The following is a 55963-nucleotide window of genomic DNA, read 5'->3' as shown; positions in this document are numbered from 1 at the left end:
ACCGTGGATGAAATCTTCGACTTCACTCGCAAGGAAGGCGACAAGTTCCTGAACTTCAAGGCGTCCGCCGGCTGGTCCGAGTCGACGCTTAACAAAGGCGTGCTCGCCACACGTGGTCACTCCCAGAGCCTGACCCTGGAAGCGACGACGCCGGGCAGCGACCTGTCGTTCTTCAAACTCGACTACCGTGGCCAGTTGTTCCAGCCGCTGAGCGATAACTACACCATGCGCCTGCACACTGAGTTGGGCTATGGTGACGGTTATGGTTCAACCAACGGGCTGCCGTTCTACGAGAACTACTATGCGGGTGGTTTCAACTCGGTTCGTGGCTTCAAGGACAGCACCCTGGGCCCTCGTGGTACGCCGAGCCGTGGTGTAGGCGTCACCGGTAACACCGGAACCGTGGCGGACTCGGATACGAGTGCGCTGCCATTCGGTGGTAACGTGTTGATCCAGGGCGGTGCGGAGATTCTGTTCCCGCTGCCGTTCGTTAAAGACCAGCGGTCCCTGCGTACTTCGGTTTTCTGGGACGTGGGTAACGTGTTCGACTCCAAGTGCGAGCAGGTCACCAACCCGAGCGGCGTGAAATCGAACACCCAGTGCAACGATGTGAGCCTCAGCAACATGGCGAGTTCCGTGGGTGTTGGTGTGACCTGGGTGACCGCGCTTGGCCCATTGAGCTTTGCTCTGGCCATGCCGATCAAGAAACCGGATAACGCTGAAACCCAGATTTTCCAATTCTCCCTCGGCCAGACGTTCTAAGCGCCTGACCTAAGATAACGACAACGGATTCTGTAGGAGTACATCGTGCGTAAGTTGACTCAATTGGTTCTGCTGGCAACCGTGCTGGTAGCGACCCCGGCCTTCGCCGAAATGAAAATTGCCGTCCTGAACTATCAGATGGCCCTGCTGGAATCCGATGCGGCCAAGAAGTACGCCGTGGACGCCGAGAAGAAGTTCGGTCCGCAACTGACCAAACTCAAGACCCTGGAAAGCAGTGCCAAGGGGATTCAGGACCGTCTGGTCGCTGGTGGCGACAAGATGCAGCAAGGCGAGCGCGAGCGTCTGGAGCTTGAATTCAAGCAAAAGGCCCGTGACTATCAGTTCCAGTCCAAAGAACTGAACGAAGCCAAGGCTGTTGCCGACCGTGAAATGCTGAAACAGTTGAAGCCGAAACTCGACAGCGCTGTGGAAGAAGTCATCAAGAAAGGTGCCTTTGACCTGGTTTTCGAGCGTGGCGCTGTGATCGACGTCAAGCCTCAATACGACATCACCCGTCAGGTGATCGAGCGCATGAACCAGCTGAAGTAAGCCATGACCGCGATTATCAAGCTCGGCGAGTTGGCCGAGTTCCTGGGCGCCACCTTGCGTGGTTCCCCGGAGAAGGAAATTACTGGGCTAGCCACCTTGCAGGAGGCTGGCCCAGCTCAGTTGAGCTTCCTCGCAAACCCCCAATACCGTAAATACCTGGTCGACAGCCAAGCCGCAGCCGTGTTGCTCAAAGCCGCTGACGCCGAAGGGTTTGCCGGGGATGCGCTGGTGGTGGCCGATCCGTACCTGGCGTATGCGCGGGTGTCACACCTGTTCGATCCTAAGCCCAAGGCGGCCGGCGGTATTCATCCGTCAGCGGTTATTGCCGATGATGCCCAGGTTCACCCTGCGGCCAGCATCGGTGCCTTTGCGGTGATCGAGAGCGGTGCACGCATTGCCGCCGGTGTAACGGTGGGTGCGCATTGCTTTATCGGCGCGCGCTGCGAAATCGGTGTTGACGGCTGGTTGGCTCCCCGCGTGACCCTGTACCACGATGTGCGTATCGGTGAGCGTGTGGTCATTCAATCCGGTGCGGTCATTGGTGGCGAAGGCTTCGGCTTTGCCAATGCCAAAGGTATCTGGAACAAGATTGCCCAGGTCGGCGGCGTATTGATCGGCGACGACGTTGAGATCGGCGTCAATACGGCTGTGGATCGCGGGGCTCTGGCCGATACCGTGATCGGTAATGGCGTAAAGCTCGACAACCAGATCCAGATCGCCCACAACGTGCAGATTGGCGATCACACCGCCATGGCCGCGTGCGTCGGGATTTCCGGCAGCACCAAAATCGGCAAGCATTGCATGCTCGCCGGTGGCGTAGGGCTGGTGGGGCATATCGAAATTTGCGACAACGTTTTCATCACGGGCATGACCATGGTGACCCACTCGATCACCGAGCCGGGTGCCTATTCTTCCGGTACCGCCATGCAGCCCGCAGCTGAATGGCGCAAGAGCGCAGCACGTTTGAGGCATCTCGACGACATGGCTCGACGCCTCAAGCAGCTGGAAAAGCGTGTTGGAGACGTGACCCCTGGCGGTAATGCTTCATCAGAAGGCTGATACCATTTCCATATCAAGTGTGCACAGCCGCTAGACTGCCTCCTTGATTTGCTAGCGGGGCGTACTTTTAGTCCGCCCCCAATCTTTATTACAGGCTTCCCTCCGAAATGATGGACATCAACGAGATTCGCGAATACCTGCCTCACCGTTACCCGTTCCTGCTGGTGGATCGCGTGGTGGACCTCAATGTTGAGGAAAAGCGCATTCGTGCCTACAAGAATGTCAGCATCAACGAACCGTTCTTCAACGGTCACTTTCCCGCGCATCCCATCATGCCGGGCGTGTTGATCATCGAAGCGATGGCCCAGGCTGCCGGTATCCTTGGTTTCAAAATGCTCGATCTCAAGCCTGCCGACGGCACGCTTTATTATTTTGTGGGCTCCGACAAGTTGCGTTTCCGCAACCCGGTCACCCCGGGTGACCAGTTGATCCTGGAAGCCAAGTTCATCAGCTGCAAGCGCCAGATCTGGAAGTTTGAATGCCAGGCTTCGGTGGATGGCAAGCCGGTGTGCTCCGCCGAAATCATCTGCGCGGAACGCAAACTATGAGTTTGATTGACCCTCGCGCAATCATCGATCCGTCGGCCGTACTGGCCGCCGACGTTGAGGTCGGCCCTTGGTCGATCGTCGGCGCAGGTGTGGAAATCGGCGAGGGGACTGTCATCGGGCCGCACGTGATCCTCAAAGGGCCGACCCGCATTGGCAGACACAATCGCATCTACCAGTTCTCTTCGGTAGGCGAAGACACACCGGACATGAAGTACAAAGGTGAAGAAACGCGCCTGGTAATCGGTGATCACAACATCATCCGTGAAGGTGTGACCATTCACCGTGGCACTGTGCAGGATCGTGCTGAAACCACGTTGGGTGACCATAACCTGGTCATGGCCTATGCCCACATCGGCCACGACAGCGTGATCGGCAACCACTGCATCCTGGTCAACAACACCGCACTGGCTGGCCATGTGCACGTTGATGACTGGGCCATCCTGTCTGGGTTCACGCTGGTGCATCAGTACTGCCATATCGGTGCCCACAGCTTTTCCGGCATGGGGACCGCCATCGGCAAGGATGTTCCGGCGTTCGTCACGGTGTTCGGCAACCCTGCCGAAGCCCGCAGCATGAACTTCGAAGGCATGCGTCGCCGTGGTTTCAGCGAAGACACCATCCATGCCCTGCGCCGCGCCTACAAGGTGGTCTATCGCCAGGGGCTGACGGTGGACCAGGCGCTGACCCAACTGGCCGAGTCCGCAGCGTTGTTCCCGGAAGTCGCGGTGTTCCGTGACTCGATCCAGGCGTCGACCCGCGGCATCACCCGCTGATCATGGCCAATCTGCGTATCGCGCTGGTCGCCGGAGAAGCTTCCGGCGACATTCTTGGCGCAGGTCTCATGCGGGCGCTCAAGGCCCAGCATCCGGCGGTCGAGTTTATCGGTGTCGGTGGCCCGCTGATGCAGGCCGAGGGCCTCACTTCTTACTTTCCCATGGAGCGCCTGTCGGTCATGGGGCTGGTCGAGGTGCTGGGTCGCCTGCGTGAGCTGCTGGCTCGCCGCAAGCTTCTGATTCAGACCCTGATCGAAGAAAAACCTGACGTGTTTGTCGGAATCGACGCGCCGGATTTCACGCTCAATATCGAACTCAAGTTGCGTCAGGCCGGAATCAAGACGGTGCACTACGTCAGCCCGTCCGTATGGGCGTGGCGGCAGAAGCGCGTACTGAAGATCCGCGAAGGCTGCGACCTGATGCTGACCTTGCTGCCGTTCGAGGCCAAGTTCTACGAAGAGCAGGGTGTGCCGGTGCGTTTTGTCGGGCACACCTTGGCCGACGCCATCCCTTTGCAGGCTGATCGCAGCGTAGCGCGGGCCGAACTGGGCTTGCCTGACGGTCCGCTCGTGGCGCTGATGCCGGGCAGTCGTGGTGGCGAAGTCGGCCGTTTGGCTAGCGTGTTTTTCGATGCCGCCGAACGCCTTCAGGCCCTGAAGCCCGGGGTTCGTTTCGTGTTGCCCTGTGCCAGCCCACAGCGTCGCGCGCAGATCGAAACCCTGCTGGAAGGCCGCAACCTGCCATTGACCCTGCTCGACGGCCAGTCGCATCTGGCTCTGGCGGCGTGTGATGCGGTGCTGATCGCGTCGGGTACTGCGACTCTGGAGGCGTTGCTGTACAAGCGTCCGATGGTCGTGGCTTACCGCCTGGCGCCGCTGACGTTCTGGATTCTCAAGCGCATGGTTAAAAGCCCCTACATCTCGTTGCCCAACTTGCTGGCCCAGCGTTTGTTGGTGCCGGAGTTGTTGCAGGACGATGCAACGCCCGAGGCCCTCGCACAAACGCTACTGCCCTTGATCGATGGCGGCGAAGAACAGACCCGTGGTTTCGACGATATCCACCGTACCTTGCGGCGTGATGCGTCAAACCAGGCGGCGGATGCTGTGCTGACCTTGATCGGCCACAAACAGGAAGCCCTATGACGACGCAAATGGGCCTGGATTTCAGTCTGGTCGCACAAGCCCACGAACTGGTGGCCGGCGTGGATGAGGTCGGGCGTGGCCCGCTCTGTGGCGCGGTGGTCACCGCGGCGGTGATTCTTGACCCGAACCGTCCGATCCTCGGCCTCAATGACTCGAAAAAACTCACCGAAGCGCGTCGCGAAAAACTCTTCGACGAGATCTGTGAAAAGGCCTTGAGCTGGCATATCGCCCGGGCCGAAGTCGAAGAGATCGACGAGTTGAACATCCTCCACGCCACCATGCTCGCCATGCAACGCGCGGTCGAAGGCCTGCACATCACGCCAAAACTGGCGATGATCGACGGCAACCGTTGCCCCAAACTGGCGATGCCGGCGGAAGCGGTGGTCAAGGGCGACAGCAAGGTGCCAGCCATTGCGGCGGCCTCGATCCTGGCCAAGGTCAGCCGCGATCGTGAAATGGCCGCGTTTGAACTGATCTACCCCGGCTACGGCATCGCGGGCCATAAAGGCTACCCCACGCCCGTTCATCTGGACGCCCTGGCCCGTCTCGGCCCAACGCCGATCCACCGACGCTCGTTCGCCCCGGTTCGCCTGGCTTACGAGATGCGCGGGAGCCTGAGCGAGGTTTAGTCGCGAGGCTGATGTTTTTGCCAAGGCCCGGTACAATCCGGGCCTTGTTGTCTCCACGTTTTTAGACAGGATCACTATGCCGGCTTCATTCGTTCATCTACGCCTGCACACTGAATACTCCCTGGTCGACGGCCTGGTACGGATCAAACCGCTGGTCAAAACCCTGGTGGGCATGAATATGCCTGCGGTTGCGGTCACCGATCAGAACAACATGTGTTCCCTGGTCAAGTTCTACAAGAACGCCATGGGCGCCGGTATCAAACCGATCTGCGGCGCCGACCTGTGGCTGTCCAACAAAGACCCGGATAACCCCTTGAGCCGCATCAGCCTGCTGGCGATGAACGGCGTCGGTTATCGCAACCTCACTGAGCTGATTTCCCGTGGTTTCATCGACGGCCAGCGCAACGGTTCGATCATCATCGAGCGCGAGTGGGTTGCGGAGGCCAGCGAAGGGCTGATCATGCTGTCGGCCGCCAAAGAGGGCGAGATCGGTATCGCGCTGCTGGGCGGTAATCCCCATGAGGCCGAAGTGCTGGCGCGTGAGTGGATGCAGGTCTTTCCTGATCGCTTTTACCTGGAAGTCCAGCGCACCAACCGTCCCAACGACGAAGAACATCTGCACGCGGCGGTAGCCCTGGCCGACAAGCTGGGCGCGCCGCTGGTGGCGACCAACGATGTGCGCTTTATCAAGAAGGAAGATTTCGAAGCCCACGAAACCCGTGTGTGCATCGGCGAAGGCCGGGCCCTGGATGACCCGCGACGTTCAAAGAACTACAGCGAGGAGCAGTACCTCAAAAGCGCCGAAGAAATGGCCGAGCTGTTCAGCGACCTGCCCGAGGCCCTGGAAAACTCCGTCGAGATCGCCAAGCGTTGCAATATCGAAGTGAAGCTGGGCAAGCACTTCCTGCCCAACTTCCCGATTCCCGATGGCATGACCATCGACGAGTATTTCCGCAAGGTCTCCTTCGATGGCCTGGAGGAGCGCCTCTCGGTCCTGTTGCCCAAGGACACCACCGAAGATTACGAAGCCAAGCGTCAGGTCTATATCGACCGGCTGAATTTCGAGCTGGATATCATCATCCAGATGGGATTCCCCGGTTACTTCCTGATCGTGATGGACTTTATCCAGTGGGCCAAGAACAACGGCGTGCCGGTAGGTCCGGGCCGGGGGTCAGGTGCCGGTTCGCTGGTGGCCTATGTGCAGAAGATCACCGACCTCGACCCGCTGGAATATGACCTGCTGTTCGAACGGTTCCTGAACCCCGAACGGGTTTCCATGCCCGACTTCGACGTCGACTTCTGCATGGACGGTCGCGACCGCGTGATCGAATACGTGGCCGAGAAGTATGGTCGCAACGCTGTGAGCCAGATCATCACGTTCGGTTCCATGGCGGCCAAAGCGGTTATCCGTGACGTGGCGCGGGTGCAGGGCAAGTCCTACGGCCTGGCGGATCGTCTGTCGAAGATGATTCCGTTCGAAGTCGGCATGACTCTGGAAAAAGCCTACGAGCAGGAAGAGATCCTGCGCGACTTCATCAAGGTCGATGAAGAAGCCGCCGAAATCTGGGACATGGCGCGCAAGCTCGAAGGTGTGGTGCGTAACGTCGGTAAACACGCCGGCGGTGTGGTGATCGCGCCGACCAAGCTGACTGACTTTTCGCCGATCTATTGCGATGAAGAAGGCGGTGGCCTGGTTACTCAGTTCGACAAGGACGACGTGGAGGCGGCCGGCCTGGTGAAGTTCGACTTCCTGGGCCTGCGAACCCTGACGATCATCGACTGGGCGCTCAAGACCATCAACCGCGACCGTGCCAAGGTCGGCGAGGAACCGCTGGATATCGCGTTTATCCCGCTGGACGACAAGCCGACCTACACGTTGCTGCAAAAAGCCGAAACCACGGCGGTGTTCCAGCTGGAATCCCGCGGCATGAAAGAGCTGATCAAAAAGCTCAAGCCCGACTGCCTGGAAGACTTGATCGCACTGGTGGCCCTGTTCCGTCCGGGGCCGCTGCAATCGGGCATGGTGGACGACTTTATCAACCGTAAGCACGGTCGCGCCGAGTTGGCGTACCCGCACTCCGACTATCAGTACGAAGGCCTCAAGCCCGTTCTGGCGCCGACCTACGGCATCATCCTGTATCAGGAACAGGTGATGCAGATCGCCCAGGTGATGGCCGGCTATACCCTCGGTGGCGCGGACATGCTGCGTCGCGCCATGGGTAAGAAAAAGCCCGAGGAAATGGCCAAGCAGCGTGGCGGTTTCATCGAAGGTTGCGCGACCAACAATATCGACGCAGACCTGGCCGGTAACATTTTCGACCTGGTGGAAAAATTCGCCGGTTACGGCTTCAACAAATCCCACTCCGCCGCCTACGGCCTGGTGTCGTACCAGACGGCTTGGCTGAAAGCCCATTACCCGGCGCCGTTCATGGCGGCGGTACTGTCGGCGGATATGCACAACACCGACAAGGTCGTGACCTTGATCGAGGAAGTGCGCACCATGAAACTGCGCCTCGACGCGCCGGACGTGAACGCCTCGGAGTTCAAGTTCACGGTAAACGACGAAGGCCGCATCATTTATGGCTTGGGCGCGATCAAGGGCGTCGGCGAAGGCCCGGTGGAGGCGATCACCGAAGCGCGCCAGGACGGGCCCTTCAAGGACCTGTTCGATTTCTGCGCGCGTGTTGACCTCAAGCGCATCAACAAACGTACCCTCGATGGCTTGATCCGTAGCGGCGCGCTCGACCGCCTCGGCCCTTACTTCCATGACGAGCCGAAGGCTTACCAGGCGAATATCGACCGCAACCGCGCCGTGCTGCTCACCGCCATGGAAGAAGCGATCAAGGCCGCCGAACAGACCGCTCGTACCCACGACAGCGGCCATGCCGACCTGTTTGGCGGGTTGTTCGTCGAAGAAGACGCCGATGTCTACGCCAACCATCGCAAGGCCAAGGAGCTGACCCTCAAGGAACGTCTCAAAGGTGAAAAAGACACTTTGGGCCTGTACCTCACCGGTCATCCGATTGACGAATACGAAGGCGAAATCCGCCGTTTTGCCCGCCAGCGCATCATCGACCTTAAACCGGCGCGCGACACCCAGACCGTCGCCGGCATGATCATCGCCCTGCGGGTGATGAAAAACAAAAAGGGCGACAAGATGGGGTTTATCACCCTCGACGACCGCTCCGGCCGGATCGAGGCGTCGCTGTTTGCCGATGCATTCCATTCGGCGCAGTCGTTGCTGCAGACCGATGCCATGGTGGTGGTGGAGGGCGAGGTCAGCAACGACGACTTCTCCGGCGGCCTGCGCCTGCGGATCAAGCGGGTGATGAGCATGGAAGATGCGCGCACCAACCTGGCCGAAAGCCTGCGCCTGAAGGTGAAAACCGAGGCACTCAAGGGGGATCAGCTACGCTGGTTGGGCGAGTTGCTCAAACGCCACCGTGGCGCATGCCCGGTGACCATGGAATACACCGGTAACGACGCCAAGGCCATGCTGCAGTTCGGCGAGACCTGGCGAATTGATCCCGCTGATGGCTTGATTCAAGCATTGCGTGACCAGTTCGGTCGTGACAACGTCTTCCTCCAATACCGTTGACGATCAGGTAATGGCAAATCGCCTGATCTCGACCAAACATTTAATCTCGACCTAGATGCGCCTCTCCCTTAAGGTAGGGCGCGAATAGACAACCGGCTGGCCAGGCACCCCTGGCCGTCGACCCAAGACGGACGCTTATGAACCCGAATTTTCTTGATTTCGAACAGCCGATCGCTGACCTGCAAGCCAAGATCGAAGAACTGCGCCTGGTCGGCAATGACAATTCGCTGAACATCGGCGATGAGATCGCTCGCCTGCAAGACAAGAGCAGTACGCTCACCGAAGACATCTTTGGCAAGCTGACCAGTTGGCAGATCGCCCGCCTGGCCCGCCACCCGCGCCGTCCGTACACCCTGGACTACATTCAGCACATCTTCACCGAATTCGACGAGTTGCATGGCGACCGCCATTTCTCCGACGACGCGGCCATCGTGGGCGGTATCGCTCGCCTGGACGACCAGCCAGTGATGGTCATCGGTCACCAGAAAGGCCGTGAAGTGCGCGAGAAAGTGCGTCGCAACTTCGGCATGCCGCGTCCGGAAGGCTATCGCAAGGCCTGCCGCCTGATGGAAATGGCCGAACGCTTCAAGATGCCGATCCTGACCTTCATCGACACCCCGGGCGCCTACCCTGGCATCGACGCCGAAGAGCGTAACCAGAGCGAAGCGATCGCCTGGAACCTGCGTGTCATGTCCCGCCTGAAAACCCCGATCATCGCAACTGTGATCGGTGAGGGCGGTTCCGGTGGTGCGCTGGCGATTGGTGTCTGCGATCAACTGAACATGCTGCAATATTCGACCTACGCGGTGATCTCGCCGGAAGGTTGCGCCTCGATCCTGTGGAAAACCGCCGAAAAGGCGCCGGATGCCGCTGAAGCCATGGGTATCACTGCCGACCGCCTCAAGGGCCTGGGTATCGTTGATAAAGTCATCGCCGAGCCACTGGGCGGCGCCCACCGCGACCCGGCCGCTGCCGCCGCGACCATCCGTGCGGAGCTGGGTTCGCAGTTGGCGATGCTCAAGAAGCTGGATAACGACGCGCTGCTGGCCCGTCGTTATGAGCGCCTGATGAGCTACGGTCTCTAAGCCGACGCCGCACTCAATGTGGGAGCGGGCTTGCTCGCGAAGGTGGTGCGTCAGTCAACAGATCCAGTGACTGACACCACGCCTTCGCGAGCAAGCCCGCTCCCGCATTTGCTTTGTGTATGCTGGTTTATCGCATTCCAGATTGATGGCGGTATTTTTCAATGACGCCCCTCTTGAGCGCCAAACTCCTGCACAGCCTGGCCCCCTGGCGCGATGCCCCGGCCTGGCACGTCGCATTTTCGGGTGGGCTTGATTCCACCGTCTTGCTGCACCGTCTGGCCTCCCTGGCAAAAACCGACGCCTTGCCGCCCCTCAGCGCCGTCCATGTCCATCATGGGCTGCAAGTGGTCGCTGATGCCTGGCCCCGTCATTGCCAGGAGGTATGCGACAGCCTGGGCGTGCCCTTGCGGATCATGCGTGTGCAGGTGCAACCGGGTGCCAGCCTCGAGCGCGTTGCCCGTGACGCGCGTTATCAGGCGTTCAGCGAGGTGACTGGGATAGGAGAGGTGCTGCTCACCGCTCAGCATCGTGACGATCAGGCCGAAACCCTGTTGTTTCGCCTGCTGCGAGGGGCTGGCGTTCGAGGGTTGGCGGCGATGCCGGTCCATCGGCCGCTGGCGGGCGGTCACTTGGTGCGGCCGTTGCTGGATGTCTCACGTGCTGAACTGGAGGCTTACGCCCACCAACACGCGTTGACATGGATTGAAGACCCTTCCAACGCCGATCCGCGGTTCTCTCGAAATTATCTGCGCCACCGCGTGTTCCCCACGCTGACGGAGCGCTGGCCACAAGCCGTCACCACCCTGGCCCGTACTGCCCGGCATCTGAGTGAGGCGCAAGGTCTGCTGGATGAATTGGCCAGTATCGACCTGCGAGCGGCTGATCAGACGTCAGCGTTTCCCTGGCTACCCTTGCCGTCCCTGGCGCTGGCTCCGTTGCGCGAACTTTCCGACGCTCGCCAGCGCAATGCATTGCGTCACTGGCTGAGCCCGCTGACCCGGTTACCCGACAGTGACCACTGGACCGGTTGGCATTCCCTGCGCGATGCCAAGGGCGACGCACAACCCTTATGGCGCCTGGCTGATGGCGAGCTGTACCGTTGCGATGAGCGCATCTGGTGGTTGCCCGCTACTTGGTCTGATTTTTCCGACGCGTCGGTGAACTGGCCTGACCCGCAAAACCCTATAGAGTTACCCGGTAATGGTTGGTTGAGATTGACCGGCAGAGCCCCTGAAGGCCCGCTGGTGATCCGTTATCGACAGGGCGGTGAAGTCATCGACGTGCCAGGTCGAGGCCGGCGTGACTTGAAGCGTTTGCTCAATGAAAGTGGGCTGCCCGGCTTCGTCCGTGGCAGATTGCCGCTGCTCTACCAGGGTGAGCAATTGCTGGGGGTGCCCTGCCTGGCGGGGTTATGGAACACGGCATTGAACGCGGCGCCGGGCGACTGGCATGTGCATTGGATGCCACAGACTTGCGATCAAGGTTTGAGCTGATAGCGCCTTTCCGGTAGACTACGCTCCCTTCTTGATACAACTTCTGTGGATTCGCCTGAATCGCAGCAGTTGCCGATTACCAAGCAGTCTTTGCTGGGCGATTCCAAAAAATGTGTAGCGATCAACGTACCGGTGTTTCATTGCTGGTCTGTCACAACGCGGCGGTTTTTTTGAAAGGTGCACTGTGATTAATGCAGGTGATCGGGGGCTTCGGCCTCTCTTCGCTTTCCCCGGCGGCTCGGACCGCTTTAACGCAGACTTCTAGGGTTTTTCATGACGCGCTACATATTCGTCACGGGCGGTGTTGTTTCTTCATTGGGGAAAGGCATTGCCTCCGCTTCATTGGCGGCCATCCTGGAGGCGCGGGGACTTAAGGTCACCATGCTCAAGCTGGACCCGTACATCAACGTTGACCCGGGCACCATGAGCCCGTTCCAGCACGGTGAAGTGTTCGTCACCCACGACGGCGCCGAGACCGACCTGGACCTGGGCCACTACGAGCGGTTCATCCGCACGACCATGACCCAGAACAACAACTTCACCACCGGCCGTGTCTACGAACACGTGCTGCGCAAGGAGCGTCGTGGTGACTACCTGGGTGCGACCATCCAGGTAATCCCGCACATCACCGACGAAATCAAGCGCCGCATCATCAAGGGTGCAGGCGACGCCGACGTGGCGATGGTCGAGATCGGTGGCACCGTGGGTGACATCGAATCCCAACCGTTCCTCGAAGCCATTCGCCAGTTGCGTTTCGAAGTCGGCGCCAAGCGCGCGATGCTGATGCACCTGACGCTGGTGCCTTACATCGCCACCGCCGGCGAAACCAAAACCAAGCCAACCCAGCACTCGGTCAAGGAACTGCGTTCCATCGGCCTGCAGCCTGACGTGCTGGTGTGCCGTTCGGATCACCCGATCGACATCTCTTCGCGTCGCAAGATCGCGCAATTCACCAACGTTGAAGAACGTGCGGTGATTGCCCTGGAAGACGCCGACACCATCTACAAGATCCCGGGCATCCTGCATTCCCAGGGCCTGGATGATTTTGTGGTCGAGCGTTTCGGCCTGCAGTGCGGCGGCGCGGATCTGTCCGAGTGGGAAGCCGTGGTCGACGCCAAGCTCAACCCCGAGCACGAAGTCACCATCGCCATGGTCGGCAAGTACATGGAACTGTTGGACGCGTACAAGTCGCTGATCGAAGCGATGAGCCACGCTGGCATCAGCAACCGTACCAAGGTGAACCTGCGCTATATCGATTCCGAAGACATCGAGAACCAGGGCACCGCGCTGCTCGAAGGCGTTGACGCGATCCTCGTTCCCGGCGGTTTCGGCCTGCGCGGCGTGGAAGGCAAGATCACCGCCGTGCAGTACGCCCGTGAGAACAAGGTGCCATATCTGGGGATCTGCCTGGGCATGCAAGTGGCCGTTATCGAGTTCGCCCGTAACGTGCTGGGCTGGAAAGACGCCAACTCCACCGAGTTCGACAGCAAGAGCGGCCATCCGGTCGTGGGCCTGATCACCGAGTGGGAAGATGCCACCGGCGCCGTTGAAACCCGTTCCGAAACGTCCGACCTGGGCGGCACCATGCGCCTTGGCGCACAGGACTGCCTGCTGGAGTCGGGTTCGCTGGTGCACGACTGCTACGGCAAGGATGTGATCGTCGAGCGTCACCGTCACCGCTATGAAGTGAATAACAACCTGCTGCCGCAGATCAAAGCAGCCGGCCTGAAAGTCTCTGGTCGCTCCGGTGACGGCAAGTTGGTCGAAGTGGTTGAGGCGCCGGATCATCCATGGTTCGTCGCTTGCCAGTTCCACCCCGAGTTCACCTCGACGCCGCGCGACGGTCACCCGTTGTTCAGCGGTTTCGTCAAAGCAGCACTGACGCAACATCAGAAGAAGGCGTGAACCTGATGGCCCAGAAGATCATTCGCGTAGGCGACATCGAGATTGCCAACGACAAACCCATGGTGCTGTTCGGCGGCATGAACGTACTGGAAAGCCGCGACATGGCGATGCAGGTCTGTGAAGAGTACGTCAAGGTTACCCAGAAACTGGGTATCCCTTACGTGTTCAAGGCCAGCTTCGACAAGGCTAACCGTTCGTCCGTGACCTCCTATCGTGGCCCGGGCCTTGAAGAAGGCATGCGGATCTTCCAGGACATCAAGCAAGCCTTCGGCGTGCCGATCATCACCGACGTCCACGAGCCTGAACAGGCTGCCGTGGTCGCCGAGGTGTGCGACATCATCCAGTTGCCGGCCTTCCTGTCGCGCCAGACCGACCTCGTGGTCGCCATGGCCAAGACCGGCGCGGTGATCAATATCAAGAAAGCCCAGTTCCTTGCGCCCCAGGAAATGAAGCACATCCTGAACAAGTGCGTGGAAGCGGGTAACGACCAGTTGATCCTCTGCGAGCGCGGTTCGAGCTTCGGCTACAACAACCTCGTGGTGGACATGCTCGGTTTCGGCATCATGAAACAGTTCGAATACCCGGTGTTCTTCGACGTGACCCACGCGCTGCAAATGCCGGGTGGTCGTGCCGATTCCGCTGGTGGGCGTCGTGCCCAGGTATTGGATTTGGCCAAGGCGGGCATCAGCCAGTCACTGGCTGGGCTGTTCCTGGAAGCCCACCCGGACCCGGACAACGCCAAATGCGACGGTCCTTGCGCCTTGCGCCTGGACAAACTGGAGCCTTTCCTGGCCCAGCTCAAGCAGTTGGACGAACTGGTCAAGAGTTTTCCGACTGTAGAGACCGCGTAAGCGTCGTTTCTCCGGTAGAATTTCCCACGTTTTATGCTCAGGCCCTCGGGTCTGAGCCTTGTCGTCTGCAAGCCTGCCCCGTTGTTCCCTCCTTGCGGACGGTCAAAAGATTTCCTTCAGCTGCGTCGTTTTCGTCAACTTTGGAGTGTTTACAACAATGGCAAAAATCGTCGACATCAAAGGTCGTGAAGTTCTCGACTCCCGTGGCAACCCAACCGTCGAAGCCGACGTGCTTCTCGATAACGGCATCATCGGCAGCGCCTGCGCGCCGTCCGGTGCTTCCACGGGTTCGCGCGAAGCGCTGGAACTGCGTGATGGCGACAAGAGCCGTTATCTGGGCAAGGGTGTCCTCAAGGCAGTAGCCAACATCAACGGTCCGATTCGTGACCTGTTGCTGGGCAAAGACCCCGTGGACCAGAAAGCCCTGGACCACGCGATGATCAAGCTCGACGGCACCGAAAACAAAGGCAGCCTGGGCGCCAACGCCATCCTTGCCGTGTCCCTGGCCGCCGCCAAGGCTGCCGCGCAGGATCAGGACCTGCCGCTGTACGCCCACATCGCCAACCTGAACGGTACTCCGGGTGTCTACTCGATGCCGGTACCGATGATGAACATCATCAACGGTGGCGAGCACGCCGATAACAACGTCGACATCCAGGAATTCATGGTGCAGCCAGTTGGCGCCAAGACCTTCTCCGAAGGCCTGCGCATGGGTACCGAGATTTTCCATCACCTCAAGGCTGTTCTGAAGGCCCGTGGCCTGAGCACTGCCGTAGGTGACGAAGGTGGTTTCGCGCCGAACCTGGCGTCCAACGAAGATGCACTGAAAGTGATCTCCGAAGCGGTGGCCAACGCCGGCTACACCCTGGGCACCGACGTGACCCTGGCCCTGGACTGCGCGGCCAGCGAGTTTTATGAAGATGGCAAATACAACCTGTCCGGCGAAGGCCAGGTGTTCAACTCTGAAGGTTTTGCCGAATACCTGAAGGGCCTGACCCAGCGCTACCCGATCATCTCGATCGAAGACGGCCTGGACGAGTCCGACTGGGCTGGCTGGAAAATCCTCACCGACAAGATCGGCGAGAAAATCCAATTGGTGGGCGACGACCTGTTCGTGACCAACACCAAGATCCTGAAAGAAGGCATCGACAAGAAGATCGCCAACTCGATCCTGATCAAGTTCAACCAGATCGGCACGCTGACCGAAACCCTGGAAGCCATCCAGATGGCCAAGGCTGCGGGCTACACCGCCGTGATCTCCCACCGTTCCGGCGAAACCGAAGATTCGACCATCGCCGACCTGGCGGTGGGCACTTCGGCGGGTCAGATCAAGACCGGCTCCCTCTGCCGTTCCGACCGCGTATCCAAGTACAACCAATTGCTGCGTATCGAAGAGCAACTGGGCGGCAAAGCCAAGTACAACGGTCGCGGTGAGTTTCGCGGTTGATCAGTAAGTGGTAAAAAGTCGGCGGATTGCGTCGGAAAAATCACGAGAGTGTGAAATTCGACGCTAATCTGATGACGATCAAGTACAAGCCTGGGTTTTCCAGGCTTCGTGCTATCAGTTGCTCCAAAAGTTCTGCATGGCTGTCTTTTTTCACTGGATACCCGATATTCGATGCGCAGTCCCAATTGGTTGTTCCTCGTCTTGCTCTTGTTGCTGGCTGGCCTGCAGTACCGCCTATGGGTGGGTAACGGCAGCTTTGCGCAGGTAGAAGACCTGACTCAGCAAATTGCCGACCAGCACGCCGAAAACGAACGCCTGCTGGAGCGCAACCGCGTCCTCGATGCCGAAGTGCTTGAGTTGAAAAAAGGTACCGAGACCGTTGAAGAGCGGGCTCGTCATGAGTTGGGCATGGTCAAGGAGGGTGAAACCCTCTACCAGTTGGCCCAATGAACAACCGTTTGCCGGCCTTCTGGGCCGTGATTCCTGCCGCGGGCGTCGGTGCCCGTATGGCTGCGGACCGTCCCAAGCAATACTTGCAACTGGGCGGGCGCACTATTCTCGAACACAGCCTTGGCTGTTTTCTCGACCACCCCTCGCTCAAGGGGCTGGTGGTGAGTCTTGCTGTTGATGACCCTTATTGGCCCAACCTGGCGTGTGCTGCTGACCCGCGTATCCAGCGTGCGGACGGCGGCTCGGAGCGCTCGGGGTCGGTGCTCAATGCCTTGCTGCACCTCAATGCCTTGGGCGCTAGCGATGATGATTGGGTCTTGGTGCACGATGCGGCGCGGCCCAACCTGAGTCGTGACGATCTCGACAAACTGCTGGCCGAACTCGCGGACGATCCGGTGGGTGGCCTGCTGGCTGTGCCGGCCCGCGACACCCTCAAGCGTGTGGACAAGCATGGTCGCGTCATCGAGACCGTCGACCGCAGCCTGATCTGGCAGGCCTACACGCCGCAGATGTTTCGCCTGGGTGCGCTGCACCGTGCACTGGCTGACAGCCTGGTGGCCGATGCGGTTGTTACCGACGAAGCGTCGGCCATGGAATGGTCTGGCCAGGCGCCGCGCCTGATCGAGGGGCGCTCGGACAATATCAAGGTGACCCGGCCCGAGGACCTGGAGTGGCTGCGGTTGCGGTGGGCTAACCGGCTGTAGGAACGAGCAAGCTCGCGCCTACACAAAAGCCATCAATGCTCGGCACCGTACTCGGGCCGTTCGGCCAAGCCTGTCTTTAAGTAATCCACCAGCTTCCTGACCTTCGGCGACAAATGTCGCTGCTGCGGATACAACGCCCACACTGCCGTGTTGGGCGGCTGATGCGCCTCCAGCAACGAGACCAGTGCGCCGCTGTGCAAGTGTTCGAGCACGTAATAGTCCGGCAACTGGCACAACCCCACCCCTTGTAGCGCCGCGTCCAATACCGCCTGCCCACTGTTGCAGCGCCAGTTGCCCTGTACGCGTTGGGAAAATTCTCGCCCATCCTGGGCCAATTGCCAGATGTCCGAGCCACCAATCAGACAGTTATGCCGGCTCAATTCCGACAAGCTATGGGGGCGACCATACCGCGCCAGGTAGGAGGGCGAGGCGCACAGGTACATGCGCCTCGGCGCCAGGCGGCTGGCGACCATGCGAGAGTCTTGCAGGCGCCCCAGGCGAATCGCCAGGTCGAGGCCTTCATGCACCAGGTCCAGTTGACGATTGCTCAGCTCGATATCCACCCGCAGTTGCGGGTAAAGCCCCATGAACCGCGTCACCAGCGGCACGATAAAGCGTTCGCCATACGCCACGGCGCAGGTCATGCGCAACATGCCTTTGGGTTCACTGGCCAGGTCACCCACCGCGCGCAGGGCTTCTTCACGACCGTCCTGTAAACGTTGGCAATGTTGCAGAAAGGTCTGACCCGCTTCGGTGAGGGTCACTTTGCGCGTACTGCGATACAGCAAGCGCGTTTGCAAGCGTTCTTCCAAGCGTGCCACCTGCCGGCTGATATGGGACGAAGACACCCCAAGGCGTTCCGCCGCTGCCGTGAATTGGCTGCATTCAGCGACGGCCACAAACTCATCGATGCCTTCCCAGCGGTTTTCCAGCATGACGATTATCCCTGTACAGCAATAAAGTTTTGCTTTCGCCCGGATTATTAATCAGTCAGCCATGTTTTACACTCGTTGTCTCAGTATTCAACTCCCTGGAGAATCCCGGATGATCAAGTCCCGCGCCGCCGTAGCCTTCGAAGCCAAGAAGCCCCTTGAGATCGTTGAAGTGGATGTGGCCATGCCCAAGGCCGGTGAAGTGCTGTTGCGGGTGGTCGCGTCCGGCGTGTGCCACACCGACGCCTACACCTTGTCCGGCGCCGATCCGGAAGGCATCTTCCCGTCGATCCTCGGCCATGAAGGCGGAGCGGTGGTTGAAGCGATTGGCGAGGGCGTGACCTCGGTCGCAGTGGGCGACCACGTGATCCCGCTGTACACCCCGGAATGCGGCAAGTGCAAATTCTGCCTGTCGGGCAAGACCAACCTGTGCCAGGCCATCCGCGCCACCCAGGGCAAAGGCCTGATGCCCGATGGCACCACGCGCTTTTCCTACAAGGGTCAGCCGATTTTCCACTACATGGGTACCTCGACCTTTTCCGAGTACACCGTGCTCCCGGAAATTTCCGTCGCAAAGATTCCTAAAGACGCCCCCCTGGAAAAAGTCTGCCTGCTCGGTTGCGGCGTCACCACCGGCATCGGTGCGGTGATCAATACCGCCAAGGTCAAGCCCGGTGACACCGTGGCCATCTTCGGTCTTGGCGGTATCGGCTTGTCGGCTGTGATCGGTGCGGTCAAGGCCAAGGCCGGTCGCATCATCGCCATCGACATCAACCCGGCCAAGTTTGAAATCGCCAAGCAACTGGGCGCCACCGACTGCATCAACCCAAAAGACTACGATCGCCCGATCCAGGACGTGATTGTCGATTTGACTGACGGCGGCGTGGACTTTTCCTTCGAGTGCATCGGCAATGTGCAATTGATGCGTGCTGCACTCGAGTGCTGCCACAAAGGTTGGGGCGAGTCGGTCATCATCGGCGTTGCCGGTGCCGGCCAGGAGATTTCCACGCGTCCGTTCCAGTTGGTGACCGGTCGCGTCTGGCGCGGATCGGCCTTCGGCGGCGTGCGCGGTCGCAGCGAACTGCCAAGCTACGTGGAAATGGCCCAGACCGGCGAAATCCCGCTGGATACGTTCATCACCCACACCATGGGCCTGGAAGACATCAATAAAGCGTTTGACCTGATGCATGAAGGCAAGAGCATTCGTACCGTCATCCACTTCTGAGGTCGGCCATGAGTCTGGAAAACTTGTCGTGCCAGAAAAGCTTCGGTGGCTGGCATAAACGCTACAAGCACCACTCTGATGTGCTGGATTGCGACATGACCTTCGCCGTCTACCTACCGCCGCAAGCGGAGCAGGGCGGCAAGTTGCCGGTGGTGTATTGGTTGTCCGGGTTGACCTGCACCGATGAGAACTTCATGCAGAAAGCCGGCGCCCAGCGCATGGCCGCCGAGCTGGGGCTGATCATCGTCGCGCCGGACACCAGCCCACGTGGCCCCGGTGTGCCCGGTGACCCCGACAACGCCTGGGATTTCGGCCTGGGTGCTGGTTTCTATCTGAATGCCACCCAGGAACCCTGGGCCAAGCACTATCGGATGCATGACTATGTGGTGCAGGAATTGCCGGCACTGGTCGAGGCGCATTTCCCGGCTTCAGATAAACGCGGGATCAGTGGCCACTCCATGGGCGGCCATGGTGCGCTGGTGTGTGCGTTGCGCAATCCGGGGCGTTACCGGTCGGTGTCGGCGTTTTCGCCGATCAACAACCCGATGGATTGCCCATGGGGCCAGAAAGCCTTTTCCCGCTACCTGGGCGAAGAGCGCTCGAAGTGGCGCGAATGGGATGCCTGCGTGCTCATCAGCGAAGCCTCGCAAAAGCTGCCTTTGCTGGTGGACCAGGGCGACCGCGACGACTTCCTCGCGGTGCAGCTCAAGCCAGAAGCCTTGCAGCAAGCGGCCAAGGCGGCGAACCATCCGCTGGAACTGCGCCTGCAGCCCGGCTACGACCACAGCTACTTCTTTATCGCCAGCTTCATCGAAGACCATTTGCGACACCATGGCCGTGCTTTGCTCGGTTAATGTGAGGCAAAAGTAGGTAGAATCACGCCCTGAATTAAATCGGGGCGTTTTTTTATGCGTATTGGTCACGGCTACGATGTGCACCGTTTTGCCGAAGGCGATTTCATCACCCTGGGCGGCGTGCGGATTGCGCACCACCATGGGCTGCTGGCTCATTCCGATGGCGACGTGCTCTTGCACGCCTTGAGCGATGCCTTGCTCGGCGCGGCCGCGCTGGGCGATATCGGCAAGCATTTTCCGGACACCGACCCCACTTTCAAGGGCGCGGACAGCCGGGTCCTGCTGCGCCATGTGGTCGGCCTGATCCATGCCAAGGGCTGGAAGGTCGGCAATGTCGACAACACGATCGTGGCCCAGGCGCCGAAAATGGCCCCCCATATCGAATCGATGCGTGCGCTGATTGCCGCAGACCTGCAAATTGAACTGGATCAAGTCAACGTGAAAGCCACCACCACCGAAAAGCTCGGGTTTACCGGTCGGGAAGAGGGCATCGCGGTGCACTCCGTCGCCTTGTTGCTGCGCGCATGAATGACCTGCAACTGCTGGGCCCACGGGCCTACGGCGAGGCCCTGGGCAGCGCGGTACTGAAGGCCACGGCCGAAGACTTCCAGGTTGATGAAGTGCTGGATATCCCGCTGACCGGCGAGGGTGAACACCTGTGGTTGTGGGTGGAGAAGCGCGGTCTCAATACAGAAGAAGCGGCGCGCCGGATCGCCAAGGCCGCTGGCGTGCCGTTGCGTACTGTCAGCTATGCCGGGCTCAAGGATCGCCAGGCGTTGACCCGCCAGTGGTTCAGCGTGCAACTGCCGGGCAAGGCCGATCCGGACATGAGCGCCGCAGAAAACGACGCGCTCAAGATCCTCAAGACCGCCCGCCATAAGCGCAAGCTGCAGCGGGGCGCGCATTCGGCCAATGGCTTTACCTTGCGCCTGACTCAATTGGCCGGTGACACCGCCGCCATCGACGCGCGCTTGCAATTGATCGCACAACACGGCATTCCGAACTACTTCGGCGCCCAGCGCTTCGGCCACAACGGCGGCAACGTCACCGACGCCCGCGAATGGGCCGCCCGCAAGGCTTTGCCGGAACAGCGCAATGTGCGTTCGCGCCTGCTCTCCACCGCCCGCAGCTACCTGTTCAACAAAGTGCTGGCGGCACGCGTCGCCGATGGTTCCTGGCAGCGTGCACAGGTCGGCGACCTGCTGGCGTTTACCGACAGTCGCAGTTTTTTCCCGGCCGGGGAGGCCGAGTGCAGCGACCCGCGCCTGGCGATTCTGGACCTGCACCCGACCGGGCCGCAGTGGGGTGAGGGCGATTCGCCAGCTTCAGGCGCGACCTTCGCCTTGGAACAGGCGGTTGCCGCCGGTGAAGCCGACCTGCGTGATTGGCTGGTGAATGCTGGCATGAGCCAGGAGCGTCGTATTCTGCGACTGCCCATTGGCGGTTTGACGTGGCATTATCCCTCGCTGGACATTCTGCAATTGGAATTCGTCCTGCCGGCCGGATGCTTCGCCACTGTCTTGGTGCGCGAGCTTGTCGATCTGGTGCCGGTGGGGCAGACGGACAACCCATGCGTATTCTGATATCAAACGATGACGGTGCCACCGCACCCGGCCTGGCTGCGCTCTATGCTGCGCTGGCAGATTATGCCGAGTGCGTGGTGGTTGCCCCCGACCAGGACAAGAGCGGCGCCAGCAGTTCGCTGACGCTTGATCGTCCGCTGCACGTGCAGGTATTGCCCAATGGCTTTATCAGCGTGAACGGTACCCCTACCGACTGCGTGCACCTGGCAATCAACAGTTTGTTGGATCACGCGCCGGACCTGGTGGTGTCGGGTATCAATCTGGGTGCGAACCTGGGGGATGATGTCCTGTATTCCGGTACCGTGGCGGCGGCCCTCGAAGGGCGCTTCCTGGGAGGGACGTCGCTGGCGTTTTCCTTTGCCTCGCGCCAACTCGAAAACCTGCCCACCGCGGCGTATTTCGCGCGCAAGTTGGTGGAGGCCCATGGCGCCCTGGACCTGCCACCGCGTACGGTGCTCAACGTCAATATTCCCAACCTGCCCATCGACCATGTCCGCGGCATTCGGCTCACCCGTCTGGGGCATCGCGCCCGTGCAGCAGCGCCATTGAAAGTGGTCGATCCGCGTGGCAAGGAAGGCTATTGGATCGCAGCGGCGGGCGACGCCGAAGATGGTGGCCCGGGCACGGACTTTCACGCGGTGATGCAAGGTTATGTTTCGATTACCCCGTTGCAACTCGATCGCACCTTCAGTGATGCCTTCAGTAGTCTCGATGGATGGTTGGAGGGGCTGCGCTGATGGCTCGTGAACAGGACGACCTGCTGCGCCGGGGTATCGGGATGACCTCCCAACGTACCCGCGAGCGTTTGATCCAGCGTTTGTACGAAGAGGGCTTGTCCAACGCCCAGGTGCTGGAAGTCATCCGGCGCACGCCTCGGCATCTGTTTGTCGATGAAGCATTGGCCCACCGTGCCTATGAAGACACGGCGCTGCCGATCGGGCATAACCAGACCATCTCACAGCCCTATATGGTTGCGCGCATGAGCGAGCTGCTGCTGGCGGCGGGGCCGTTGGACAAGGTGCTGGAGATTGGTACCGGCTCCGGCTACCAGACGGCTGTGCTGGCGCAACTGGTGGAGCGGGTGTTCTCCGTGGAGCGTATCAAGGTGCTGCAAGACCGCGCCAAGGAACGCCTGTTGGAGTTGAACCTGCGCAATGTGGTCTTCCGCTGGGGGGACGGCTGGGAAGGCTGGCCGGCTCTGGCGCCGTACAATGGCATCATCGTCACCGCCGTGGCCACCGATGTTCCGCAGGCGTTGCTCGATCAACTGGCCCCAGGCGGGCGGTTGGTTATCCCGGTGGGCTCCGGCGAAGTGCAACAATTGATGCTCATTATTCGTGAGGACGAAGGCTTTTCCCGGCACGTGCTGGGTGCCGTGCGTTTTGTGCCTCTGCTCAATGGTCCGCTGGCCTGAGCATTTCTTCACCGGCAGTGAATTCTGTTGATGAGGATATGTCTTACGGCGGGGTCTATCGATTCAACATGCTTGGCGATGGTATTCAACACGATGAATGTTTCGTTTCGGTCGTGTGCCGGTAAAAAGCCAATGCCCAGTTATACTTGCGACATATTTCAAGCCTGGTACAGGCGTTCATGTTCAGCCACCACAAAGGGAGCGGCGGGTGAGTCTCACAGGTCTTGCGCAGCGTATGAGTAAAACAAGTTTTCAGCGACTGGTGCTTGGCCTTGTCTTGAGTTCCTTATTGGCAGCCTGTTCGAGTACGCCATCCGGCGGCGCGCGGGTCGTTGACCGTAACAATGCCGCGCCGCAAAAGCCGACGGTGACCACGGGGCAATATGTAGTGCGCAAGGGCGATACGCTGTTTTCGATCGCCTTCCGTTACGGTTGGGACTACAAGGCACTTGCAGCTCGAAACAATATTCCCGTGCCGTACACCATACATCCGGGTCAGACGATTCGCTTCGATGGGCGCACCGGTTCAACGTCTACGACAGTTGTGACAAACAGCGGTTCTTCCCCGTCGTCTTCGAGCAAAACCACCATCATTACGCGGCCTGCGGGCACCGCCGCGCCAACCACTGCGAGCAAGCCTGCACCCGCGCCGTTGCCACCCGCAGGGCCTGCACCGACCGGTTGGGGATGGCCTTCAAATGGAGTGTTAATTGGGAAATTCTCTTCAAACGGTAGTTTGAATAAAGGCATTGATATCGCCGGGGATTTGGGACAGCCTGTTTTAGCTGCGTCTGATGGGACAGTGGTGTACGCCGGGAGTGGATTACGGGGCTACGGCGAGCTGGTCATCATCAAACACAGCGATACCTACGTCAGTGCTTACGGCCACAACCGTAGGCTGTTGGTTCGGGAGGGGCAGCAGGTCAAGGTCGGACAGACAATTGCCGAAATGGGGTCAACTGGTACAGACCGGGTGAAACTGCACTTTGAGATTCGCCGCCAAGGGAAGCCTGTAGATCCGCTGCAATTCCTACCCCGTCGTTGATGTGTTGCCAGCCTGTTCCCTCACGTAGAAGGAACAGGCTCCAGCGTTGCCAAGGATAAAGGCGCCGCTTGAGCTTGAGGTCGAACTCACCAAAGGACTATAACAATGGCTCTCAGTAAAGAAGCGCCGGAGTTTGACATCGACGATGAGGTTCTCCTGATGGAGACCGGCATCGCTACGGACTCGATGTCGAATGAGGGACCTGCTGTACCTTCAGTTCGCACCAAATCCAAGAACTCCACTGCGTTAAAGCAACACAAATACATTGATTACACGCGGGCGCTCGATGCGACCCAGTTGTATCTCAATGAAATCGGTTTTTCTCCTCTGCTGACGCCTGAAGAAGAAGTCCATTTTGCGCGCTTGTCGCAAAAGGGCGATCCGGCTGGACGCAAGCGCATGATTGAAAGCAACCTGCGACTGGTGGTGAAAATCGCCCGACGCTACGTCAATCGTGGGTTATCGCTGCTGGACCTGATCGAGGAGGGCAACCTGGGCTTGATCCGGGCGGTGGAGAAGTTCGACCCGGAGCGGGGCTTCCGCTTTTCAACCTATGCTACCTGGTGGATTCGCCAGACCATCGAACGGGCGATCATGAATCAGACCCGCACGATCCGGTTGCCGATCCATGTGGTGAAGGAGCTCAACGTCTACCTGCGGGCAGCGCGTGAGCTCACGCAAAAACTCGATCATGAACCTTCGCCTGAAGAAATCGCCAACCTGCTGGAAAAACCGGTAGGTGAGGTCAAGCGCATGCTGGGTCTCAACGAGCGGGTGTCTTCGGTCGATGTCTCGCTGGGGCCGGATTCGGACAAGACCCTGCTGGACACCCTGACGGATGATCGTCCCACCGATCCCTGCGAGCTGTTGCAGGACGATGACCTTTCCCAAAGCATTGACCAGTGGCTGTCAGAGCTCACGGACAAGCAGCGTGAGGTGGTTATTCGCCGCTTCGGTCTGCGCGGCCATGAGAGCAGTACCCTGGAGGACGTAGGCCTGGAGATCGGCCTGACCCGTGAGCGGGTGCGGCAGATCCAGGTTGAAGGGCTCAAGCGCTTGCGTGAGATCCTGGAGAAGAATGGCTTGTCGAGTGAGTCGTTGTTTCAGTAACGATTGATAAGATCGCCACGACAGACGCCCGGTGCATGGGAATGCATCGGGCGTTTTGCTGTGCGCCCATATATCCGCAGCAGGAGCCCGGCTTGCCGGCGATGGCGATCGTAAGGGCGCCATCACCGGCAAACCGTGCCCGCGTGACTACGAGGCGGGGCGTCGAAAGGAATGGATAAATCCCAGGCATAAAAAAACCCCGCTTTTAAGGGCGGGGTTTTTTCGACTGGGTCAGTACAAGTTAGATAACTTGAACTTCTTCAGCTTGCATGCCTTTCTGACCGCGGGTAGCGATGAAAGAAACCTGTTGGCCTTCTTTCAGGCTTTTGAAGCCGTCGGATTGGATAGCTTTGAAGTGAACGAACAGGTCGTCACCGGATTGTGGAGTGATGAAGCCGAAGCCTTTTTCATCGTTGAACCACTTAACGGTACCAGTTTGGCGATTAGACATGGTGTATCTCCTTGGACAAAGTTAACTGCGACTCAGGAAAAGCCCTGGCCGAGACTGAGTGCAAAGAGCAGGAAAAATTCTTGGAGATGGTTGGATCGAAATTCAACATATCGTGTAGAGATTCTCAGTGACACAAGCAGCACAGTGGCGCCACCTTAACCCTTTTTCCGAGACGTGCCAATGGTATTTCCGAAGGTTTCTCTATTTTCGTGACTGGCGGTGGTATTTACAGTCATCGCGCACCGGGACAAGGGCCCCGGCCCCGCTGGCTGCGGCTTATAGTGGCCGGCGCATTCGTCAAGAAAACCCCCACGCCCTTTGAACCCCAACGCCTGCCCCGGTAAGATGCCCCACAGAATTTTTCCACCTCGCTATTCAGGACACCCGCCATGAGCATCAAATCGGACAAGTGGATTCGCCGCATGGCGCTAGAGCACGGCATGATCGAACCGTTCGTAGAGCGCCAGATCCGCGGTGAAGGCGACGACCGCGTGATTTCGTACGGTGTTTCCAGCTACGGCTATGACGTGCGTTGTGCCGATGAATTCAAGGTGTTCACCAACATCAATTCGGCGACCGTCGATCCGAAAAACTTCGACGAAAAGAGCTTCGTCGACGTCAAGAGCGATGTGTGCATCATCCCGCCCAACTCCTTCGCCCTGGCGCGCACCGTGGAATTTTTCCGTATTCCTCGCGATGTGCTGACCATCTGCCTGGGTAAAAGCACTTACGCGCGTTGCGGCATTATCGTCAACGTGACGCCGCTGGAGCCTGAGTGGGAAGGCCACGTGACCCTGGAGTTCTCCAACACCACCACTCTGCCGGCGAAGATCTACGCCAATGAAGGCGTGGCGCAGATGCTGTTCCTGCAGTCCGATGAAGCCTGCGAAGTGTCCTACAAAGACCGTGGTGGCAAGTATCAGGGGCAGCGCGGCGTCACCTTGCCACGCGCTTGATCGAAACGTCCTACACGTAAAGTGAATTAGTCTGCGGAAAGTGACTCTATTGGGTGTACTGCCTCGGTGCGTGCAAAGCGCGCCGAGCCACGCTTGAGGAGTACCTTATGAAGATCGACCCGCGAATCAGCGCCGAACTCGCCCGGCTTGAACCCAACCAGATTGGTGTTCTGGCCTGGTCCCTGATGGCTGACCCTGCCTATGCGGGCGGTATCCCCGGTCAACCTGATCCCGATTTCCCGGAACCGACCGAACCTTCCGAACCTGGCGAGCCGACCCTTCCGGACGAGCCACCACCCGTACCGATGGCCTGATACCGCAGCAGAGGTCAGTTCTTCAGCGAAGTGGCCGTGCGGCGGCTGACATTCCCGTAGGGCTATTCCACAGACCCACCTGAGGCGGCAAAGGTTTACTTCAGATTGCCGCTCAGGAACTGCTGCAAGCGCTCGCTCTTCGGATTGCCCAGCACATCCTCCGGCGTGCCTTGCTCTTCCACCAGGCCCTTGTGCAGGAACAGCACCTGGCTCGACACCTTGCGTGCAAAGCTCATCTCGTGGGTGACCATGATCATGGTGCGACCTTCTTCGGCCAGGCCCTGGATCACCTTCAACACTTCCCCCACCAGCTCCGGATCGAGGGCCGAGGTCGGCTCGTCAAACAGCATCACCTCCGGCTCCATGGCCAGGGCGCGAGCGATGGCGACCCGCTGCTGCTGGCCGCCGGACAGGAACGCCGGGTATTGATCGGCCACGCGCGCCGGTAGGCCGACTTTGTCCAGGTAGCGCCGGGCGCGATCCTCGGCGTCCTTCTTGCTGCAACCCAGCACCCGGCGCGGAGCCATGGTGATGTTCTCCAGCACGCTCATGTGGCTCCACAGGTTGAAATGCTGGAACACCATCGCCAGCCGCGTGCGCAGGCGCTGCAGCTCGGCATCGTCGGCCACGCGCATGCCGTGGCGGTCGGTGACCATGCGGATCGGCTTGCCGTCGAGGGTCATGGCGCCGTCGTTGGGGGTTTCCAGGAAATTGATGCAACGCAAGAACGTGCTTTTGCCCGAGCCGCTGGCACCGATCAGGCTGATCACGTCACCGGTCTTGGCCTTGAGCGAGACACCTTTGAGCACCTCATTGTCGCCATAGCTTTTATGCAGGCCTTCAACGGTCAATTTGTACATGGGGCATGCATCCTCAAGGCGAAAGTAGATAACCGCTGCGGTAGGCCTCTGAGCCTGCCACATGGCCGATGACCATCCCGGCCGTGGCCATGCGGCGTAGCGAGCGGGCGTAAAGCAGGCCGGCCTTGCGGCAGTGCACAGGCGTTACGCAGTCAGTAATGGGGTCGATGATTTCGGCGATCAGTTGCCCGGCCTTCAGGTATTCGCCGGGTAGGGCGCTGAACACCAGCAGGCCGCCCACCGGCGTGGCCACGGGTTCGACGCCCGCCAGCGGCGTCGCCGGGTAGGGCAGGTCCGGCAGTGGGGCCACGTCGCCGGTAATCGCGCCGAAGTGGGTCAGATAGTCGATGATCGCCTGGCAGTCGAGTGCCGCCAGGCCATGGTTGACGTCGCCCTGGCCGCGCAGCTCGACGGTCACCGAAAAGCTGCCCATGGGGATCGGGAAGCGCGCGCCGAAACGTTGCTGCAACTGCCACCACACCAGGGTGAAGCACTCATCGAAGGATTGCCCGCCGGAGTCGGTGGCCAGCAAGTTGGCCTCCGAGCCGATGTAGCGCGCCAGCGGTTCCACCTGCGGCCAGGCGGCGGGCGTGGTGTACAGGTGCGCCACCGCTTCGAAGTCGCAATGCAGGTCTAGCACCATGTCGGCATCGCAGGCCAGTCGTTGCAGCACCAGGCGCTGGGATTGCAGCTGGGTCTCGGCGGTGTGTGCGGCCAGGGCACGGGACAGCGCGTTACGGATCAGTTGGACGTTGTGCTGCGGGTCATCGCCGAGCAAATCCTCGACCTGATTGCCGACCTCGTCGCTGAGGTCGACAAACCGGCGATTGAAATTCTGCCCGCTTTCCAGCTCGTACCGGCCCAGCGGGGTATCCATCAACACCTGTTCCAGGCCCGCCGGGTTCGCGATGGGCACCAGCACGATCTCGCTGCGCAGGCACCCGGCCGCGGCCAATTGCGCCAGACGCACCTTGAGGTGCCAGGCCACCAGCATGCCCGGCAGTTCATCGGCATGCAGCGACGACTGGATGTAGATCTTGCCTTCGGCCTGTTCCGGGCCGAAGTGAAAGCTGTGAATCTGCCGCGCCGTGCCGGGCACTGGCGCGATCAGTTCATGAACCTGATGACGCATGAAGGCTCCTTAATGGCTAGGCCCGAGAAACGCCAGCCAGCGGCGCTCGGCCAGGCGAAACAGACCGACCAGGGCAAACGTCACAGTCAGGTAGATCAGCGCCGCGATGCCGAATGATTGAAAGGTCATGAAGGTGGCCGAGTTGGCGTCCCGGGCCACTTTGAGGATGTCTGGAATCGTCGCGGTAAACGCCACCGTGGTCGAGTGCAGCATCAGGATCACTTCGTTGCTGTAGTAGGGCAACGAGCGGCGCAGCGCCGACGGCATGATCACATAGGCATACAGCTTCCAGCCGCTTAAGCCATAGGCCTTGGCGGCTTCGACTTCGCCGTGGGCCATGCTGCGGATGGAACCGGCGAAAATCTCCGTGGTGTAGGCGCAAGTGTTGAGGGCGAAGGCCAGGATCGTGCAGTTCATCGCGTCGCGAAAGAACGCATCGAGCACCGGTTGCGCGCGTACGGCGGCGATGCTGTAGATGCCGGTGTAGCAGATCAGCAGTTGGATATAGAGCGGCGTGCCACGGAACAGGTAGGTGTAGAACTGCACCGGCCAGCGTACCAGGGGATTGCGCGATACCCGGGCGATGGACAGCGGGATCGACACCAGAAAGCCGATGACCAGGGATGCGCTGAGCAGCCACAGGGTCATGGCCAGGCCGGTGATGTGCTGGCCGTCGCTATAAAGAAAGGGGCGCCAGTATTCCTGCAAGAGTTCGATCATCGCACTGCCTCCCGGGAGCCTGCGGAGTAGCGACGTTCCAGACGGCGCAGGACGAAGTTGGACGCGCTGGTGATCAACAGGTAGATCAGCGCGGCGAGTACCAGGAAATAAAACAGCTGATAGGTGCTCTTGCCGGCATCCTGGGCGGCCTTGACCAGGTCCGCCAGGCCGATGATCGACACCAGTGCGGTGGCCTTGAGCATCACCATCCAGTTATTGCCAATGCCCGGCAGCGCAAAGCGCATCATCTGCGGGAAGGTCACATAGCGAAACCGTTGGCCGCGCTTGAGGCCATAGGCTGTGGCGGCTTCCAGTTGGCCACGGGGTACGGCGAGGATCGCGCCGCGAAAGGTCTCGGTGAAGTAGGCACCGTAGATAAAGCCCAGGGTGATCACCCCGGCGCTGAATGGGTCGATTTCGATGTATTCCCATTCCATGAAGTCGGTAAGACCGGTCAGCCAGGTTTGCAGGCTGTAGAAAATCAGCAGCATCAGCACGAGGTCAGGTACACCGCGAATCAGTGTGGTGTAGAGCTGGGCGGGGATGCGCAGGACGGGCAGGCTGGAGAGTTTGGCGCTGGCGCCGAGCAGGCCCAGCAATACGCTGACGGCCAGGGACAGCACCGACAACTTGAGGGTCATCCAGGTGCCTTGCAGCAACAACGGGCCGAAACCCTTCAAGCTGAGTGCGCTCAGCCCGAGGGTTTGCAACAGTTCTTCGAACATAAATCAGGACCTATGGCGAAAAAAAAGCGCCCCTTCAGGAAAGGGGCGCCCCAGGCATTATTTGCCGCTGTACAGGTTCAGATCGCCAAAGTGTTTCTTCTGGATGGTGGCGTAGGTGCCATCATCGTGTAACGCTTTGATACCTTTATCCAAAAGAGCCTTCAGCTCAGTGTTACCTTTTTTGATACCGATGGCGGTTTTCGACGGCAGCAAGGGGTCGTCGATGGCTGCGCTGACTTCATAGTCGGCACCGGCTGGCGACTTCAGGAAGCCCAGTTCGGCTTGCAGCATGTCCTGCACGGACGCGTCGAGACGGCCGGAGGTCAGGTCGGCGTAAACCTGGTCCTGGTTGGCGTAGGCCTTGGTGGTCACACCGGCTTTATCCAGTACGGCCTTGGCGTAGGCTTCCTGGATGGTGCCTTGCTCGTAGCCCACGGATTTGCCCTTGAGGGATTCAGGGGTGGAGTAACCGGCGCCTTTCTTGAACACCAGCGACGTCGGGCCGGAGAACAGCTCGCTCGAGAAGTCGATGGCCTTTTCACGCACCGGGGTGACGGTCATGGACGAAATCACGCCGTCGAACTTGTTGGCCTTCAGGCCTGGAATCATGCCGTCGAAGTCGCTTTCGACCCACTTGCACTTCACTTTCAGTTCGGCGCAGATTGCATTGCCCAGGTCGATATCGAAGCCGATCAGGCTGCCGTCAGCCGCTTTGGATTCGAAGGGGGCGTAGGACGGATCGACACCAAAACGCAATTCCTTGTATTCCTTGGCCAAGGCGGAACCTGCGGCCATGCACAGAGCCAGTGCAGAAAGGGTCAGCAATGCTTTTTTCATTATGTAATCCCTGGAAACCAAGATAGGCGCTTGTGGCGCGTTTAGGACTGTTACTGAACGGTGTCAGACGGATCACAAGTAGCAATTTCTGCACCATAGTTCCGAATGAGCGTTTTAAAAGGTAGGACAAGGGCGTTCTAAGTGTAGGAGATGCCCGAAAGTGGGCATGAAAAAAACAGCGCACCATTTCAGAACATTTGGGGGGCGAAAATGTGGGAGGGGGCTTGCTCCCACATGTTGGTCCGGTGTCTTCAGGGGAACCGGTTATTTGCCTGGCGTCAGGGTCAGCCTGGCTTTTCCATACACCTTGTCGAAGTTCTGCGCTTGCATCGGGAAGCTCAGGTATTGCGCCTTGAGCGACGGATCAATGCCGTTGGCATAGTTCGGGCTGGCCGGGTTGCCGGATTGGCCGATGCCGCCCTGGCCCATCATGGGTTCCAGTTGGCCGAAGTCGATGATCATGCGCAGCGCCGGCACCTGGGTGGTGTTGAAATCCCGACCCCAGCTGTACGGCGCCGGGTTCAAGGTGTTGTGGTCGCCGCCGGATGCCAGTGGGCCTCGAATCACCTGGCCCTGGGTGTTTTTCCAGGTGGTGCTGTGCAATTTGCCCCACTGCCAGGCCTTGTGGTCGGCGCCCAGTTGGCTGTCGCCGGCGCTGATTGCGGCGGCCAGGCTGCGGGCGAGGATGGTTGGTTTGTCTTCTTTCAGCGGGGTGCGCACATCGTCCCAGAACGGGCTGTCTTCACGGCCCAGCAGGTGGTCGGCCTGGGCCGCGTAGGACAAGCCGGCATTGCTGACAAAGGCTTTCCAGCTAGCGCTGTTTTCCGGGCCGAGTTCGTCGAGGAACGTCTGCTTGGTGCTCTCCTGCAGGAACAGCTCGTAGAGCGCGGCGTCGGCGGAGGTGGCCACGAGGCGACCGTCGAAGGCCATCAGGCGCTTGAGGGCTTCCCGTGCCTTGGCCTGTTCCGCCACCGGCAAGGCGTCGATCGCCTGTTTCAGTGGCTGGGCCATGCCCGGCGCCTGGAACATGGTCTTGAGTTTGGCGGCGAAGGTGGTGGTCTGGTCGTACTGCATGGCAATCACACTGCGGCTGTCATGCTTGCCGGCATTGGCCAGTTGCGCCAGGCGTTCGCTGCGCTCCGGCGCATCCCAGGAGTTGGACAGTTGCATGCCATAGCCACGCGGCGCGGTGCGCTGGTTGGCGGTGCCGATCCAGCCTTGGGCCGGGTCCTGATCGTACGGGTGCAGCATCGCGTCGGCGTAACCGTCCCAGTCAAAGCGCGTGTCCCAGCCCGGCGAGGGCAGCAGGCCTTCGCCTTCGCGGCGGTTGGGGAAGCGACCGGTGACTTGCCAGCCGATATTGGTCGCGTCGGCGAAGACCATGTTCAAGGCAATGGCGCGGATTTCACGGGTTGCGTCCGAAGCCTTGGCGACGCTTTGCGCGCGTGACAGGTCGAAGAACGCATCGAGGCTCTTGTCGTCTTTGAAATCGGCGGTTTGCAGGGCCAGACCCAGGCCTGTGGTCAGCGCCTGGCTGCTGTTGAGCAGGGCGCCGTGACGGGTTTCGTACACCACTTCACGAATCGAGCGTTGGCCTTTGACGAAGAAGGTTTCGTTACGCACCCCGGCCGGTAGCCATTTTCCGTTGTTCTCGTAGTACAGCGCGTTGCCCTGGCGTTTGATCTTCTCCAGGAACAGGTCCTGGGTATCGCCCTTGACCGCGCTCATGCTCCACGCCACTTTGCCGTTGAAACCGGACAACAGGGTGGGCAGGCCGGCAATCGAGGCGCCAGCCGCCTGGTACTTCGGCGCGCGAATCTGCACGTAGCTCCACGGCGACGGCGCTTGCGGCTGGGCCGCCAGGTCGTTGGCCAGCAGGCTTTTGCCGCTGCGGCTGCGTTGCGGGCCGATGGCCCAGTTGTTCGACGTGCTCACCGCCAGGGAATTGAGGCTGCTCAGTTGCTGGCTGACTGTGTCCAGCCCGGCAAGGCCGCTGATCTGGCCCAGGTTCACGCCCTTGAGCTTGTCGGCTTCGGCCAGTGGGATCGGTTCGTCCGGCGCGCTCGGTGTGAGCCAGGCGAGTTTGTCGACGCCGACTTTTTGCGCGAGTACCAGCGACGCCAGCTCTTCCTGCAGGTTGGCCGATTCGCTGAAATTCAGCAGGCAGAACAACAGTGCCGAATCTTCCGGCTTCCAGTATTCGGGCTTGTAGCCGGTCTGGGCCAGGTCCGGCGGCAGCTTGTCGCGGTAGCGGAACAGGTAGGCGTTGACGCCCCGGGCGTACACCTCAAAGAAGCGCTTGAGGCGCGGCGTTGACGCGTTATAGAGCTCGCCGGCGCTTTTTTTCAGGTTGACGGCGCGCATGAAGCGGTCGACATCCAGCACGTCGGGGCCGGACATTTCCGCCAGGCGGCCCTGGGCCAGCAGGCGCAACGTGACCATCTGCGTGATGCGGTCGCTGGCATGCACATAGCCGAGGCTGAACAGCGCGTCGTGGAAGGTATTGCTTTCGATCAGCGGCATGCCTTGGGCATTGCGGCGCACCGACACGTTCTGTGCCAGGCCTTTGATCGGCTGCACGCCGGCCAGTGGCGGCAGGGTGTCCTGGGTGCTCTGGAGCTGGCAACCGGCCAGGCTTAATGCACTGGCCACTGCCGCGGCAACGCCGAACCGGGGAAGAAAATGTGAGAGGGCTGGCGAGGCCATGGCAAAGCTCCTGCGGGGGGTAGCGTCAGTAAAGGCGCTACGTTAGTGAGCGCGGCGAAACGACGCAAGCAGGAGCTAAGGCTTATTTTCAGGAGCCCGGTATCAGGCGCCGTGGCACTTCTTGAATTTTTTCTCGCTGCCGCAGGGGCACGGATCGTTGCGGCCAACGTCCTTCAAGGCGTTGCGCACCGGTTCCTGATGCGCGTGGCCGCAGTTCGGGCCGTGGACATGGCCGTGGTCGTGATCATGGTGATCGTGATCGTGGTTGCAGTCAGGACCATGGACATGGGGTTGCTGAGTCATTGATGTCGCTCCGGAATAAAATCGCCGGGGATTATCTCGCCATTGTGGTTCACCTGCACGTCATAACCGATGAATAATCCGGTTTTCAGCTCACCTTCCAGGCGATAGGGCACGGGTTTGTCGGGTTTTTTCAGCATCTGCACCACATCGCGGATTTGCGGCCAGAGGTTGGTGCGCACCGAGACCTTGAAGAAGGCGTGGCCGTGTGGCGGTACGGTAAGCCATTCGTTGGACTCGCCCTCGGTCAGGACAAAGTTACCTAGGGTGACCTTGTAGATCAGACCGCGCACGGTCAGGTCCGAGTCATCGCGGTTGTCCACGCGAAAGTACAGTTTGAATTTCTGCTCCAGCAGCTTGGCGCGCACCACTTCGACCTTGACCAGCGAGACGTGGGGCGGCGGCGAGTCGTCTTCGAACCATGAAGCGCAGCCCGTCAACGAGAGGGTCAACGCCAGCATCAAGCTGTACATCCGAAGCATGGCGTTGTCCTTTGAATGAATTAGAGGTAGCTGGAACAACACTTCTTGAATTTCTGCCCACTGCCGCACAGGCACGCATCGTTGCGCCCGGCCTTGACCTCCACTGTGGGGTCGATGAAGTACCAGCGCCCGTCATTCTGTACGAAGGAGGACTGTTCGCGGTGGCTATGTTCGCCCGTGCTGTCATGCCAACGTGCGGTAAAGGTCACGAAGGCATGTTCCGGTTGGCCGCCGAACACCTCCGAGCTTTCCACTTCCAGGCCGAGCCAGGTGCTCTGGGCGCTCCAGGCGCTGATCGCGTCCCGGTCCAGGCCGGCCTGTTGCGCGGGTAAAGTGGTGGCGACCAGGTAGTCCACCAAGCCCAGTACATACGCGCTGTAGCGTGAGCGCATGAGTGCGCTGGCGCAAGGCGCCGGGTGCCCGGCGTGATAATGGCCGCAGCAGGCATCCAGCAGGTTGCCACTGCCGCAGGGACAAATGGATGTACTCATCGGCTTACCACCAATACTTTCCAAAGTTTTCCGGATTGGCCCAGAACCGGGCGTTGAGCCAGTCCGGCACCTGTTTATAGTCAAGCAGATCGTAGGTGAACAGGGTCAGAACCTGCTCATCACGCTGGAAGCGCTCACCGGCCTGCAGGGCCAGGGAGAAAAAGTCGGTGTCTTTCCAGTCGCAGGCGCCCAGGTCCACCAGCACCGCAATACGGCTGGCATTGAGGTTGCGAATGCCGCCGAGCAGGGTCAGGCCTTGCGGTTTTGACAGGTGTTCCAGGCAGTCCACCACCAGCGCCAGGTCAAAACGCTGCGCTGCAAGTTCCGCCGGCAATGCCCCCGGCACCGCCACGGAAACTTGTGTGTCCGGGTGGGCCGCCTGGAAGGCATCCAGCGCCGGAAACTGGCTGGCGCCCAACAGCAACAGGCGTTTGGGCTGGTGCAGATCCAGCAAGGCGGCCAAGGCTTGCTGAGGTGTACGGGAAGAAATACCAGCGGTCATCAGAGATCCTCACATCAGGACCCTAGAGACTAGCGCGGCTGAGCGTGCGGGCCTAGAGCGTGCGGCTGCGAAAAATCCGATGGGGACGGCCAACCTCAATGAATACGGGGTGTGGCGTAGTGGCGCAGTTGAAAAGAGCGGTCTTTACTCCAACCATCGGCCCCCGCCGATCCCCTCAGGAGAAAGTCAGATGAGCATCATGCGGACAGCTCTACCCTTGGTTCTGCTAACCGGAGTATTGACAGGTTGCGCAGGCTTGCAAAAAACCGATTGGCCGACCTGCGCCGCTGTTGGCGGTGTGACCGGTGCGGCGATTGGCGCGACTGAAAGCTCGGCCTACGCAGGCTATGGCGCATTGCTGATCGGCGGCATGGCCGGCGCCTATTGCTGGGTGCACGGCGATGGCGACGAAGATGGCGATGGTGTGCCGGACAGCCGCGACAAGTGCCCGGGCACCCCGAAAGGCGTACAGGTCGATGCCGATGGCTGCCCACCTGCGCCGCCCGTAGCGGCCGTTGAAGAGGTGGTCGTGGTCAAGGAAGAAACCATCGTGATTCGCGATGTGCACTTCGAGTTCGACTCGGCCAAGCTGACGGCGTCGGATAAAACCACGCTCGACACCATTGCCACGCGCCTGAAAAAAGAAGCCCCGAGCGCCCAACTGCGGGTCAGCGGCCACACCGACAGCGTCGGCAAAGACGCCTACAACCAGAAACTTTCGGAAAAACGCGCCCACTCGGTCACCGATTACCTGATCGGCGCCGGTGTACCGCGCAGTAACTTCGTGTCTGTGACCGGTGCGGGCGAAAGCCATCCGGTGGCTGACAACAAAACCGCTGAAGGCCGCGCGCTCAACCGCCGGACCGAAATCCAGATCAATCGCTGACAGCCCTTGCCCCTGTGGGATCCACAGGGGCATTGCCGGCGATCTTCACCGAAACCTCCCCTTTATTAACTTTTTTGAACCTTCACTGGCAAATCGCCTGTAGAAGTCGTTACTGTGCGTTCAAAGAAAAATTTGAAAACACTCAGGAGCCCCATGATGCGTAAGGTTTTTCTGTTGGCCCTGTTGGTCAGCCCCATCGCCCTGGCCCAGAGCGTCAGTGTCGAAACCAACTCATTGATGCGCCTGCCCAGCAGCACAAGCGTATTGCAGCTAGAGCGCCTGGATGTGGCGGACTACGGCACCTTGCTGATCCCGGCCACTATCAGCCAGGTCACGGTGGATCAATTGCACTTGGGTCGCGACGCCCGCATTGCGATTGCCCCCGGTAATAGCGCATTACAACTGCAGGTGCGGCATGCCCAGTTGGACCACGGCAGCCAGTTCACCTCCCGTGGGGCACCGGGTACCCATGAAAAACCAGCCAAGGCCGGGCGTGACCTGACCTTGCGCGTCAATGCCCTGATGGCTGAAGAACTGTCGGTGGATGCCCGTGGCGGCGCCGGTGCCCAGGGTTATGCCGGGCTGGATGGCGCCAACGGTGAGGACCCCGGTTGCACATGGGGCTCGGCCGGGCACGGGGCCAACGGTGACAATGGTGGCGATGGCCTGCCCGGCGCAGCGGGTGCGCACGTACGGATCGAGCTGCCGCAGGACTTCCCGGCCGAAAAGATCAAGGTCTGGGTAGATGGCGGTGCCGGTGGATTGGCTGGCACAGCAGGTAAACCTGGCAACGGTGGCCAATCCAAAGGCTGCCTGGTGTACCGCGCCGATGGCGGCGAGAAGGGTCGCCCAGGACTCGAAGGACAGCCGGGGCCAGCTGGGCCTGCTGGCGCCGTAACGATCCAGCGCCTCTAACACACCCACTTGTAGGAGCGAGCTCGCTCGCGAAAAACGCATCGGCGACATGGGCTTCCAGAAGCGCTGCGTTATCGTTGACGACCTTCGCGGGCAAGCTCGCTTCTACAGTGTCTGGTCAGAACATCGGCCGAGCCGAAGCAATCGCCACCACCACCAGGCCCACGATCAGATTGATCCCCACCAGTTTGCGAATCTGCCCCAGCGCCGCCGCGCCGGCCGGCCAATCCTCGGCCGCTACCGCCGTGCGCAGTTCCGGGAACTTCAGCGCCTGGATACGGATAAACAGCGCCGTCATCACCAGATACAAACCCATCATCACCTGAACATAACGCGGCGCGGTTTCAAAGCCGTTGAAGCGCAGTTGCAACAGGCCGACACCGCTGATCGGCAAAACCAGCACGGCCACCCAAACCCATACGAAAAAACGTTGAAACACATTTGCCCACAGCTTGAGCCGGGCAGGGCCCTCAAGTGCCGCCACAGCGGCGGGGCGCAGGATCATCCAGGCGAAAAACATGCCGCCGACCCATATCAGGGCGGCCAATACATGCAGGGTGTAAGCGAGGCTAAACGCGGTCATGGTGGTACTCCGTTCTGCGCGGGATTAATTAGCGGGGTATGATAGCGGCCGATCCGAACCACTGAAAATTTATCCAGCGTTTTTGCGCCCGACTATCCATGATCAGCACTGAACTCAAAACCACGATCCAGGGTGCCTATTCGCGTTTTCTCGAAGCCAAGAGCTTGAAACCGCGCTACGGCCAACGCCTGATGATCGCCGAAGTGGCCAAGGTCCTCGGGGATATCGACACCGACGACGAAGGTCGCCGCGAAGGTGAGCCTGCGGTCGTGGCCGTCGAGGCCGGCACCGGTACCGGCAAGACGGTGGCCTACAGCCTGGCCGCGATCCCCACCGCCAAGGCTGCCGGCAAGCGCCTGGTGATTGCCACCGCCACCGTCGCCCTGCAAGAGCAGATCGTCTACAAAGACTTGCCCGACCTGATGCGTAACAGCGGCCTGAACTTCACCTTCGCCCTGGCCAAGGGCCGTGGCCGCTATATGTGCCTGTCCAAGCTGGACGTGCTGTTGCAGGAAGGCCATGCGCAAACCGCGACCGCCTCCTTGTTCGAAGAAGAAGGCTTCAAGATCGAAGTCGATGAAGTCAGCCAGAAGCTGTTCACCAGCATGATCGAGAAACTGGCCGGCAATAAATGGGACGGCGACCGCGACAGCTGGCCCACCGCCCTGGAAGACGCCGACTGGGCACGCCTGACCACCGATCATAGCCAGTGCACCAACCGTCATTGCCCCAACTTCGGCCAGTGCGCCTTCTACAAGGCTCGTGAAGGCATGGGCAAGGTCGACGTGATTGTCACCAACCACGACATGGTGCTGGCCGATCTGGCCCTGGGCGGCGGTGCCGTGCTGCCGGATCCGCGCGACACCCTCTACGTTTTCGACGAAGGCCACCACCTGCCCGACAAAGCCATCGGCCACTTCGCCCACTACACGCGCCTGCGCTCCACCGCCGACTGGCTGGAGACCACCGCCAAGAACCTCACCAAGCTGCTGGCCCAGCACCCGCTGCCCGGCGACCTGGGTAAGCTGATCGAGCAGGTGCCGGAGCTGGCGCGGGAGATCAAGACCCAGCAGCAGTTCATGTTCAGTGCCTGCGAGCAGGTCGCCGACTTCAAGCCCGGCGAAGACGTCGAGGGCCGTGAACGCCCGCGCCATCGTTTTGTCGGCGGGCTGATCCCCGAGCACATGCGCGAAATGGGCATCGAGCTGAAAAAAGGCTTTTCGCGCCTGACCGACCTGTTCACCCGCCTGACCGACCTGCTCAAGGAAGGCATGGATGGCGAGGTCAACATCGGCATCGCCAGCAACCAGGCCGAGGAGTGGTACCCGTTGTTCGGCAGCCTGTTGTCCCGGTCCCAGGGCAACTGGGAGTTGTGGACTGCCTTTACCGTCGAAGACCCGGAAGACAACCCGCCCATGGCCCGTTGGCTGACCCTGTCCGAAAGCGGTGCGCTTTTCGATATCGAGGTCAACGCCAGCCCGATCCTCGCCGCCGAAATGCTGCGGCGCAACCTGTGGAACGTGGCCTACGGCTGCCTGGTGACCTCGGCCACGCTGACCGCCCTGGGCACCTTCGACCGCTTCCGCATGCGCGCCGGCCTGCCGAAAAAAGCCGTCACCGCCGTGGTGCCGAGTCCGTTCCATCACGCCGACGCCGGTGTGCTGCGCGTGCCCGACCTCAAGGCCGACCCTCGGGATGCGCCGGCCCACACGGCTGCAATCATCCGTGACCTGCCGGGACTGGTGGAAGGTTCGCGCGGCACCCTGGTGCTGTTCTCGTCACGCAAGCAGATGCAGGACGTGTTCGACGGCCTCGACCGCGACTGGCGCAAGCAGGTGTTTATCCAGGGCAACCTGTCCAAGCAGGAAACCCTGAACAAGCACAAGGCGCGGGTCGATGGCGGGGATTCCAGCGTGCTGTTCGGCCTGGCGAGCTTCGCCGAAGGCGTGGACTTGCCCGGTGCCTACTGCGAACACGTGGTGATCGCCAAGATCCCGTTCTCGGTGCCGGATGATCCGGTCGAGGCCGCACTGGCCGAGTGGATCGAAGCGCGGGGCGGCAATCCGTTCATGGAAATCTCGGTGCCGGACGCTTCCCTGAAGCTGGTCCAGGCCTGCGGTCGCTTGCTGCGCACCGAGGAAGACCGCGGCACCATCACCTTGCTCGATCGCCGCCTGGTCACCCAGCGCTATGGCAAGGCGATCCTGAATGCCTTGCCGCCATTTCGGCGCGAAATTTCTTAAGCCCCCGTGGGCGAATTCGCCCACTTCGTGGTCTATCTCAATTATGTCATCAGGCCATTCACCGGCCGTTTGGGAGAACCTTGTTCGTATGATTCGCACGCTGCCCGCTCTTTTTGCCCTGCTGTTCGTCGCGCCACTGATGGCCGCGCCCGCCGGGCAACAGACATTGTTCAACTTCGTCCGGCCCGCCGATGTGGTCAAGGTGGCGACCCAGGACGCCAGCCTGCCGCAATACAACGCCGAACAGACCCCCGAAGGCGAAGTGCTGCGCCGCATCACCTTCAACCCGGCCGCCGAACCGAGCCTGGTGCTCAGCCCACAGACCGGCGCCTGGGACTGGTCGCAATCCAGCGCCATGAGCCTGCGTATCCAGAGCGCCATGGACTGGGCGCTGACCCTCTACGTCAAGGTGCAGAGCAACGATGGCAAGACCCTGGTCAGCCGCATCGACCTGCCGGCTGGCCCGGCCCAGACCTTGCTGGTGCCGCTGCAGGCCAACTCGCCATTGAGCCAAGGCATGAAGGCCGGCCCACCGATGCCGATCACCGTGGACGGCCAGCGTGTGTTGCTGGCCAGCAGCGCGGGGGAGATCGACCGCAGTCAGGTGGTCTCGGTGACCCTGTCGATGATCAAGCCTGTCGCCGCCCAAAGCATCCTGTTGGAGCGTTTCGGCGTGCAGGACAGCGAGCCGGTGCTGAAGGCCGCCTATAGCGAACTGGTGGATGCCTATGGGCAGTCGACTCGCGCGCGCTGGCCGGAAAAAGTCAGCAGCGACGAGCAACTCAAGGCCGCCGCCGCCAAGGAGCAGCAACAGCTCAAGGCTTGGCTGACCGAGCGGGACAACTCTTCCCTGGATCAATACGGGGGGTGGAACAAAGGCCCGGCGTTCGACGCCAGCGGCTTTTTCCGTACCGAGAAGCGCGACGGCCGCTGGTACCTGGTGACGCCGGAAGGCCATCCGTTTTACTCCCTGGGCGTCAACACCGTGACGCCGACCAATAACCAGACCTACGTGGCCGGTCGTGAGTGGATGTTCGCGGCGTTGCCCAAGGCGGGAGAACCCTTCGACAAGTACTACGGCAGCGGCGACAACCGCGGTGGCAACGGTGCCGATCTGGGCCGTGGCTTCAATGTCGGGCGCTGGTACGACTTCTATGGCGCCAACCTGCAGCGCACCTACGACACCGAAGGCTTCGACCAGAAGCGCTGGGTCAGCCACACCCTCGACCGCTTGCAGGCCTGGGGCTTCAACACCGTAGGCAACTGGAGCGACTCGGGCCTGGCCGCCGCCGACCGGGTGCCGTACACCTTGCCGCTGTCGATCGTCGGCGATTACGCCAGCATCAGCACCGGCACCGACTGGTGGGGCGGCATGCCCGATCCGTTCGACCCGCGTTTCGCCATGGCCACCGAGCGCGCCGTGGCGATTGCCGCCCGCGATCACCGCGATGACCCGTGGCTGATCGGCTTCTTCGCCGATAACGAGCTGGCCTGGGCAGGCCCCGGCGATGATGCGAAATCCCGTTATGCCCTGGCCTACGGCACCTTGCGCATGACCACCGACGTACCGGCCAAGCGCGCGTTTCTCAAGCAACTGCGCGACAAGTATCGCAACGAAGAAGGCCTGTCGCGGGCCTGGGGTATCCACTTGGCCGGCTGGGAGCTGATGGAAGACCCGGGTTTCGAGCCGCCGATGCCGAGTCCTGAACACCCGGAAATCGAAGCCGACTTCAAATACTTCCAGAAGACCTTCGCCGACGCCTACTTCAAGACCCTCTCCGATTCGCTGAAATGGCACGCGCCCAACCAGTTGCTGCTGGGCGGCCGCTATGCAGTGAGCACGCCGGAAGCGGTGGCGTCCTGCGCGCAGTATTGCGATGTGCTGAGCTTCAACATGTACACCCTCAAACCCCAGGACGGCTATGACTTTGCTGCCCTGCGCGCGCTGAACAAACCGGTGCTGATCACCGAATTCAACGTTGGCTCCAGCGACCGTGGCCCGTTCTGGGGCGGTGTGACGCAGTTGGCCAGGGAAGAAGATCGCGGTGCGGCGTACGGTACGTTCCTCAAGCAGGCCATGGCCGAGCCGTCGATTGTCGGTGTGCACTGGTTCCAGTACCTGGACCAGCCGGTCACCGGCCGCTTGCTGGACGGCGAAAACGGCCATTTCGGCCTGGTCGGTATTACCGATGTGCCGTTCCAGGGTTTTGTCGACAGTGTGCGCAAAAGCAACCTGGCGGCGATCGACCAACTGGGCAAGGAAGCGCAAAAGGCCAAGGCGGCCAACGCAGTGCGTGAAAGCGAAGGCGGCAGGGCATCGAGTGACGGCAAAGGCGCGGGGCAGGGCGCCGGGCATGCGGGCGGACACGCCGGAAATGGTCATTGATTGAGTGCTGACGGGTTCACAAAACCGCTTGGGGCTGGAACAATGCCGGCCACTTTTTACGCTGTCTTTCGAGGGTGCACCGGTGCAGATTCAGGGTCATTACGAACTCCAGTTCGAAGCGGTACGTGAAGCGTTCGCCGCGTTGTTCGATGACCCGCAGGAGCGCGGTGCCGGGCTGTGCATCCAGATCGGCGGTGAAACCGTCGTCGACCTGTGGGCCGGTACCGCCGACAAGGACGGCACCGAGGCCTGGCACAGCGATACCATCGTCAACCTGTTCTCCTGCACCAAGACCTTCACCGCCGTCACCGCCCTGCAATTGGTCGCCGAAGGCAAGCTGCAGCTGGATGCGCCGGTCGCCAACTACTGGCCGGAGTTCGCCGCCGCCGGCAAGCAGAACATCACCCTGCGCCAGTTGCTCTGCCACCAGGCCGGGTTGCCGGCGATCCGCGAAATGCTGCCCACCGAAGCGCTGTACGACTGGCAACTGATGGTCGACACCCTGGCGGCCGAAGCACCGTGGTGGACGCCGGGCCAGGGCCATGGCTACGAGGCCATCACCTACGGCTGGCTGGTCGGTGAGTTGCTGCGGCGTGCCGACGGGCGTGGGCCGGGAGAGTCCATCGTGGCGCGGGTTGCACGCCCGCTGGGGCTGGACTTCCACGTGGGTCTGGCCGACGAAGAGTTTTATCGCGTGGCACATATAGCGCGCAGCAAAGGCAACATGGGCGATGCAGCCGCTCAACGTTTACTGCAAGTAATGATGCGTGAACCGACGGCCATGACTACGCGGGCATTTGCCAATCCGCCGTCTATTCTGACCAGCACTAATAAACCCGAATGGCGACGCATGCAGCAGCCGGCGGCAAATGGTCACGGTAATGCGCGCAGCCTGGCCGGTTTTTATAGCGGTTTGTTGGACGGTAGTTTGCTGGAAGCCGACATGCTCGAACAATTGACCCGTGAACACAGTATCGGGCCGGATAAAACATTATTGACACAAACCCGTTTCGGCCTGGGCTGCATGTTGGATCAACCGCAGTTGCCCAATGCCACCTTCGGCCTTGGCCCCCGTGCTTTCGGGCATCCCGGTGCCGGCGGTTCGGTGGGGTTTGCCGACCCCGAACATGATGTAGCGTTTGGTTTCGTGACTAATACACTGGGGCCTTATGTACTTATGGACCCGCGGGCACAGAAGTTGGTCAGAATATTGGCCGGTTGTCTGTAAACCCCTTGCTGTTTCACGTTTTTTTGTTACAAATGCAACTATAAGAAGACGCTGAAGGAAATGATGTAACTTTAATGTCCTGTAAGCGTCTGTTTAACGGGTCAATCAGACCCCCGTTTCTTTTCTCATTTTGTGGATATCTCATGTTATCGAACAAGTCCTTGGCACTGGCGCTTTGCCTCACTATTACCGGTTGCGCACAAACTCCACAAAATGATGCCGAGGGCGGGCATTGGTGGTCATTTGGATCGGATAAGGCTGCTACCAAGGACGTAGTCACTCAAACCGACGCCAAGCCGGATGCCAAACCTGCCGCCGGGGCCAAGCCTGCTGCACCTGTAGCCGCCGCTGCTGCGCCTGCACCTGCACCGGTCGCCAAGGCTGACACCGGTTCCAGTTGGTGGCCGTTCTCTTCCAAGAATGCCGACGATAAAGCCGCTGTTGCCAAGGCCGACCTGAAAGCCGACGTCAAGGCTGCGGAACCGGCCCCTGCGGTAGCCAAAAACGACACTGAAACCCACTGGTGGTGGCCGTTCGAAAGCAAGCCCAAGCCATTGGCCAAGGTCGATGTGACCAACGTGCCGATGCCCGATCCGAAAATCACCCAGGCCTGGCTGGACGACTATGAGCCGCGCCTGCGCGCCGCCATCAAGGACAGCAACCTGCAACTGGAGCGTCGCGACAACGTACTGGTCGTGATCGCTCCGGTAGACGGTTCCTACAACCCGAAGCGCCCGGAGATGTTGCTGCCGGTCACCTTGGGCCCGTTCACTCGCGTGGCCAAGGCTGTTGAAGCCGATCCCAAGACCGCCGTACTGGTGCTGGGCCACGTTGATGCCACGGGCAGCGCTCCTGCGAGCCAGGCATTGACCAAACAGCGCGCGCAGTCCATCGCTTCGATCTTCAGCCTCAGCGGCTTGAAGCAGGACCGCCTGATGCTGCGCGGCATGGGCGACCTTATGCCGCGTGCCGCCAACGACAGCACCCAGGGCCGTGCGCTGAATCGTCGCATGGAAATCATGTTCACTCAGCGTACAACTATGTTGGCCTTGCTGAGCAAATACCAGTCGGGCAAGACACCGCCTGTGGCTGAAATGGTCGCCGTGCAGGATGTTCCAGCACCGGCCGCCAAAGCGACGGCGAAAAAGGCGCCTGCCGCCAAGAAAGCCACCGCCAAGAAAGCCGCTGCCAAGCCTGCTGCCAAAAAAGCCCCGGCCAAGCCCGCTGCGAAGAAAGCGGCTCCGGCCAAAGCCAAGGCGGCTGACCCGGCTAACGACCAGGCGAAAAACTGATCCGTTGAACCAGAAGGATAACGCTGCATGACCCAGGCACTGGCCGATATGCGCCGTGACTACACGCGGGACGGTTTGAACGAGGCCCAGGCTCCGAGCGAACCGTTTTCGTTGTTCCACCAGTGGTTTGGCGATGCGGTGAAAACCGAGCAGCCGCCGGTGGAAGCCAATGCCATGACCCTTGCCACGGTCGATCAGGACGGTCGCCCGCACTGCCGTATCCTGTTGCTCAAGGGCCTGGATGCGCAGGGCTTTACCTTCTTTACCAACTATGACAGCGCCAAGGGCGAGCAGCTCGCGGCGCGGCCATTTGGGGCCATGACGTTCTTCTGGCCGACCCTGGAGCGCCAGGTGCGCATCGAAGGGCGGGTGGTCAAGGTCACGCCTGAGGAATCGGACGCTTATTACCAGGTCCGCCCGCTGGGCAGCCGCCTTGGTGCCTGGGCGTCCCCGCAGAGCAAGGTCCTGCGTGACCGCGAAGAACTGCAGGAACTGCTCAAGGTCACCGAGCAGCGTTTCAGCGACAGCCAGCCTCACTGCCCCGAGCATTGGGGCGGCTACCGCCTGTTGCCCGAGCGCATCGAGTTCTGGCAGGGCCGCGCCAGCCGCCTGCATGATCGCCTGAACTACCGCCTGCAAGGGGCCGACTGGGTTCGCGAGCGCCTCGCGCCCTGAGCTGGACCTATTGTCGCTTCGCTTGAGTGACGCCCATCATGCCGAAGTCTCTGTTGAAGAGGCTTCAGGCTTATACTGCTGAGCGGTGCTTTTCAGCCAGTCCGGCAAGTCGCTGCGTTTGATCTTCAGCTCATGTGCCTTCTGCAACTGTTGCAGCATAAAGGCCCGTTTGTGAGGGTCATTACCCGCCAGAGAGAGCGCGAGGTCGCGGTTCATCCAGCGCTTGATGCGCAGGTACAGCCAGCCATGGAAGTACAGGCCGGCGAGGGTAGTGACTGCAATAATGAAATAATCCATGAGCGTCCTGATGATGAGAAGACTGCTACCGTTCGTCTGTTTTTGTAGTGCGGGCTGTCTGTACTGAGGCTGAATGAAAGCAATTTTCTGCCGGGCTTGCCGTGACAGACGTCAAGCCTCGGCGTTTAATGAATACCTGTCCTTTGGAGTTGATGCTATGCGTAAGTCCGTTTTACTGGTTGCCTGCGTTACCACCCTGTCACTTCTGCTGGGTGGCTGTGCTTCGAGTCTGACCGGCGACTCGTACTCCCGTGACGAAGCGCGTCGTGTACAGACCGTGCGCATGGGGACCATCGAGTCCCTGCGTCCGGTGAAAATCGAAGGCACCAAGACCCCAATCGGTGGTGCTGCGGGTGCAGTCATCGGCGGCGTTGGTGGCAGCGCCATCGGCGGCGGGCGTGGCAGCATCGTCACCGCTGTGATCGGCGCCGTTGCCGGCGGCCTGCTGGGCTCTGCCACTGAAGAAGGCTTGACGCGTACCCAGGGCGTCGAAATCACCGTCCGCGAAGACGACGGCAGCATGCGCGCTTATGTGCAGGCTGTGCAGGAAAATGAAATCTTCCGCATCGGCGACCGCGTGCGCATCATGACCGTTGATGGCACCAGCCGCGTTACCCGTTAACGGTAAGCAACTGGCCAAGAAAAACCCCAACCGGGTGACCGGTTGGGGTTTTTCTTTGGGCGACTGTTCAGTCCGTTCAGGCTTTCTTGCGACTGGCCATCGCAGTGATCGCGTAACCGATACACGCCGCCAATATCGACCCGGTCAGAATCCCCATTCGATCCTCCCCGGCAAATTCGCTGGCCCCTGGTACAAACGCCAGCGAGCCGACAAACAGGCTCATGGTGAAACCGATGCCGCACAGGATCGCGACACCGAAGACCTGGCCCCAGTTGGCGCCGCTGGGCAGGGCGGCCAAGCCGGTCTTGATCGCCAGCCAGGTGAGGCCAAACACGCCGATGGTCTTGCCTATCAACAGGCCTGCTGCGATGCCCAACGGCACGTGGTGGGTGAAGCTTTCCAGGCTGACCCCGGTGAGTGAAACACCGGCATTGGCGAAGGCGAACAGCGGCAGGATGCCGTAGGCCACCCATGGATGCAGGGCGTGTTCCAAGGTCAGCAGCGGCGAGGGTTCGGCGTTCTTGGTGCGCATCGGGATGCAGAACGCCAGGGTTACGCCGGCCAGGGTCGCATGCACACCGCTCTTGAGCACGCAGACCCACAGGATCAAGCCCACGATCAGGTAAGGTGCCAGCTTGATCACGCCCAGGCGGTTCATTGCAATCAAGGCAATCAGGCAGGCACCCGCGCCCGCAAGGGCGGCACCGGACAGGTCGGCCGAATAGAACACCGCGATGACAATGATGGCGCCCAGGTCGTCAATGATCGCCAGGGTCATCAGGAACAGCTTCAGCGACACCGGAACCCGCTTGCCCAGCAGCGCCAATACGCCCAGCGCAAAGGCAATGTCGGTGGCCATGGGAATCGCCCAGCCGGAAAGTGCCGCAGGATAGTCCTTGTTGATCGCCCAGTAGATCAGCGCCGGCACGACCATGCCGCCGATGGCCGCTGCGCCGGGCAGGACCACTTGGGAGGGCTTGGACAGGTGGCCATCGAGCAGTTCGCGCTTGACCTCCAGGCCGATCAGTAGAAAGAACAAGGCCATCAGGCCATCGTTGATCCACAGCAGGGCCGGCTTGGCGATTTTCAGCGCGCCGATCTGCGCCACCACCGGCACATCGAGAAACGCGCTGTACAGGTGCGACAAAGGTGAGTTGTTGATGATCAGGGCCAGGGCCGCAGCGGCGATCAACAACAGACCGCTGGCGGCTTCCAGCTGGAAGAAACGGGTGAAAGTGCTACGCAGAGGCAAGGGATGCTCTCCAATCAAGGTTCAATAGGTGGGTACCCTAACCCGTACTGTTAGTTGTTAAAACAAAAGTTATATTCTTATTTGTTATAAGTGGGGCACCCTGTCGATGTTGCTGTCACGGCGGGTAATTGTGTGTCCAATTGAGTCGTTACTGTACCTGTGTGCAGTGTAGGAAAACTCCTAAGATTGGCCATGAAAACTCTTAGAGAGCGCCTGCTATGAACGACCACCGGCCCTGGGCCCGCGAAGCCATTCGCATCATTGAAGCTGACTTCCAGCGCAGCGCCGACACGCACCTGATTCCCTTGCCGCTTCCGGGTCTACCCGGTATCGAGTTGTACTTCAAGGATGAGTCCAGCCACCCCACCGGCAGCCTGAAACATCGGCTGGCCCGCTCGTTGTTCCTGTATGCGCTGTGCAATGGCTGGCTCAAGCCGGGCGCACCGGTGATCGAAGCATCCAGCGGGTCGACGGCGATTTCCGAAGCCTACTTTGCCCGTCTGCTTGGCTTGCCGTTTATCGCGGTGATGCCGGCCACCACCTCCCAGGAAAAGATCGCCCAGATCGCTTTCTATGGCGGCAAGAGCCATCTGGTGCAGGATCCGACACAGATTTACGCCGAATCCGAACGGCTGGCCCAGGAAAGCGGCGGTCATTTCATGGACCAGTTCACCTACGCCGAACGCGCCACCGACTGGCGGGCGAACAACAACATCGCCGAGTCGATCTTCCAGCAAATGCGCTTCGAGCAGCATCCCGAGCCGAGCTGGTTGATTTCCAGCCCCGGCACCGGCGGCACCACCGCCACCCTGGGGCGTTATGTGCGCTACCGCCAACACTGCACCCGCGTGTTGTGTGCCGATGCCGAGCGCTCGGTGTTTTTCGATTTCTATCAGAGTGGCGACGCCAGCCTGCGCCTGGATTGCGGTTCGCGAATCGAAGGCATTGGCCGCCCACGGGTCGAGGCGTCATTTCTGCCCAAGGTTATCGATGCGATGGTCAAGGTGCCGGATGCGCTGTCACTGGCGGCGATGCATTACCTGGCCGAGCGGTTGGGACGGCGGGTCGGCGGGTCCAGCGGCACCAATCTCATCGGTGCGCTGGTGGCCGCGCAGCAGATGAAAGCGGTGGGGGAGACGGGCTCGATCGTGGCGATCTTATGTGATGGCGGCGAGCGCTACGCCACCACCTATTACGATCAGGCGTGGCTGGCGGGGCAGGGCTATGCGCTGGAAACGCTGATCGCGGCCGTTGCAGCCAGTGTGGAGTGCGGCGAGCCTTTGCCGGACAGCATCCTGCGCGCCAATATCTGAGCGCGGCAAAACCAAATGTGAGAGGGGCTTGCCCCTCCCACCTGAGGACTGCGGTGTATTCAGGCGTCGATGCCGAGCATGTCCCTTGCCAGCGCCTCGGCGATTCGAATCCCGTCAACGCCCGCCGACAGAATCCCGCCTGCATAGCCGGCGCCTTCACCGGCCGGGAACAGGCCTTTCACGTTCAAGCTCTGCATCGATTCGTTACGGGTGATCCGCAGCGGCGACGAGGTGCGCGTCTCGATACCGGTCAACACCGCATCATGCAGCGAGTAGCCTTTGATCTGCTTCTCGAACGCCGGCAAAGCTTCGCGGATCGCTTCGATGGCGAAGTCCGGCAAGGCCAGGGCCAAGTCACCCAGGGCCACCCCCGGCTTGTAGGAGGGTTCCACACTGCCAAGCGCCGTTGACGGTCTGCCGGCGATGAAATCGCCCACCAGTTGCGCCGGCGCTTCGTAGTTGCTGCCGCCGAGGATGTAGGCGTGGGATTCCAGGCGTTCCTGCAATTCGATACCGGCCAGCGGGCCGCCCGGGTAGTCCACCTCGGGGGTGATACCGACTACGATGCCGGAGTTGGCGTTGCGCTCGTTGCGCGAGTACTGGCTCATGCCATTGGTCACCACGCGGTGCAGCTCGGACGTCGCCGCCACCACGGTGCCGCCCGGGCACATGCAGAAGCTGTAGACCGAGCGGCCGTTCTTGGCGTGGTGCACCAGTTTGTAGTCGGCGGCGCCGAGTTTCGGGTGCCCGGCGTATTTGCCCAGGCGCGCGGCGTCGATCAGCGATTGCGGGTGTTCGATACGGAAACCCACCGAGAACGGCTTGGCTTCCATGTACACGCCACGGCCGTGGAGCATACGGAAGGTGTCGCGGGCACTATGGCCGAGGGCCAGGATCACGTGCTTGGACAGGATCTGCTCGCCGCCGTCGATCACCACGCCGTTCAACTGGCCGTCCTCGATCAGTACATCGGTGACCCGTTGCTCAAAGCGCACTTCACCGCCGAGGGCGATGATCTGCTCGCGCATGTTTTCCACCACGCCAGTCAGGCGGAAGGTACCGATGTGCGGTTTGCTGACGTAGAGGATTTCTTCCGGGGCGCCGGCCTTGACGAACTCGTGGAGCACCTTGCGACCATGGAATTTCGGGTCCTTGATCTGGCTGTACAGCTTGCCATCGGAAAAGGTCCCGGCGCCGCCTTCGCCGAACTGCACGTTGGACTCGGGGTTGAGTACGCTTTTGCGCCACAGGCCCCAGGTATCCTTGGTGCGTTGGCGCACTTCCTTGCCGCGTTCGAGAATGATCGGCTTGAAGCCCATCTGCGCCAGCAACAGGCCGGCAAAGATGCCGCAAGGGCCAAAACCTACCACGATCGGACGTTCGACCAGACCTTCGGGCGCCTGGCCGACCACTTTGTAGCTGACGTCCGGTGCCGGGTTGACGTTGCGGTCATCGGCGAACTTGAGTAGCAGGGCGGCTTCGCCCTTCACGTTCAGGTCGATGGTGTAGATGAAGCACAGCTCCGACGATTTTTTGCGGGCGTCGTAGCTGCGCTTGAACAGGGTGAAATCGAGCAGGTCATCACTGGCGATGCCCAGGCGTTGCACGATGGCGGGCCGCAGGTCTTCTTCGGGATGGTCGATGGGCAGCTTGAGTTCAGTGATTCGTAACATGACGGGATCCGGTGTGCGGCGTCTGGTAAGGCCGGCAGTTTTGCAAACCGGCGATTATAAGCCCCAACCGTGGTTTCCCGTCATGCTAAAACAGCGCGCGCGTCCATCAATCGTCCCGCGAACCGCCGAATGCCGCGCAGCCACGCTGGACCTGACCGTTGATCCGCAACTCGGCGGTCATGTGCTGCAAGCTGCCGCTGACGGCGTCGATGCAGCGTTGCGGGGCCACCCAGAGTTCGATGTGCTGGTTATTGGCTTCGGTCATCAGGTTGAAACGACCGTCGCCCAGTTGCTCTTCCACATACGGCACCGCCAGCGGTGGTTGGCCCTCACGCTCCAGCACCATGCCCTTGGCTGTCACGTTCATCGCCCAGGCCGGCTTGTGGCCGTTGGCCCGCAGGGTCATGCGTTTGAAGTCCGGGTCGTTGCAGGCTGACGTCGAACGCTCGACACGGTAGAGCTGTTGCAGGTCGACGCTGCCCTGGCTGCCGCTGGCGACGCCGGAAAACTTGCCCCGCAAGTCGGCGAACAATGCGCCCTGCTGGCCGGCCAGGGATGCGGCTTCCTGCAGGATGCTGGTGCCGCCGGTGTCATTGACTACGTAGTTGCGTGTGTCGTTGCATGGCTGGAACAGCAGCTTGCCGCCGACGGCCGTGAGTTCGCCTTGCATGCGGGTCAGGCCGACGAGGGACGGCTTGGCCGGCTCGCTTTCGAACATCTGGCAGGCGGCGAACAGGGGAAGCAAGGCAAACAGGACGAGGGTACGGGCGGCGCGCATATCGGGTCTCCAGACAAGTGCCGCCACGTTACGCAGGCTGGCGCCGCATCACAAGCCCGTGCGCCAGCTTCAGGCAATTCTGACAGACGTCCGATTCAACCGACGATAAAGGTCTGACCTGTCTGCAAGCCTTCCACACTTTTGGCGTAGGCCAGGGCCACGTCGGCGCCTGGGGCTGGCTTGTAGCCACGGAAGTACGGCGCGTAGCTGCCCATGGCTTCCACCAGGACGGTCGGGCTCACGGTGTTGATGCGCAGGCCGCGTGGCAATTCGATCGCAGCGGCTTTGACGAAGGCATCCAGCGCGCCATTGACCAGTGCGGCCGAAGCGCCGGTGCGGATCGGATCACGGTTGAGAATGCCGCTGGTGAAGGTGAACGAGGCGCCATCGTTGGCGTACTCACGGCCAATCAGCAGCAGGTTGACCTGGCCCATCAGTTTGTCGCGCAAGCCCAATTCAAAATCGCTGGCGCTCATGTCGCCCAGCGGCACGAAGTTCACGCTGCCGGCGGCACAGACCAGTGCGTCGAACTTGCCGGTCTGTTCGAACAGTGAGCGGATCGAGGCGCTGTCGCTGATATCCACCTGGAAGTCGCCGCGGGTGCGACCGATGCTGATCACCTCGTGACGCTGAGCCAGTTCTGCCTTGACCGCTGAGCCGACGGTGCCGCTGGCGCCAATCAATAAAATTTTCATGATGATGTTCCTCGAGAAGGGTTAGGCACTGTAGGGGCGGGCTTGCCCGCGAAAAACTCGAGAGCGCCGCTGCGTAGTGGGTTGACCGCGTTAGCGTTGGCGATTTTCGTGAGCAAGCTCGCTCCTACAGGGTTAGGTAGCGAGTCTAGAGTGGCTTTTTGACGGGATAAACGTGCTAATAGGCAACCTTTGGTTTTCAAATGGAAACAATCCATGAGCGAGATGGATGACCTGGCGGCCTTTGCCGTACTGATTGAAGCCGGCAGCTTTACCGTGGCGGCCGAGCAACTGGGGTGCAGCAAGGGCCAGTTGTCCAAGCGCGTCAGCCAATTGGAGGCACAGTATTCGGTGGTGCTGCTGCATCGCACCACCCGCAGGCTCAGCCTGACCGCCGCCGGTGCGGCGCTGTTGCCCCAGGCCCAGGCGCTGGTGGTGCAAGTGGATCGCGCCCGTCAGGCACTGGCCCGGCTCAAGGATGATCTGGCCGGGCCGGTACGTATGACGGTTCCAGTGTCCCTGGGGGAAACCTTCTTTGACGGCTTGTTGCTGGAGTTTTCCAAGCAGTACCCGCAAGTGCAGATCGAGCTGGAGCTCAACAACCGCTACCGGGATCTGGCGCGGGATGGTTTTGACCTGGGGGTGCGCTCCGGCGCCATTGAAAACGAGCGTCTGGTGGCCAAACCGTTGCTGGCCTGGCACGAGATGACTTGCGCGAGCCCGGCTTACCTCGAGCAATACGGCGAACCCCAGACCCCCGCAGACCTGGCTACCCACCGTTGCCTGTTGAATAGCCACTACAGCGGTCGCGAGGAGTGGCTGTACCACCAGCAGCATGAATTGTTGCGGGTACGGGTCAGCGGTACGTTTGCCTCCAACCACTACAACTTGTTGAAGAAGGCTGCCCTGGTGGGCGCCGGTATCGCCCGTCTGCCGTCCTACGTGTTACCGGCGGAACTGGCTGACGGCCGATTGCGCTGGCTCCTGCGCGATTATCAGACGAGGAGCATGCCGATGTACCTGGTCCACCCCTATCAGGGCGGCCTGCCAAGGCGCACCCAGGTGCTGGCCGACTATCTGGTGGATTGGTTCAAGCGCAGCGGCGAAGCCCTGGATCGACTTTAGCGGTAGCGGCGGGCGATCCAGTGATCGATGGACAGGCGTCCCGGGCCCTTGGCGACCAACAGCAACAACAACGCCAGCCAGGTGCCGTGTGTCGGGTAGGCTTCGGGGTAGATGAACAACTGGATGACCAGGGTCATGCCGATCAGGGCCAGGGCCGAAAAGCGCGTGGCAAAGCCCAACAGGATCAGCACCGGGAAAAAATGCTCGGCAAACGTTGCCATATACGCCGCCACTTCCGATGGCAGCAAGGGCACGCGATATTCGCTGCGAAACAGAAACAATGTGGAGGCCGCGAGCTTCGGTTCGCCGAACTGGAAGGTGCCGCCGACCAGGTCAATGGCAAAGCCTTCGACCTTGGTCTGTCCGGACTTCCAGAACACCGCGGCAATGGAAAACCGTGCGAGGAAGGCGATCAGGCTGTAGGGGATGCGCTCGAAAAGTGCGATGGCCCGCTTAACCGGGCACGATGGGGATGTGTTCATGGCGATACCTTTTGTTTCGGGTGTAAATGCGTAATGGCGTCGTGGCTGATCAGCAGGGTCAGGCACTGGTGCAGGTCGAATTCGGCGGAGGCTTCGAGGGCGTGGGTCACTGCCGTTTCCAGCGCTGCCCCCCGCTTGAGGCTGTCGATGAACGCGACCGAACCGCTGTCGATGGCGAACACCTTGACCCCCAGGCCTTGGCGCAGCACCAGCGCGCCTTGGGCGTGCCAGGGATTCAACGTGGCCATGGCGCCCTCGGTCTGATGGGCCGCCCATACCGCCACCACCCCATAGGTGGAATTCAAGGTGGCGAGGGAGGGATGCAACTGCAGGCGCAACTGGCCCAGGTTCTCCTGGTTTTGCAGGGCATGCACAACGGTTGGCGGGTCCAGCGGCTGAGCATCCGCCGCGTGATAGGCACGCACTCGCAGGCGTTCAAGCCGTGCGACATCGGCGAGGTAGGGCACGCTGGCCGCCGGTTCAAAACCCTGGATGAAATCGGCGAAAGCGCTGCCGTACTCGCTGATCAGCGGGCTGCCGGGAGGGTTCGTCTGCACGAAGAGCCCCGCCATGGCGCGAAAGAACCTGTCGCCGACCAATTGCGCTGTCACCGGATAAGCCGTTGCCAACGCGTTGATCAACGAGCTGTGCACATTGTTGCGGTACACCGCAAAACGGCTGGCGGGGTCGGCACCGTTACTGCTGAACAGCCCATCGGGGCAGGTCCGGTCGAGCGTCAGCAGGGCGCTGGCAAAATCTTCTTGAAGGCTCATGGGCGTGCCTGCGACAAGTGCCAGTCGGCATGCTCGGCTTCGGCCAGCAGCACGCTGAACGCCGGCAACTGGTTATCCCGCTCGATCAGCGTCGCCACTGGACCGATGCGCGACAGAACCTGTTCGTACAACTGCCAAACAGCGTTATCGATCGGCGCGCCATGGTCATCGATCAGCAAGCGATCGCCGAGGCTGTCGGTGTCTTCGGCAAAACCGGCGAGGTGAATCTCACCCGCCGCGTGTAACGGCAATGCATCGATATAGGCGAGCGGGTCGCGCTGGTGGTTGATGCACGACACATAGACGTTGTTGACGTCCAGCAGCAGGCCGCAACCGGTGCGACGGATGACTTCGCTGATGAAGTCGGTCTCGTCCAGGGTGGAGCGTTGGAACTGCAGGTACGTCGATGGATTTTCCAGCAGCATCGCTCGCTTGAGCGTGCTCTGTACCTGGTCGACGTGTTCGCATACCCGGTTCAGGGTGGCGGTGTCGTAGGCCAGGGGCAGCAAGTCGTTGAGAAACACCGGGCCGTGGCTCGACCAGGCCAGGTGTTCGGAAAAGGACTGGGGTTGATAGCGTTCAAGCAGTGCCGCGAGCCGTGCCAGGTGGTGACGGTCAAGTTCGCCTTCACCGCCGATGGACAGGCCCACGCCGTGCAGCGACAGCGGATACTGCTCGCGGATCAAGCCCAGGTAGTGATGAAACGGCCCGCCGGCCACCATGTAGTTTTCGGCGTGCACTTCAAAAAAACCGATGTCGGGAGAGGTTTCGAGCACTTCGGTGAAGTGCTCGTTTTTCAGCCCGAGTCCGGCCCGACAAGGGAGGCCAGGCACCTGAGCCGGTGAGGGCGTTTGCAGGGATGAAAGCGTCATCATCAGTACTCAGGCTGCGCCGGGTTTCAGGACTTGGCAGCGAATGCAGCTTCCTGGCCGAAACCAGTCGGCGAGGTGGAGCTTGGGGTTTGGGTGCAGGTGCCAGCCGGGACCAGTTTCCAGGCGTCGGCCTGGTCTTTGGTTTTTGAGGTGCCGGCGCAGGAAGTACCGGCGCCAGCAGCGCAATCGTTCTTGCCGGCTTCGGCGACGCCAAAGCATTTCTGCATGTCGTCGGCAGCGTG

57 protein-coding genes and 1 pseudogene (2 of these 58 cut by a window edge) are annotated in these 55963 nt (G+C 60.7%); 35 read left to right on the top strand and 23 right to left on the bottom strand.

Features of this window, described 5'->3' with window-relative positions; genetic code table 11:
• From bamA to ispD, 15 genes are all read left to right on the top strand, one after another.
• A protein-coding gene (gene bamA, locus ACLH0J_RS27335; RefSeq protein ID WP_411389874.1) for an outer membrane protein assembly factor BamA crosses the window boundary here: on the top strand, window positions 1–762 show its 3' portion. The gene continues 1626 nt to the left of window position 1, outside the view; only the last 762 of its 2388 coding nucleotides appear in the window; the start codon falls outside the window, past its left edge; the stop codon is at window positions 760–762.
• A 45-nt stretch (window positions 763–807) separates the two neighbouring features.
• Window positions 808–1311, top strand: coding sequence for an OmpH family outer membrane protein (locus ACLH0J_RS27330; protein ID WP_003219314.1), 504 nt, complete (start codon window positions 808–810; stop codon window positions 1309–1311).
• 3 nt (window positions 1312–1314) lie between these two features.
• Entirely contained in the window at window positions 1315–2370 is a 1056-nt protein-coding gene (gene lpxD, locus ACLH0J_RS27325; RefSeq protein ID WP_411389873.1) for a UDP-3-O-(3-hydroxymyristoyl)glucosamine N-acyltransferase, read from the top strand.
• A 107-nt stretch (window positions 2371–2477) separates the two neighbouring features.
• Window positions 2478–2918 carry a 3-hydroxyacyl-ACP dehydratase FabZ gene (fabZ, locus tag ACLH0J_RS27320; RefSeq protein ID WP_003172281.1) on the top strand — a complete coding sequence of 147 codons (441 nt, stop codon included), beginning with the start codon at window positions 2478–2480 and terminating at the stop codon, window positions 2916–2918.
• Window positions 2915–3691, top strand: coding sequence for an acyl-ACP--UDP-N-acetylglucosamine O-acyltransferase (gene lpxA, locus ACLH0J_RS27315; RefSeq protein ID WP_411389872.1), 777 nt, complete (start codon window positions 2915–2917; stop codon window positions 3689–3691). Before fabZ ends, lpxA begins: the two co-directional genes overlap by 4 nt.
• Window positions 3692–3693: 2 nt before the next feature.
• Window positions 3694–4833: a lipid-A-disaccharide synthase gene (gene lpxB, locus ACLH0J_RS27310; RefSeq protein WP_411389871.1), complete on the top strand. Its 1140-nt coding sequence runs from the start codon at window positions 3694–3696 to the stop codon at window positions 4831–4833.
• Window positions 4830–5462: a ribonuclease HII gene (gene rnhB, locus ACLH0J_RS27305; RefSeq protein ID WP_411389870.1), complete on the top strand. Its 633-nt coding sequence runs from the start codon at window positions 4830–4832 to the stop codon at window positions 5460–5462. The genes lpxB and rnhB overlap by 4 nt, the downstream gene beginning before the upstream one ends.
• 76 nt (window positions 5463–5538) lie before the next feature.
• Window positions 5539–9060, top strand: a complete 3522-nt coding sequence (gene dnaE, locus ACLH0J_RS27300) for a DNA polymerase III subunit alpha (RefSeq protein ID WP_411389869.1) — start codon at window positions 5539–5541, stop codon at window positions 9058–9060.
• A gap of 137 nt (window positions 9061–9197) precedes the next feature.
• Window positions 9198–10145 carry an acetyl-CoA carboxylase carboxyltransferase subunit alpha gene (locus ACLH0J_RS27295; protein WP_078047213.1) on the top strand — a complete coding sequence of 316 codons (948 nt, stop codon included), beginning with the start codon at window positions 9198–9200 and terminating at the stop codon, window positions 10143–10145.
• Between the two features lie 161 nt (window positions 10146–10306).
• On the top strand, window positions 10307–11638 hold the full coding sequence (tilS, locus tag ACLH0J_RS27290) for a tRNA lysidine(34) synthetase TilS (RefSeq protein WP_411389868.1): 1332 nt from the start codon (window positions 10307–10309) through the stop codon (window positions 11636–11638).
• 273 nt (window positions 11639–11911) lie between these two features.
• Window positions 11912–13543, top strand: coding sequence for a CTP synthase (locus ACLH0J_RS27285; protein WP_411389867.1), 1632 nt, complete (start codon window positions 11912–11914; stop codon window positions 13541–13543).
• 5 nt (window positions 13544–13548) lie between these two features.
• Complete coding sequence (kdsA, locus tag ACLH0J_RS27280) at window positions 13549–14394, top strand: 3-deoxy-8-phosphooctulonate synthase (RefSeq protein ID WP_010563535.1); 846 nt, start codon at window positions 13549–13551, stop codon at window positions 14392–14394.
• Window positions 14395–14551: 157 nt separating this feature from the next.
• Window positions 14552–15841 (top strand): phosphopyruvate hydratase, encoded by a 1290-nt coding sequence (gene eno, locus ACLH0J_RS27275; protein ID WP_411389866.1) that lies wholly within the window; start codon window positions 14552–14554, stop codon window positions 15839–15841.
• A 171-nt stretch (window positions 15842–16012) separates the two neighbouring features.
• Complete coding sequence (ftsB, locus tag ACLH0J_RS27270; protein ID WP_276196861.1) at window positions 16013–16291, top strand: cell division protein FtsB; 279 nt, start codon at window positions 16013–16015, stop codon at window positions 16289–16291.
• The gene (gene ispD, locus ACLH0J_RS27265; protein WP_411389865.1) at window positions 16288–16995 is read left to right on the top strand and encodes a 2-C-methyl-D-erythritol 4-phosphate cytidylyltransferase; all 708 of its coding nucleotides are present in this window, start codon (window positions 16288–16290) and stop codon (window positions 16993–16995) included. The genes ftsB and ispD overlap by 4 nt, the downstream gene beginning before the upstream one ends.
• Window positions 16996–17027: 32 nt before the next feature.
• On the opposite strand, the gene ACLH0J_RS27260 is transcribed toward ispD, so the two are convergent.
• Window positions 17028–17930: a LysR substrate-binding domain-containing protein gene (locus ACLH0J_RS27260; protein ID WP_411389864.1), complete on the bottom strand. Its 903-nt coding sequence runs from the start codon at window positions 17928–17930 to the stop codon at window positions 17028–17030.
• A gap of 109 nt (window positions 17931–18039) precedes the next feature.
• Between ACLH0J_RS27260 and ACLH0J_RS27255 the strand changes: the two genes are divergently transcribed.
• The 8 genes from ACLH0J_RS27255 (at window position 18040) to rpoS (ending at window position 25158) form a co-directional block, all read left to right on the top strand.
• Window positions 18040–19152 (top strand): S-(hydroxymethyl)glutathione dehydrogenase/class III alcohol dehydrogenase, encoded by a 1113-nt coding sequence (locus ACLH0J_RS27255; RefSeq protein ID WP_411389863.1) that lies wholly within the window; start codon window positions 18040–18042, stop codon window positions 19150–19152.
• 8 nt (window positions 19153–19160) lie between these two features.
• Window positions 19161–20006 (top strand): S-formylglutathione hydrolase, encoded by an 846-nt coding sequence (gene fghA, locus ACLH0J_RS27250; RefSeq protein WP_411389862.1) that lies wholly within the window; start codon window positions 19161–19163, stop codon window positions 20004–20006.
• A gap of 54 nt (window positions 20007–20060) precedes the next feature.
• A complete protein-coding gene (gene ispF, locus ACLH0J_RS27245) occupies window positions 20061–20534 on the top strand; it encodes a 2-C-methyl-D-erythritol 2,4-cyclodiphosphate synthase (protein WP_010563541.1) in 474 nt (157 codons plus the stop codon).
• On the top strand, window positions 20531–21589 hold the full coding sequence (truD, locus tag ACLH0J_RS27240) for a tRNA pseudouridine(13) synthase TruD (protein ID WP_411389861.1): 1059 nt from the start codon (window positions 20531–20533) through the stop codon (window positions 21587–21589). The genes ispF and truD overlap by 4 nt, the downstream gene beginning before the upstream one ends.
• Complete coding sequence (gene surE / locus ACLH0J_RS27235; RefSeq protein WP_411389860.1) at window positions 21577–22326, top strand: 5'/3'-nucleotidase SurE; 750 nt, start codon at window positions 21577–21579, stop codon at window positions 22324–22326. Before truD ends, surE begins: the two co-directional genes overlap by 13 nt.
• 41 nt (window positions 22327–22367) lie before the next feature.
• On the top strand, window positions 22368–23003 hold the full coding sequence (locus tag ACLH0J_RS27230) for a protein-L-isoaspartate(D-aspartate) O-methyltransferase (RefSeq protein ID WP_411392900.1): 636 nt from the start codon (window positions 22368–22370) through the stop codon (window positions 23001–23003).
• Window positions 23004–23211: 208 nt separating this feature from the next.
• Complete coding sequence (locus tag ACLH0J_RS27225) at window positions 23212–24048, top strand: peptidoglycan DD-metalloendopeptidase family protein (RefSeq protein ID WP_042946522.1); 837 nt, start codon at window positions 23212–23214, stop codon at window positions 24046–24048.
• A gap of 105 nt (window positions 24049–24153) precedes the next feature.
• Complete coding sequence (gene rpoS / locus ACLH0J_RS27220) at window positions 24154–25158, top strand: RNA polymerase sigma factor RpoS (protein ID WP_411389859.1); 1005 nt, start codon at window positions 24154–24156, stop codon at window positions 25156–25158.
• Window positions 25159–25399: 241 nt separating this feature from the next.
• On the opposite strand, the gene ACLH0J_RS27215 is transcribed toward rpoS, so the two are convergent.
• The gene (locus tag ACLH0J_RS27215) at window positions 25400–25609 is read right to left on the bottom strand and encodes a cold-shock protein (protein ID WP_002554837.1); all 210 of its coding nucleotides are present in this window, start codon (window positions 25607–25609) and stop codon (window positions 25400–25402) included.
• Between the two features lie 389 nt (window positions 25610–25998).
• On the opposite strand from ACLH0J_RS27215, the gene dcd reads away from it, so the two are divergent.
• Together dcd and ACLH0J_RS27205 are read left to right on the top strand one after the other, a co-directional pair.
• Window positions 25999–26565 carry a dCTP deaminase gene (gene dcd, locus ACLH0J_RS27210; protein ID WP_010563546.1) on the top strand — a complete coding sequence of 189 codons (567 nt, stop codon included), beginning with the start codon at window positions 25999–26001 and terminating at the stop codon, window positions 26563–26565.
• Window positions 26566–26672: 107 nt separating this feature from the next.
• Complete coding sequence (locus tag ACLH0J_RS27205; protein ID WP_411389858.1) at window positions 26673–26879, top strand: hypothetical protein; 207 nt, start codon at window positions 26673–26675, stop codon at window positions 26877–26879.
• A 95-nt stretch (window positions 26880–26974) separates the two neighbouring features.
• Here the strand turns inward: ACLH0J_RS27205 and ACLH0J_RS27200 are convergent, their stop codons facing one another.
• The 10 genes from ACLH0J_RS27200 to ACLH0J_RS27155 all read right to left on the bottom strand — a co-directional run bounded on the left by ACLH0J_RS27200 (window position 26975) and on the right by ACLH0J_RS27155 (window position 35634).
• Window positions 26975–27739, bottom strand: coding sequence for an ABC transporter ATP-binding protein (locus tag ACLH0J_RS27200; protein WP_411389857.1), 765 nt, complete (start codon window positions 27737–27739; stop codon window positions 26975–26977).
• A gap of 13 nt (window positions 27740–27752) precedes the next feature.
• On the bottom strand, window positions 27753–28871 hold the full coding sequence (locus ACLH0J_RS27195; protein ID WP_411389856.1) for a succinylglutamate desuccinylase/aspartoacylase family protein: 1119 nt from the start codon (window positions 28869–28871) through the stop codon (window positions 27753–27755).
• Window positions 28872–28880: 9 nt separating this feature from the next.
• Entirely contained in the window at window positions 28881–29591 is a 711-nt protein-coding gene (locus tag ACLH0J_RS27190; protein ID WP_010563550.1) for an ABC transporter permease, read from the bottom strand.
• Window positions 29588–30316 carry an ABC transporter permease gene (locus tag ACLH0J_RS27185; RefSeq protein WP_411389855.1) on the bottom strand — a complete coding sequence of 243 codons (729 nt, stop codon included), beginning with the start codon at window positions 30314–30316 and terminating at the stop codon, window positions 29588–29590. Before ACLH0J_RS27185 ends, ACLH0J_RS27190 begins: the two co-directional genes overlap by 4 nt.
• Window positions 30317–30373: 57 nt before the next feature.
• A complete protein-coding gene (locus ACLH0J_RS27180; protein ID WP_411389854.1) occupies window positions 30374–31153 on the bottom strand; it encodes a transporter substrate-binding domain-containing protein in 780 nt (259 codons plus the stop codon).
• 264 nt (window positions 31154–31417) lie between these two features.
• On the bottom strand, window positions 31418–33859 hold the full coding sequence (locus tag ACLH0J_RS27175; protein ID WP_411389853.1) for a penicillin acylase family protein: 2442 nt from the start codon (window positions 33857–33859) through the stop codon (window positions 31418–31420).
• Window positions 33860–33961: 102 nt separating this feature from the next.
• Window positions 33962–34162: an SEC-C metal-binding domain-containing protein gene (locus ACLH0J_RS27170; RefSeq protein ID WP_003189235.1), complete on the bottom strand. Its 201-nt coding sequence runs from the start codon at window positions 34160–34162 to the stop codon at window positions 33962–33964.
• Window positions 34159–34641 carry an LEA type 2 family protein gene (locus ACLH0J_RS27165; RefSeq protein WP_411389852.1) on the bottom strand — a complete coding sequence of 161 codons (483 nt, stop codon included), beginning with the start codon at window positions 34639–34641 and terminating at the stop codon, window positions 34159–34161. Before ACLH0J_RS27165 ends, ACLH0J_RS27170 begins: the two co-directional genes overlap by 4 nt.
• Window positions 34642–34661: 20 nt before the next feature.
• Window positions 34662–35132 carry a YchJ family protein gene (locus ACLH0J_RS27160; protein ID WP_411389851.1) on the bottom strand — a complete coding sequence of 157 codons (471 nt, stop codon included), beginning with the start codon at window positions 35130–35132 and terminating at the stop codon, window positions 34662–34664.
• 4 nt (window positions 35133–35136) lie between these two features.
• Window positions 35137–35634, bottom strand: coding sequence for a DUF6231 family protein (locus ACLH0J_RS27155; protein WP_411389850.1), 498 nt, complete (start codon window positions 35632–35634; stop codon window positions 35137–35139).
• A 190-nt stretch (window positions 35635–35824) separates the two neighbouring features.
• Between ACLH0J_RS27155 and ACLH0J_RS27150 the strand changes: the two genes are divergently transcribed.
• Entirely contained in the window at window positions 35825–36520 is a 696-nt protein-coding gene (locus tag ACLH0J_RS27150) for an OmpA family protein (RefSeq protein ID WP_411389849.1), read from the top strand.
• A gap of 156 nt (window positions 36521–36676) precedes the next feature.
• Window positions 36677–37435 (top strand): collagen-like protein, encoded by a 759-nt coding sequence (locus ACLH0J_RS27145; protein ID WP_411389848.1) that lies wholly within the window; start codon window positions 36677–36679, stop codon window positions 37433–37435.
• Between the two features lie 118 nt (window positions 37436–37553).
• On the opposite strand, the gene ACLH0J_RS27140 is transcribed toward ACLH0J_RS27145, so the two are convergent.
• Window positions 37554–38018, bottom strand: coding sequence for a CopD family protein (locus ACLH0J_RS27140; protein WP_411389847.1), 465 nt, complete (start codon window positions 38016–38018; stop codon window positions 37554–37556).
• Window positions 38019–38116: 98 nt separating this feature from the next.
• Here ACLH0J_RS27140 and dinG point away from each other — a divergent pair, with 98 nt between their 5' ends.
• The 5 genes from dinG (at window position 38117) to pdxH (ending at window position 45842) form a co-directional block, all read left to right on the top strand.
• Entirely contained in the window at window positions 38117–40261 is a 2145-nt protein-coding gene (dinG, locus tag ACLH0J_RS27135) for an ATP-dependent DNA helicase DinG (RefSeq protein WP_012722636.1), read from the top strand.
• An 88-nt stretch (window positions 40262–40349) separates the two neighbouring features.
• Window positions 40350–42647: a beta-galactosidase gene (locus ACLH0J_RS27130; protein WP_411389846.1), complete on the top strand. Its 2298-nt coding sequence runs from the start codon at window positions 40350–40352 to the stop codon at window positions 42645–42647.
• Window positions 42648–42729: 82 nt separating this feature from the next.
• Window positions 42730–43875, top strand: coding sequence for a serine hydrolase domain-containing protein (locus ACLH0J_RS27125; RefSeq protein ID WP_411389845.1), 1146 nt, complete (start codon window positions 42730–42732; stop codon window positions 43873–43875).
• A 143-nt stretch (window positions 43876–44018) separates the two neighbouring features.
• A complete protein-coding gene (locus ACLH0J_RS27120) occupies window positions 44019–45167 on the top strand; it encodes an OmpA family protein (RefSeq protein WP_411389844.1) in 1149 nt (382 codons plus the stop codon).
• 27 nt (window positions 45168–45194) lie between these two features.
• A complete protein-coding gene (gene pdxH / locus ACLH0J_RS27115) occupies window positions 45195–45842 on the top strand; it encodes a pyridoxamine 5'-phosphate oxidase (protein WP_411389843.1) in 648 nt (215 codons plus the stop codon).
• Between the two features lie 36 nt (window positions 45843–45878).
• Here pdxH and ACLH0J_RS27110 read toward each other — a convergent pair whose 3' ends face one another.
• On the bottom strand, window positions 45879–46139 hold the full coding sequence (locus ACLH0J_RS27110) for a hypothetical protein (protein ID WP_411389842.1): 261 nt from the start codon (window positions 46137–46139) through the stop codon (window positions 45879–45881).
• A 157-nt stretch (window positions 46140–46296) separates the two neighbouring features.
• Here ACLH0J_RS27110 and ACLH0J_RS27105 point away from each other — a divergent pair, with 157 nt between their 5' ends.
• Window positions 46297–46761, top strand: coding sequence for a glycine zipper 2TM domain-containing protein (locus ACLH0J_RS27105; protein ID WP_411389841.1), 465 nt, complete (start codon window positions 46297–46299; stop codon window positions 46759–46761).
• A 76-nt stretch (window positions 46762–46837) separates the two neighbouring features.
• Here the strand turns inward: ACLH0J_RS27105 and nhaA are convergent, their stop codons facing one another.
• On the bottom strand, window positions 46838–48013 hold the full coding sequence (nhaA, locus tag ACLH0J_RS27100; RefSeq protein WP_411389840.1) for a Na+/H+ antiporter NhaA: 1176 nt from the start codon (window positions 48011–48013) through the stop codon (window positions 46838–46840).
• A gap of 218 nt (window positions 48014–48231) precedes the next feature.
• Between nhaA and ACLH0J_RS27095 the strand changes: the two genes are divergently transcribed.
• Window positions 48232–49326 carry a PLP-dependent cysteine synthase family protein gene (locus tag ACLH0J_RS27095; RefSeq protein WP_411389839.1) on the top strand — a complete coding sequence of 365 codons (1095 nt, stop codon included), beginning with the start codon at window positions 48232–48234 and terminating at the stop codon, window positions 49324–49326.
• A gap of 59 nt (window positions 49327–49385) precedes the next feature.
• Here ACLH0J_RS27095 and ACLH0J_RS27090 read toward each other — a convergent pair whose 3' ends face one another.
• The 4 genes and pseudogenes from ACLH0J_RS27090 to ACLH0J_RS27075 all read right to left on the bottom strand — a co-directional run bounded on the left by ACLH0J_RS27090 (window position 49386) and on the right by ACLH0J_RS27075 (window position 52472).
• Entirely contained in the window at window positions 49386–50999 is a 1614-nt protein-coding gene (locus ACLH0J_RS27090; RefSeq protein WP_411389838.1) for an NAD(P)/FAD-dependent oxidoreductase, read from the bottom strand.
• Between the two features lie 106 nt (window positions 51000–51105).
• A complete protein-coding gene (locus tag ACLH0J_RS27085; protein WP_411389837.1) occupies window positions 51106–51777 on the bottom strand; it encodes a COG3650 family protein in 672 nt (223 codons plus the stop codon).
• 28 nt (window positions 51778–51805) lie between these two features.
• Window positions 51806–51919: pseudogene (locus ACLH0J_RS27080) on the bottom strand (hypothetical protein); the annotation flags it as partial.
• A complete protein-coding gene (locus ACLH0J_RS27075; protein ID WP_411389836.1) occupies window positions 51873–52472 on the bottom strand; it encodes a short chain dehydrogenase in 600 nt (199 codons plus the stop codon). The gene ACLH0J_RS27075 and the pseudogene ACLH0J_RS27080, both read right to left, overlap by 47 nt.
• 213 nt (window positions 52473–52685) lie before the next feature.
• Between ACLH0J_RS27075 and ACLH0J_RS27070 the strand changes: the two genes are divergently transcribed.
• Window positions 52686–53594: a LysR family transcriptional regulator gene (locus ACLH0J_RS27070; protein WP_411389835.1), complete on the top strand. Its 909-nt coding sequence runs from the start codon at window positions 52686–52688 to the stop codon at window positions 53592–53594.
• On the opposite strand, the gene ACLH0J_RS27065 is transcribed toward ACLH0J_RS27070, so the two are convergent.
• The 4 genes in view from ACLH0J_RS27065 to ACLH0J_RS27050 are tightly spaced (at most 23 nt apart) and all read right to left on the bottom strand, a layout consistent with a single transcriptional unit that may run on beyond the window.
• On the bottom strand, window positions 53591–54076 hold the full coding sequence (locus ACLH0J_RS27065; RefSeq protein WP_411389834.1) for a DoxX family protein: 486 nt from the start codon (window positions 54074–54076) through the stop codon (window positions 53591–53593). The two genes, ACLH0J_RS27070 and ACLH0J_RS27065, sit on opposite strands and share 4 nt — an antisense overlap.
• Window positions 54073–54849, bottom strand: a complete 777-nt coding sequence (locus ACLH0J_RS27060) for a DUF2063 domain-containing protein (protein ID WP_411389833.1) — start codon at window positions 54847–54849, stop codon at window positions 54073–54075. Before ACLH0J_RS27060 ends, ACLH0J_RS27065 begins: the two co-directional genes overlap by 4 nt.
• Entirely contained in the window at window positions 54846–55724 is an 879-nt protein-coding gene (locus ACLH0J_RS27055) for a DUF692 domain-containing protein (protein ID WP_411389832.1), read from the bottom strand. Before ACLH0J_RS27055 ends, ACLH0J_RS27060 begins: the two co-directional genes overlap by 4 nt.
• 23 nt (window positions 55725–55747) lie before the next feature.
• On the bottom strand, window positions 55748–55963 hold the 3' portion of the coding sequence (locus tag ACLH0J_RS27050) for a DUF2282 domain-containing protein (RefSeq protein WP_411389831.1). It continues 90 nt past the right edge of the window; 216 of the gene's 306 nt are visible here — the last part of the coding sequence; the start codon falls outside the window, past its right edge; it ends in the stop codon at window positions 55748–55750.

Source organism: Pseudomonas sp. MPB23 (assembly GCF_046605395.1).
In the GTDB taxonomy this organism is placed as follows: Bacteria; Pseudomonadota; Gammaproteobacteria; order Pseudomonadales; family Pseudomonadaceae; genus Aquipseudomonas.
The sequence above is the reverse complement of the archived record's forward strand: the minus strand, read 5'-3'. Positions and strand labels throughout refer to the sequence as shown.

Coding starts and splice junctions, on each gene's coding strand:
- ACLH0J_RS27150 (WP_411389849.1), top strand. CDS start 35,825: ATGAGCATCATGCGGACAGCTCTACCCTTGGTTCTGCTAACCGGAGTA.
- ACLH0J_RS27260 (WP_411389864.1), bottom strand. CDS start 17,930: ATGCTGGAAAACCGCTGGGAAGGCATCGATGAGTTTGTGGCCGTCGCT.
- ACLH0J_RS27110 (WP_411389842.1), bottom strand. CDS start 46,139: ATGGATTATTTCATTATTGCAGTCACTACCCTCGCCGGCCTGTACTTC.
- fghA (WP_411389862.1), top strand. CDS start 19,161: ATGAGTCTGGAAAACTTGTCGTGCCAGAAAAGCTTCGGTGGCTGGCAT.
- ACLH0J_RS27165 (WP_411389852.1), bottom strand. CDS start 34,641: ATGCTTCGGATGTACAGCTTGATGCTGGCGTTGACCCTCTCGTTGACG.
- ACLH0J_RS27205 (WP_411389858.1), top strand. CDS start 26,673: ATGAAGATCGACCCGCGAATCAGCGCCGAACTCGCCCGGCTTGAACCC.
- ACLH0J_RS27085 (WP_411389837.1), bottom strand. CDS start 51,777: ATGCGCGCCGCCCGTACCCTCGTCCTGTTTGCCTTGCTTCCCCTGTTC.
- surE (WP_411389860.1), top strand. CDS start 21,577: ATGCGTATTCTGATATCAAACGATGACGGTGCCACCGCACCCGGCCTG.
- tilS (WP_411389868.1), top strand. CDS start 10,307: ATGACGCCCCTCTTGAGCGCCAAACTCCTGCACAGCCTGGCCCCCTGG.
- ACLH0J_RS27105 (WP_411389841.1), top strand. CDS start 46,297: ATGCGTAAGTCCGTTTTACTGGTTGCCTGCGTTACCACCCTGTCACTT.
- ACLH0J_RS27060 (WP_411389833.1), bottom strand. CDS start 54,849: ATGAGCCTTCAAGAAGATTTTGCCAGCGCCCTGCTGACGCTCGACCGG.
- lpxA (WP_411389872.1), top strand. CDS start 2,915: ATGAGTTTGATTGACCCTCGCGCAATCATCGATCCGTCGGCCGTACTG.
- ACLH0J_RS27120 (WP_411389844.1), top strand. CDS start 44,019: ATGTTATCGAACAAGTCCTTGGCACTGGCGCTTTGCCTCACTATTACC.
- dinG (WP_012722636.1), top strand. CDS start 38,117: ATGATCAGCACTGAACTCAAAACCACGATCCAGGGTGCCTATTCGCGT.
- ftsB (WP_276196861.1), top strand. CDS start 16,013: ATGCGCAGTCCCAATTGGTTGTTCCTCGTCTTGCTCTTGTTGCTGGCT.
- ACLH0J_RS27095 (WP_411389839.1), top strand. CDS start 48,232: ATGAACGACCACCGGCCCTGGGCCCGCGAAGCCATTCGCATCATTGAA.
- ACLH0J_RS27295 (WP_078047213.1), top strand. CDS start 9,198: ATGAACCCGAATTTTCTTGATTTCGAACAGCCGATCGCTGACCTGCAA.
- ACLH0J_RS27070 (WP_411389835.1), top strand. CDS start 52,686: ATGAGCGAGATGGATGACCTGGCGGCCTTTGCCGTACTGATTGAAGCC.
- lpxD (WP_411389873.1), top strand. CDS start 1,315: ATGACCGCGATTATCAAGCTCGGCGAGTTGGCCGAGTTCCTGGGCGCC.
- truD (WP_411389861.1), top strand. CDS start 20,531: ATGAATGACCTGCAACTGCTGGGCCCACGGGCCTACGGCGAGGCCCTG.
- kdsA (WP_010563535.1), top strand. CDS start 13,549: ATGGCCCAGAAGATCATTCGCGTAGGCGACATCGAGATTGCCAACGAC.
- ACLH0J_RS27185 (WP_411389855.1), bottom strand. CDS start 30,316: ATGTTCGAAGAACTGTTGCAAACCCTCGGGCTGAGCGCACTCAGCTTG.
- ACLH0J_RS27215 (WP_002554837.1), bottom strand. CDS start 25,609: ATGTCTAATCGCCAAACTGGTACCGTTAAGTGGTTCAACGATGAAAAA.
- ACLH0J_RS27285 (WP_411389867.1), top strand. CDS start 11,912: ATGACGCGCTACATATTCGTCACGGGCGGTGTTGTTTCTTCATTGGGG.
- ACLH0J_RS27090 (WP_411389838.1), bottom strand. CDS start 50,999: ATGTTACGAATCACTGAACTCAAGCTGCCCATCGACCATCCCGAAGAA.
- ACLH0J_RS27230 (WP_411392900.1), top strand. CDS start 22,368: ATGACCTCCCAACGTACCCGCGAGCGTTTGATCCAGCGTTTGTACGAA.
- ACLH0J_RS27065 (WP_411389834.1), bottom strand. CDS start 54,076: ATGAACACATCCCCATCGTGCCCGGTTAAGCGGGCCATCGCACTTTTC.
- dnaE (WP_411389869.1), top strand. CDS start 5,539: ATGCCGGCTTCATTCGTTCATCTACGCCTGCACACTGAATACTCCCTG.
- ACLH0J_RS27075 (WP_411389836.1), bottom strand. CDS start 52,472: ATGAAAATTTTATTGATTGGCGCCAGCGGCACCGTCGGCTCAGCGGTC.
- rpoS (WP_411389859.1), top strand. CDS start 24,154: ATGGCTCTCAGTAAAGAAGCGCCGGAGTTTGACATCGACGATGAGGTT.
- rnhB (WP_411389870.1), top strand. CDS start 4,830: ATGACGACGCAAATGGGCCTGGATTTCAGTCTGGTCGCACAAGCCCAC.
- ACLH0J_RS27145 (WP_411389848.1), top strand. CDS start 36,677: ATGCGTAAGGTTTTTCTGTTGGCCCTGTTGGTCAGCCCCATCGCCCTG.
- ACLH0J_RS27195 (WP_411389856.1), bottom strand. CDS start 28,871: ATGCGTCATCAGGTTCATGAACTGATCGCGCCAGTGCCCGGCACGGCG.
- lpxB (WP_411389871.1), top strand. CDS start 3,694: ATGGCCAATCTGCGTATCGCGCTGGTCGCCGGAGAAGCTTCCGGCGAC.
- fabZ (WP_003172281.1), top strand. CDS start 2,478: ATGATGGACATCAACGAGATTCGCGAATACCTGCCTCACCGTTACCCG.
- ACLH0J_RS27130 (WP_411389846.1), top strand. CDS start 40,350: ATGATTCGCACGCTGCCCGCTCTTTTTGCCCTGCTGTTCGTCGCGCCA.
- ACLH0J_RS27055 (WP_411389832.1), bottom strand. CDS start 55,724: ATGATGACGCTTTCATCCCTGCAAACGCCCTCACCGGCTCAGGTGCCT.
- ACLH0J_RS27180 (WP_411389854.1), bottom strand. CDS start 31,153: ATGAAAAAAGCATTGCTGACCCTTTCTGCACTGGCTCTGTGCATGGCC.
- ispD (WP_411389865.1), top strand. CDS start 16,288: ATGAACAACCGTTTGCCGGCCTTCTGGGCCGTGATTCCTGCCGCGGGC.
- ACLH0J_RS27170 (WP_003189235.1), bottom strand. CDS start 34,162: ATGACTCAGCAACCCCATGTCCATGGTCCTGACTGCAACCACGATCAC.
- ACLH0J_RS27255 (WP_411389863.1), top strand. CDS start 18,040: ATGATCAAGTCCCGCGCCGCCGTAGCCTTCGAAGCCAAGAAGCCCCTT.
- ACLH0J_RS27175 (WP_411389853.1), bottom strand. CDS start 33,859: ATGGCCTCGCCAGCCCTCTCACATTTTCTTCCCCGGTTCGGCGTTGCC.
- eno (WP_411389866.1), top strand. CDS start 14,552: ATGGCAAAAATCGTCGACATCAAAGGTCGTGAAGTTCTCGACTCCCGT.
- ACLH0J_RS27140 (WP_411389847.1), bottom strand. CDS start 38,018: ATGACCGCGTTTAGCCTCGCTTACACCCTGCATGTATTGGCCGCCCTG.
- ACLH0J_RS27160 (WP_411389851.1), bottom strand. CDS start 35,132: ATGAGTACATCCATTTGTCCCTGCGGCAGTGGCAACCTGCTGGATGCC.
- ACLH0J_RS27190 (WP_010563550.1), bottom strand. CDS start 29,591: ATGATCGAACTCTTGCAGGAATACTGGCGCCCCTTTCTTTATAGCGAC.
- dcd (WP_010563546.1), top strand. CDS start 25,999: ATGAGCATCAAATCGGACAAGTGGATTCGCCGCATGGCGCTAGAGCAC.
- pdxH (WP_411389843.1), top strand. CDS start 45,195: ATGACCCAGGCACTGGCCGATATGCGCCGTGACTACACGCGGGACGGT.
- ACLH0J_RS27200 (WP_411389857.1), bottom strand. CDS start 27,739: ATGTACAAATTGACCGTTGAAGGCCTGCATAAAAGCTATGGCGACAAT.
- ispF (WP_010563541.1), top strand. CDS start 20,061: ATGCGTATTGGTCACGGCTACGATGTGCACCGTTTTGCCGAAGGCGAT.
- ACLH0J_RS27155 (WP_411389850.1), bottom strand. CDS start 35,634: ATGACCGCTGGTATTTCTTCCCGTACACCTCAGCAAGCCTTGGCCGCC.